The sequence below is a fragment of the Paenibacillus qinlingensis genome (assembly GCF_031455095.1).
GTDB classification, from domain to species: Bacteria; Bacillota; Bacilli; order Paenibacillales; family NBRC-103111; genus Paenibacillus_E; species Paenibacillus_E qinlingensis_A.
The window spans coordinates 57,515-115,185 of sequence record NZ_JAVDSB010000014.1 but is presented as its reverse complement, the minus strand read 5'-3'; the positions used below and the strand labels follow the sequence as shown (position 1 = coordinate 115,185).

The 57,671-nt window shown below is 44.5% G+C and carries 55 protein-coding genes, 1 pseudogene and 1 riboswitch (2 of these 57 running past the window's edge); of the genes and pseudogenes, 37 read left to right on the top strand and 19 right to left on the bottom strand.

All coding sequences use genetic code 11. The annotated features are described in order from the left end of the window. The 3 genes in view from J2736_RS26520 to J2736_RS26510 are tightly spaced (at most 2 nt apart) and all read right to left on the bottom strand, a layout consistent with a single transcriptional unit that may run on beyond the window. Positions 1-778 carry the 5' portion of an MFS transporter gene (locus J2736_RS26520; protein WP_310501602.1) on the bottom strand. Its footprint begins 389 nt before the window's first position, so only the first 778 of its 1,167 coding nucleotides appear in the window; the start codon lies at positions 776-778; its stop codon lies off the left edge, out of view. Positions 779-780: 2 nt separating this feature from the next. Next, positions 781-1,611, bottom strand: a complete 831-nt coding sequence (locus J2736_RS26515; protein ID WP_310501601.1) for a carbohydrate ABC transporter permease — start codon at positions 1,609-1,611, stop codon at positions 781-783. After that, positions 1,608-2,561, bottom strand: a complete 954-nt coding sequence (locus tag J2736_RS26510) for a carbohydrate ABC transporter permease (protein WP_310501600.1) — start codon at positions 2,559-2,561, stop codon at positions 1,608-1,610. Before J2736_RS26510 ends, J2736_RS26515 begins: the two co-directional genes overlap by 4 nt. Before the next feature lie 279 nt (positions 2,562-2,840). Here J2736_RS26510 and J2736_RS26505 point away from each other — a divergent pair, with 279 nt between their 5' ends. From J2736_RS26505 to J2736_RS26450, 12 genes are all read left to right on the top strand, one after another. Beyond that, the gene (locus J2736_RS26505; protein WP_310501599.1) at positions 2,841-3,881 is read left to right on the top strand and encodes a LacI family DNA-binding transcriptional regulator; all 1,041 of its coding nucleotides are present in this window, start codon (positions 2,841-2,843) and stop codon (positions 3,879-3,881) included. A 163-nt stretch (positions 3,882-4,044) separates the two neighbouring features. Next, positions 4,045-4,920 (top strand): sugar phosphate isomerase/epimerase family protein, encoded by an 876-nt coding sequence (locus J2736_RS26500; protein ID WP_310501598.1) that lies wholly within the window; start codon positions 4,045-4,047, stop codon positions 4,918-4,920. A gap of 33 nt (positions 4,921-4,953) precedes the next feature. Then, entirely contained in the window at positions 4,954-6,366 is a 1,413-nt protein-coding gene (locus tag J2736_RS26495; RefSeq protein WP_310501597.1) for an ABC transporter substrate-binding protein, read from the top strand. A 12-nt stretch (positions 6,367-6,378) separates the two neighbouring features. Then, positions 6,379-7,782, top strand: a complete 1,404-nt coding sequence (locus J2736_RS26490) for an MBL fold metallo-hydrolase (protein WP_310501596.1) — start codon at positions 6,379-6,381, stop codon at positions 7,780-7,782. 14 nt (positions 7,783-7,796) lie between these two features. Beyond that, positions 7,797-8,378, top strand: coding sequence for a histidine phosphatase family protein (locus tag J2736_RS26485; protein ID WP_310501595.1), 582 nt, complete (start codon positions 7,797-7,799; stop codon positions 8,376-8,378). 24 nt (positions 8,379-8,402) lie between these two features. Then, positions 8,403-9,641: a ComEC/Rec2 family competence protein gene (locus J2736_RS26480; RefSeq protein ID WP_310501594.1), complete on the top strand. Its 1,239-nt coding sequence runs from the start codon at positions 8,403-8,405 to the stop codon at positions 9,639-9,641. 219 nt (positions 9,642-9,860) lie between these two features. After that, positions 9,861-10,940 carry an iron-siderophore ABC transporter substrate-binding protein gene (locus J2736_RS26475; protein WP_310501593.1) on the top strand — a complete coding sequence of 360 codons (1,080 nt, stop codon included), beginning with the start codon at positions 9,861-9,863 and terminating at the stop codon, positions 10,938-10,940. 4 nt (positions 10,941-10,944) lie between these two features. Continuing rightward, on the top strand, positions 10,945-11,985 hold the full coding sequence (locus tag J2736_RS26470; protein ID WP_310501592.1) for a FecCD family ABC transporter permease: 1,041 nt from the start codon (positions 10,945-10,947) through the stop codon (positions 11,983-11,985). Next, positions 11,982-13,013, top strand: coding sequence for a FecCD family ABC transporter permease (locus J2736_RS26465; RefSeq protein WP_310501591.1), 1,032 nt, complete (start codon positions 11,982-11,984; stop codon positions 13,011-13,013). The genes J2736_RS26470 and J2736_RS26465 overlap by 4 nt, the downstream gene beginning before the upstream one ends. Beyond that, complete coding sequence (locus J2736_RS26460) at positions 13,013-13,819, top strand: ABC transporter ATP-binding protein (protein ID WP_310501590.1); 807 nt, start codon at positions 13,013-13,015, stop codon at positions 13,817-13,819. Before J2736_RS26465 ends, J2736_RS26460 begins: the two co-directional genes overlap by 1 nt. Positions 13,820-14,020: 201 nt before the next feature. Next, positions 14,021-15,103 carry a Gfo/Idh/MocA family protein gene (locus J2736_RS26455; RefSeq protein ID WP_310501589.1) on the top strand — a complete coding sequence of 361 codons (1,083 nt, stop codon included), beginning with the start codon at positions 14,021-14,023 and terminating at the stop codon, positions 15,101-15,103. A 205-nt stretch (positions 15,104-15,308) separates the two neighbouring features. Further along, the gene (locus J2736_RS26450; protein WP_310501588.1) at positions 15,309-16,223 is read left to right on the top strand and encodes an RNA polymerase sigma-70 factor; all 915 of its coding nucleotides are present in this window, start codon (positions 15,309-15,311) and stop codon (positions 16,221-16,223) included. Here J2736_RS26450 and J2736_RS26445 read toward each other — a convergent pair. The 4 genes from J2736_RS26445 to J2736_RS26430 form a co-directional block, all read right to left on the bottom strand. Beyond that, positions 16,210-17,310, bottom strand: coding sequence for a GerAB/ArcD/ProY family transporter (locus J2736_RS26445; RefSeq protein WP_310501587.1), 1,101 nt, complete (start codon positions 17,308-17,310; stop codon positions 16,210-16,212). The two genes, J2736_RS26450 and J2736_RS26445, sit on opposite strands and share 14 nt — an antisense overlap. 21 nt (positions 17,311-17,331) lie before the next feature. After that, positions 17,332-18,492 (bottom strand): Ger(x)C family spore germination protein, encoded by a 1,161-nt coding sequence (locus J2736_RS26440; RefSeq protein WP_310501586.1) that lies wholly within the window; start codon positions 18,490-18,492, stop codon positions 17,332-17,334. Further along, entirely contained in the window at positions 18,489-19,937 is a 1,449-nt protein-coding gene (locus J2736_RS26435; protein WP_310501585.1) for a spore germination protein, read from the bottom strand. The genes J2736_RS26440 and J2736_RS26435 overlap by 4 nt, the downstream gene beginning before the upstream one ends. 138 nt (positions 19,938-20,075) lie before the next feature. Then, positions 20,076-20,555 (bottom strand): carboxymuconolactone decarboxylase family protein, encoded by a 480-nt coding sequence (locus J2736_RS26430; RefSeq protein ID WP_310501584.1) that lies wholly within the window; start codon positions 20,553-20,555, stop codon positions 20,076-20,078. Positions 20,556-20,732: 177 nt separating this feature from the next. On the opposite strand from J2736_RS26430, the gene J2736_RS26425 reads away from it, so the two are divergent. From J2736_RS26425 to J2736_RS26340, 18 genes are all read left to right on the top strand, one after another. Beyond that, a complete protein-coding gene (locus J2736_RS26425) occupies positions 20,733-21,578 on the top strand; it encodes an ATP-dependent DNA ligase (protein ID WP_310501583.1) in 846 nt (281 codons plus the stop codon). A gap of 162 nt (positions 21,579-21,740) precedes the next feature. Further along, positions 21,741-23,270, top strand: a complete 1,530-nt coding sequence (locus tag J2736_RS26420; RefSeq protein WP_310501582.1) for a spore germination protein — start codon at positions 21,741-21,743, stop codon at positions 23,268-23,270. Continuing rightward, entirely contained in the window at positions 23,263-24,381 is a 1,119-nt protein-coding gene (locus J2736_RS26415) for a GerAB/ArcD/ProY family transporter (protein ID WP_310501581.1), read from the top strand. Before J2736_RS26420 ends, J2736_RS26415 begins: the two co-directional genes overlap by 8 nt. Beyond that, complete coding sequence (locus tag J2736_RS26410) at positions 24,378-25,502, top strand: Ger(x)C family spore germination protein (protein WP_310501580.1); 1,125 nt, start codon at positions 24,378-24,380, stop codon at positions 25,500-25,502. The genes J2736_RS26415 and J2736_RS26410 overlap by 4 nt, the downstream gene beginning before the upstream one ends. Positions 25,503-25,557: 55 nt before the next feature. After that, positions 25,558-25,705: riboswitch (FMN riboswitch) on the top strand. Positions 25,706-25,887: 182 nt separating this feature from the next. Further along, positions 25,888-26,796, top strand: coding sequence for a DMT family transporter (locus J2736_RS26405; protein WP_310501646.1), 909 nt, complete (start codon positions 25,888-25,890; stop codon positions 26,794-26,796). Between the two features lie 60 nt (positions 26,797-26,856). After that, a complete protein-coding gene (locus J2736_RS26400) occupies positions 26,857-27,657 on the top strand; it encodes a sugar phosphate isomerase/epimerase family protein (protein WP_310501579.1) in 801 nt (266 codons plus the stop codon). 29 nt (positions 27,658-27,686) lie between these two features. Beyond that, entirely contained in the window at positions 27,687-29,036 is a 1,350-nt protein-coding gene (locus J2736_RS26395) for a TrkH family potassium uptake protein (RefSeq protein WP_310501578.1), read from the top strand. Between the two features lie 242 nt (positions 29,037-29,278). Beyond that, positions 29,279-29,878, top strand: a complete 600-nt coding sequence (locus J2736_RS26390) for a TerD family protein (protein WP_310501577.1) — start codon at positions 29,279-29,281, stop codon at positions 29,876-29,878. Positions 29,879-29,916: 38 nt separating this feature from the next. Continuing rightward, positions 29,917-30,498, top strand: a complete 582-nt coding sequence (locus tag J2736_RS26385) for a TerD family protein (RefSeq protein WP_310501576.1) — start codon at positions 29,917-29,919, stop codon at positions 30,496-30,498. Positions 30,499-30,718: 220 nt separating this feature from the next. Then, a complete protein-coding gene (locus J2736_RS26380) occupies positions 30,719-31,465 on the top strand; it encodes a TerC family protein (RefSeq protein WP_310501575.1) in 747 nt (248 codons plus the stop codon). 81 nt (positions 31,466-31,546) lie between these two features. Then, complete coding sequence (locus tag J2736_RS26375) at positions 31,547-32,650, top strand: HpcH/HpaI aldolase/citrate lyase family protein (protein WP_310501574.1); 1,104 nt, start codon at positions 31,547-31,549, stop codon at positions 32,648-32,650. Further along, positions 32,595-34,010 (top strand): phosphoribosyltransferase family protein, encoded by a 1,416-nt coding sequence (locus J2736_RS26370; protein WP_310501573.1) that lies wholly within the window; start codon positions 32,595-32,597, stop codon positions 34,008-34,010. The genes J2736_RS26375 and J2736_RS26370 overlap by 56 nt, the downstream gene beginning before the upstream one ends. After that, positions 33,983-35,116, top strand: coding sequence for a cysteine protease StiP family protein (locus tag J2736_RS26365; RefSeq protein WP_310501572.1), 1,134 nt, complete (start codon positions 33,983-33,985; stop codon positions 35,114-35,116). Before J2736_RS26370 ends, J2736_RS26365 begins: the two co-directional genes overlap by 28 nt. Next, positions 35,113-35,946: an HAD family hydrolase gene (locus J2736_RS26360; protein ID WP_310501571.1), complete on the top strand. Its 834-nt coding sequence runs from the start codon at positions 35,113-35,115 to the stop codon at positions 35,944-35,946. The genes J2736_RS26365 and J2736_RS26360 overlap by 4 nt, the downstream gene beginning before the upstream one ends. Continuing rightward, the gene (locus tag J2736_RS26355) at positions 35,943-36,965 is read left to right on the top strand and encodes an ATP-grasp domain-containing protein (protein WP_310501570.1); all 1,023 of its coding nucleotides are present in this window, start codon (positions 35,943-35,945) and stop codon (positions 36,963-36,965) included. Before J2736_RS26360 ends, J2736_RS26355 begins: the two co-directional genes overlap by 4 nt. Positions 36,966-37,225: 260 nt before the next feature. Further along, a complete protein-coding gene (locus tag J2736_RS26350) occupies positions 37,226-37,834 on the top strand; it encodes a sigma-70 family RNA polymerase sigma factor (RefSeq protein WP_310501569.1) in 609 nt (202 codons plus the stop codon). 58 nt (positions 37,835-37,892) lie between these two features. Beyond that, the gene (locus J2736_RS26345) at positions 37,893-38,537 is read left to right on the top strand and encodes a pentapeptide repeat-containing protein (RefSeq protein WP_310501568.1); all 645 of its coding nucleotides are present in this window, start codon (positions 37,893-37,895) and stop codon (positions 38,535-38,537) included. 31 nt (positions 38,538-38,568) lie between these two features. Then, the gene (locus J2736_RS26340; protein WP_310501567.1) at positions 38,569-39,132 is read left to right on the top strand and encodes a 5' nucleotidase, NT5C type; all 564 of its coding nucleotides are present in this window, start codon (positions 38,569-38,571) and stop codon (positions 39,130-39,132) included. A 15-nt stretch (positions 39,133-39,147) separates the two neighbouring features. Here J2736_RS26340 and J2736_RS26335 read toward each other — a convergent pair whose 3' ends face one another. The 4 genes from J2736_RS26335 to J2736_RS26320 are packed head-to-tail and all read right to left on the bottom strand — an operon-like array spanning position 39,148 to position 44,232. Next, on the bottom strand, positions 39,148-40,446 hold the full coding sequence (locus tag J2736_RS26335) for an MBL fold metallo-hydrolase (RefSeq protein ID WP_310501566.1): 1,299 nt from the start codon (positions 40,444-40,446) through the stop codon (positions 39,148-39,150). Beyond that, positions 40,446-42,101, bottom strand: coding sequence for an ABC transporter permease (locus J2736_RS26330; RefSeq protein WP_310501565.1), 1,656 nt, complete (start codon positions 42,099-42,101; stop codon positions 40,446-40,448). The genes J2736_RS26335 and J2736_RS26330 overlap by 1 nt, the downstream gene beginning before the upstream one ends. 24 nt (positions 42,102-42,125) lie before the next feature. Then, entirely contained in the window at positions 42,126-43,232 is a 1,107-nt protein-coding gene (locus J2736_RS26325; protein ID WP_310501564.1) for an ABC transporter substrate-binding protein, read from the bottom strand. A gap of 34 nt (positions 43,233-43,266) precedes the next feature. Next, on the bottom strand, positions 43,267-44,232 hold the full coding sequence (locus tag J2736_RS26320; protein WP_310501563.1) for an ABC transporter ATP-binding protein: 966 nt from the start codon (positions 44,230-44,232) through the stop codon (positions 43,267-43,269). A 186-nt stretch (positions 44,233-44,418) separates the two neighbouring features. Here J2736_RS26320 and J2736_RS26315 point away from each other — a divergent pair, with 186 nt between their 5' ends. The 3 genes from J2736_RS26315 to J2736_RS26305 all read left to right on the top strand — a co-directional run bounded on the left by J2736_RS26315 (position 44,419) and on the right by J2736_RS26305 (position 47,955). Continuing rightward, positions 44,419-45,306 (top strand): LysR family transcriptional regulator, encoded by an 888-nt coding sequence (locus J2736_RS26315; protein ID WP_310501562.1) that lies wholly within the window; start codon positions 44,419-44,421, stop codon positions 45,304-45,306. Positions 45,307-45,413: 107 nt separating this feature from the next. Next, complete coding sequence (locus J2736_RS26310) at positions 45,414-46,277, top strand: hypothetical protein (RefSeq protein WP_310501561.1); 864 nt, start codon at positions 45,414-45,416, stop codon at positions 46,275-46,277. 43 nt (positions 46,278-46,320) lie between these two features. After that, complete coding sequence (locus tag J2736_RS26305; protein ID WP_310501560.1) at positions 46,321-47,955, top strand: fibronectin type III domain-containing protein; 1,635 nt, start codon at positions 46,321-46,323, stop codon at positions 47,953-47,955. A gap of 745 nt (positions 47,956-48,700) precedes the next feature. Here J2736_RS26305 and J2736_RS26300 read toward each other — a convergent pair. Together J2736_RS26300 and J2736_RS34345 are read right to left on the bottom strand one after the other, a co-directional pair. Then, positions 48,701-49,237 carry a hypothetical protein gene (locus J2736_RS26300; RefSeq protein ID WP_310501559.1) on the bottom strand — a complete coding sequence of 179 codons (537 nt, stop codon included), beginning with the start codon at positions 49,235-49,237 and terminating at the stop codon, positions 48,701-48,703. Between the two features lie 69 nt (positions 49,238-49,306). Further along, positions 49,307-49,483: pseudogene (locus J2736_RS34345) on the bottom strand (transposase); the annotation flags it as partial. Positions 49,484-49,929: 446 nt separating this feature from the next. Between J2736_RS34345 and yunB the strand changes: the two are divergent. Next, the gene (yunB, locus tag J2736_RS26295; RefSeq protein ID WP_310501558.1) at positions 49,930-50,694 is read left to right on the top strand and encodes a sporulation protein YunB; all 765 of its coding nucleotides are present in this window, start codon (positions 49,930-49,932) and stop codon (positions 50,692-50,694) included. A 34-nt stretch (positions 50,695-50,728) separates the two neighbouring features. Here yunB and J2736_RS26290 read toward each other — a convergent pair whose 3' ends face one another. Beyond that, positions 50,729-51,775: a M23 family metallopeptidase gene (locus J2736_RS26290; RefSeq protein WP_397341634.1), complete on the bottom strand. Its 1,047-nt coding sequence runs from the start codon at positions 51,773-51,775 to the stop codon at positions 50,729-50,731. Positions 51,776-51,891: 116 nt separating this feature from the next. Here J2736_RS26290 and larC2 point away from each other — a divergent pair, with 116 nt between their 5' ends. Further along, positions 51,892-52,386, top strand: a complete 495-nt coding sequence (gene larC2 / locus J2736_RS26285; protein WP_310501556.1) for a nickel pincer cofactor biosynthesis protein LarC2 — start codon at positions 51,892-51,894, stop codon at positions 52,384-52,386. Positions 52,387-52,406: 20 nt separating this feature from the next. Here the strand turns inward: larC2 and larC are convergent, their stop codons facing one another. The 3 genes from larC to larE are packed head-to-tail and all read right to left on the bottom strand — an operon-like array spanning position 52,407 to position 54,982. Next, positions 52,407-53,354 (bottom strand): nickel pincer cofactor biosynthesis protein LarC, encoded by a 948-nt coding sequence (gene larC, locus J2736_RS26280; RefSeq protein ID WP_310501555.1) that lies wholly within the window; start codon positions 53,352-53,354, stop codon positions 52,407-52,409. Positions 53,355-53,363: 9 nt separating this feature from the next. Then, positions 53,364-54,137 (bottom strand): nickel pincer cofactor biosynthesis protein LarB, encoded by a 774-nt coding sequence (gene larB, locus J2736_RS26275; protein WP_310501554.1) that lies wholly within the window; start codon positions 54,135-54,137, stop codon positions 53,364-53,366. Further along, positions 54,134-54,982 carry an ATP-dependent sacrificial sulfur transferase LarE gene (gene larE / locus J2736_RS26270; protein WP_068668198.1) on the bottom strand — a complete coding sequence of 283 codons (849 nt, stop codon included), beginning with the start codon at positions 54,980-54,982 and terminating at the stop codon, positions 54,134-54,136. The genes larB and larE overlap by 4 nt, the downstream gene beginning before the upstream one ends. Positions 54,983-55,055: 73 nt before the next feature. Here larE and lipA point away from each other — a divergent pair, with 73 nt between their 5' ends. Beyond that, positions 55,056-56,015 carry a lipoyl synthase gene (lipA, locus tag J2736_RS26265; protein ID WP_310501553.1) on the top strand — a complete coding sequence of 320 codons (960 nt, stop codon included), beginning with the start codon at positions 55,056-55,058 and terminating at the stop codon, positions 56,013-56,015. 42 nt (positions 56,016-56,057) lie between these two features. Continuing rightward, positions 56,058-56,378, top strand: a complete 321-nt coding sequence (locus tag J2736_RS26260; protein ID WP_310501552.1) for a YutD family protein — start codon at positions 56,058-56,060, stop codon at positions 56,376-56,378. Positions 56,379-56,454: 76 nt separating this feature from the next. Here J2736_RS26260 and J2736_RS26255 read toward each other — a convergent pair whose 3' ends face one another. Next, a complete protein-coding gene (locus J2736_RS26255; protein WP_310501551.1) occupies positions 56,455-57,267 on the bottom strand; it encodes an NAD kinase in 813 nt (270 codons plus the stop codon). Positions 57,268-57,345: 78 nt separating this feature from the next. Beyond that, positions 57,346-57,671, bottom strand: the end of a protein-coding gene (locus tag J2736_RS26250) for a PilZ domain-containing protein (protein WP_310501550.1). 346 nt of this gene lie beyond the right edge of the window; only the last 326 of its 672 coding nucleotides appear in the window; its start codon lies beyond the right edge, outside the window; its stop codon occupies positions 57,346-57,348.

Here is a 57,671-nt window from a genome sequence, read left to right as displayed (position 1 = left end):
ACATGAACATCGCCCCCATGGCGAAGCAAGCATTCAGTACATTCAGTATCGCAATAACCAATTTATCCTGGGAGACGGTGAATGTAAACACTAGCGAAAACAAAACTTGAAACTGCAAAAATATACCCGTTGCCATAAAGGACGGAACCATCCAACGCAGGGAGCTGCTGGAGAACACCAGCCGAAATTGAATGCCGCGGAACAGTCGCTCCGATTCTCCGGCGAGGGTAATGGAAGGGATATGGAATGAAACCAGTAGTAAGATACCGACAAACACCATCAATAGTAGAAAGGAGCCAGAGTAACCAATCCATTTGATAATAAGAGCAAAGGCTATCGGATTAACGATGGAGACAAGCTGGTTAATAATATTGGCTATCGAAAAAAATTGCTCGAAATCCTTCCCTTTCCCATACATGCTCAATGTAATGTTCTGTGTTACGGCATATAATCCCCACATGATACCGATCGGCATGGAGATAATCGTGATCCAGAGAAGTCGGTTATCCAATTCCAGTACCGATAAAAGCAGGAAAACGATGGCTCCGCAGAACGCATTGATTCGAATCAATACACGGGTCGAGTAGTTGGTTAATAATCTGTATCCACCCGCAAACCCCAATGTCCAAGTGATAAACATGATGAGATTGAACCAAACCACCTCGGAGATGCTGTTATTCTTTTCCCATATAAATAAATTGACGAAAATACCAATGTAGTTAAAAATAACTATCGAAACTGCATTCATGAGCAGTAATCGTTTCATGTGACTGTTCATTTTTACCCTTTCACAGCCCCGTTAAAAATGCCACCCGCCATATTTCGTTGAAACAAAATGAAAAACAAAATGGATGGAATCATGATAACCGCAATCCCGGCAAAAACAAGGGTATCGTTCGACCCTTCATGGGCTGTCAGCAGCGTGATACCTACTTGTACAGTTCGCATTTCTGTCTTGGTCGTAACGAGCAACGGCCACAAGTAAGCGTTCCACACACCGACGAACGATGACAAGCCAAGGGAAATAATTATTGGTAAGGAAACAGGGATACAGATTCTGGCATAGAACCGCAAGTCGCTGCAGCCATCCAAAAACGCGGCTTCCCGCAAAGTGCCCGATACCGTTTTGAAGTATTGGCGAAACATGAATACCTGCGTAGCGGATACGAAGAACACAATCATAATGCCCAGGTAGCTGTTTAATAGGTGCAGCTTGCTGACAGTAATAAAGTTAGAGATCAGCAAGGCTTCCGAAGGGGTCATCATCGTGCCAAGAATAAAGAAAAATAAGAAATTGCTTCCGGGAAATTTTAAAAAGGCAAAGGCGTAGGCAGCCAAGCTGGATAGAATGAGCCGTACTACGGTAACGACAAGCGCTATGAAGAATGAATTCCACATGAAGCGCAAAATTCGGGTTTCGAACAAAACGGTGCGGAAATTGTCCAAATAGGCAAAGCTATGCGGCAGGATCGAAGGTGGAAATGCCCCGAACTCGCTTTCCGTTTTGAATCCAGCCATGATCGCATAAAAAATTGGAAATGCTACGATCAAACCCAACAGCAGTTTGAGGGCAGCGCCTATGTAAAGTTTCAAATTTCGATTGTAGGTCATTCGTACACCACCCCTTTTTTCTCATACAGAAAGTTGATCAACAAGAAGATAAACGTGAGGATAAAGGCACAAATGCTTGCAGTGCTTGCAAGTGAGTAGTTAACACTGCGGAACCCGGATGTGTAAATATAATAAATGAGAGTCGACGTAGCGCCGAGCGGACCGCCTTTCGTTAAGATCATAACAGGGGCAACCATGGTTAACCCGACAATGATCTGTGTACATACAACAAAGAATAAGGTAGGCGATATCAGAGGTAATGTAATGCGGAACGTTTTTGTCCAATAACTAGCACCATCCATTTCAGACGATTCCAACAAATCCTGTGGAACATTGCGCACCGCAGCCAGCATAAGCAGGAAGTCGAACCCGATATGAGTCCAGACCATCGGGATCACCAGAGAAGGGAGCGCCCACGTCTGGTCGTGCAGCCATTTGATATCTGTTGTATTTTGCATGAGGCCAAGTAAGTTTAGCAGGTAATTTAAGAGTCCAGAATGCGCATAAAATTGTTCGAAAATTAAACAAGTTACTGCCATGGAAACACCCATTGGAATGCTATACAGCAGTTGATTAGTTTTGGCAAACAGACTCTTCGGAGCCGCAATTAGGGCGAGCAGCAATGGACAGATAATGGCAAGCGGTACATACATAGCTGTAAATTTTAACGTAACAAGCAGCGCGTTGATAAAATCTTGTCTGCCGAACAGGTTTATATAATTATCCAAACCGACGAACCTAATGATTTTGCCTTGTGCATTAACACTAGATAAACTGTAGATGAAGGTACGTAAGAATGGAAAGTAATCGAAGACGAGGATAAACGGGATGATGGGCAGGATGAACAAATAAGCCTTCCATATATCTTTTCTGCGCTTGCGCTTGCGAGTTACCGTGTGGGGCAACGATGGAATACTACTGGTAATTGGCGAAGACACTAATTTGGCCATGAGACGATAACCCTCCGAACATTTGTAATAGGTGGTCGAAGGCTCAATTAATTTGGAACGTTCCAAAAATAATAGGCACTTCTCCGATTTTCAACCAATTATGGCCCCTCAAACAAGCAGCCTGGCAACACAAGATCATATTACATCACACTAAAAAAAGTTGTCAATTGGCTGGGGGAGATTTAACATAGAGTTAATCTACGGTTAACAATTCGCATGAGTTGGTCATATATATTGGAAAATAGTTAGGAATAGCAGGATATTCGACGGGAGGATTTTATGGGTGTCACAATAATGGATATTGCGATGGAAGCTGGTGTGTCCAAAAGCACAGTTTCTTTGGTCATAAACGGGAGTAATTTAGTCAAGCTGGAAACGAGATACAAGGTACTGCAAGCCATTCACAAACTGGGCTATGTACCTAATATGGTTGCAAGGGCACTAACGACAAGTAAAAAAGGGACATTCGGGTTGATCTTTGTAACCTCCGGAGAGGAAAATCTGTCTTACGGGTTCGATTCAATTCCCGAAACACTGCTGTTCGATGTCAGCTTCGGCATCAATGAAGGATTGAAAAATACAGATTATACGTTGCTAACCGAACGTTTTTCCATGCGTGATAAGCTGCCGAACATTGTCAAAAACAAACGTGTAGACGGGGTATTTATCATTGGTGGCTTGTTCGACAGTCAATTTATTGAGAGTCTCCGAAAGGAAAATATATTCGTCGTCATTATTGGCCGTACGTATGAGGGCGTCGATTCCGTATCCGTCAATGCTTATCAGATCGGTTATCTTGTCGCTAAGCATTTGCTGGAAAAAGGACACAACAACATCGCTTTTGTGAATGGGCCTATAGATAATGTGAATTCCATAGAAAAACTGGCGGGTTTTACAGCAGCCTTTAACGAGGAAAGCCACCTTGGAGAGAAACAAATGCATGTTATTCATGCTGCGTATACAGGCAGGGGCGGATACGATGCGATGAATGAGTTGTGGGAAAAAGGAATTAGGCCTGATGCGGTTTTTGGCGGGAGCGATGGGATCACCATGGGAATTATTCGATATTTGTACAAGCAAGGCGTGCGGATACCGGAAGATATCTCCGTCATGGGTTACGAAGAATCCATCATTACTGCGCATTCACCATTGGCGTTGACCATCATCGATGGACATAAAAGGCAGCTGGGTGAAGCGGCATGCCTTGCGATGCTGAATCGCATGCATAATAAGAATGCCCAAGAGGTTTCTTTAAAGCTGGAACCTACATTAATTGAGCGCAATTCGGTAAGGGATTTACATATTCACCGCCAAATGTAAGTTGTTGGCGGTGAAATTCACAATTTATTTACTTCCAGTTAACGAAAATCGGTTTATTCAAAGGGAGTAATAGTGATAAGTTGGATAAGAGTGAACGGAATAAAGTAGCTATCGGAAAAATTTCAACCGTTCCAAAAATGAAAAATGACTAGGAGGTCTGACCATGCGCTTGGCAACAATGACAAGTTTGTTTAGAGAACGAAGAGAAGAAGACGCGCACATTGGATACGAGGAATCGATCCAAAGGTGCAAAAATGCCGGTTTCTCCGTCCTAGACCTCAACATGTGCGCGATGATTCACAATAAAACCGAACTGAACGGTCCCGATTGGGAAGTCGCGCTTTACCGAATGAAAGAAGCAGCTGAGAAGGCCGGTGTTGAATTTTGCCAGTCCCATCCGCCTTACTTGCCTGGGAGCAAACTTTACCCTGCCGGATCGGAAGAGGAAGCATTCTTCAACGAGATTACCCGTCGTTCTTTAATCGCAAGCAGCGTTCTGGGTGTGAAAGCGGCGGTCTTTCATCCCTTAACGGCAATGAATTTGGATGAGCATAACCTAGAAGCTAATCTCAGGCTGAACCATCAAGTGTATGACCCCATCATGGAACAAGCGGCGAAATTGAATGTCCATGTGGCATTTGAAAACATGTTCGATGCCAATGGTCATCGACGTTTCGGAGTAACAGCCGAAGAGTTGATTGCTTTGGTTGACTCCTACAATGATCCTCGCGTCGGCGTATGTTGGGATATCGGACACGCTAACCGCGTATATGGAAGTCAGCTTCGCCCGATTCGACTGTTAGGCAAGCGGATTATCGCGTTGCATGTGGATGACAACCAAGGATTGGCAGATGATCACTTACTTCCTTTCCACGGGAATATCGACTGGGAATCCATAATGCCATTATGGAAGGAAATTGGGTATCAAGGCGATTTCGTATACGAAATTAAAATAAATAACAGTATGCCAGAGAAATTAAAGGATTTGACGGCGGGCTATACCTATCAAGTCGGTCAATATTTACTGTCGCTGGCATAAACAGAATATACCAATAGGAGTGGAGATTGAACCATGTATAACAAGTTGAAAACTTTATTAATGTTGAGCGTATGCATCTCCGTTATGACAGCATGTGCTGCCAAGGAAGAACAAGAAACTACGCCAGTGTCGAGTGCTCTGACACAAGAAAGCTTATTGCCGAGCGCTCCTGTAAAGGTTGATTTTTGGCACTCTATGACGGGTGCAGCCGCGGCGAATATTGAAAGTACGGCCAAAGAATATAATGAAACGGTCGGCAAGGCTAAAGGCATCACGATAACGCCAGTTTTTCAGGGAACTTATGACGAAGCAGCAACCAAGCTGGCGGCTGTTCTTCGATCGGGTTCGCAGCAAGAATTACCAGATATTATGCAGCTCAGCTCTAAAGGGATTTTCGATGTGAAGGATTCTAAATTTATTGTCCCTGTCCAAAACTTTATGGATAAGGATAAGTCCGGATTGAACGCAAGCGACTTAAACCCGAATGCGTTGCAATACGCGAAATACAATGACAAAATGCTCGGATTGCCATTCTCGAATTCCTCCATCATGTTGTACTATAACAAGAATCATTTCCGCAGCGCAGGGCTGGATCCGGAAAATCCACCGAAAACACTGGAAGAGCTGGCAAAAGCGGTGGATGCACTTAAAGTGAAAAACGGGGACAAAATCGAACGCTACGGTATTAGCGCACAGCTGCGCTTTTTCTTACTCGGGACGTGGATTCCGATGCAAGGAGAGAATAAATATATTTTTGATAAGGAAGAAGGACGGACAGGTACGCCTAGCGCAATGACGATGACAAGTGACGGCACGTTGAAAACATTGTTGACCGAATGGCAGAAAGTACTTGCTACCGGAGGTGCTGAATTTACGGATGCGGCGCCAACGAAAGGATTTCAGTCTGGGTTGTATTCAATGATTCCAGCATCTACAGCGTCGATGGGTGGATTTAAGAAGGATATTATTGACGCAGGCTTGTTTGACGTAGGGGTTGCAGAATTACCACGCGTTAACGCGGCGAGCACGAGCGGTACGGGTATCGGCGGCTCTGCTGTCTATCTGTTTGACCGGGCCAATAAAGATAGCTTACTGGGAGCATGGGATTACTTGAAATATCTAGCAACCCCAGAGGTGTCAGCGAAATGGTTTATGAATACAGGCTATTATCCGATGAATACGAAAGCTATGGAGTTGACAGAAACGAAGGAATTTTTGGTGAAAAATCCGCAGTTCAATATCATCAAAAAAATCAGCGATAATTCAAAAAATTACAAGAAATACTTGGAGCCTTGGATCCCTTCCTTTACGGACGTAGATCGCATTGTACAGGATGAAATAGTTCGCTTTAGCAAAGGCACTCAAGATGTAGACAAGACGATTGCCAATATAGACTCCAAATCCAAACAGATGCTGAATGACTGGCGGCAAGCGAATCCGCAGTAGGGGGCGAGCGTCATGCACACAGGGCAATTAACTTTTTTTGGCGGAGTAGGTGAATACGGAGGCGTACAGGTTCTCTACGGAAAAGGTGAACAGGCTGTCCTCTTCGATTTTGGTGTCGAGCACAGCAGCCTGCTGTTCCCCAAACAGTTGACGCTGTACGAGCCTGTAGGAGCATCACCCGGCCGTGAGCTGCGGCAGTTCTTGCTTGGCGGAATGACCGCTCCGCTAGTTCAGCTTTACGACCCGCAGCATATGAAGGATCTGGATATGGCGAAGGTACGCCGTTCGTGGGGTAACATTGATTTTCCGCATTACGAGGGAATTCGTTTATTTATTGGCCATATGCATACGGATCATATGGCCATTCTACCTTACGCCAACCCGAATATTCCCGTATATATGAATCACGATGCTCATTCCCTGTACCAGGGTATGGTTGCAGGGGGCCATTCTTTCGATACGGCTGCGCGGATTATGGTGTGCGACGATTTGAGTGTCGTCGATTTCGGCGAATTTACGATGCAGATCGTCGAGATGGACCATAATTCTACAGGAACGGCGGGTATTATTATTGACGGCGGCGACCACACCATCGCTTATACAGGAGATTGGCGGAAACAAGGCAAGCACTCGGAACGGATAGACCGATTCATCGAGCTTTGCCGTGAGAAGCAGATTGACCTCTTAATTACGGAAGGCACGCGTCTTGCAGCGGATCCGTCTGCTGTGTTGTCCAACCAGATGACGGAAGTCGAGCTATTGTCTCGGTATGCCGATATTGTTGATGAAGCGGAGGGACTCATTTATCTGCAAATGTCACCCCGGGATCTGGAGCGAATGGCGGACATGATGGCCATTGCAGTGGAAAAAGGGCGGAAGGTTGTCATGGACGCTTCTCATGCGGTCATCTGGCATAGGGCCAATCAAGAAGGCCTGCGTATTCTAGAAGGGCATCCCGCACTTGGCGTAGATATTCTAATCGTCGACGCGACAGTGACAGACAAGTTGCAGGTGCCTAACAAGACGATTTCCTTGGAGGAAATGGCCGAACGGAAAAACGACTATGTCTACTTTTACAAATTTCCCGATCTTGCCCATATGATTGAATTGGAAACGCTCGGTGATTCGCAGGGGGGTTCACATTTCATTCAGTCCGATTATAGCGTTAAAGTCGATCATGCTGATGTGGCGAAATATTTGAAAACATTCGGAATTACTGGCCATTCGTTGTGCAACGGTGGGCACGCGCATCCCGAAGCTATCGCCGATATGATCGAGCGAATAGCTCCTAAAGCAGTTATTACGCTGCACAGCCGCCACCCAAGGTCGCAAGATACGAGAGGAATCAACGCCTATTTTCCGCAAAAGGGAGAGACGGTGACAGTGGCTTCGATCCTTGCTTCCACAACTATCTGAAAGAGAGAAAAACGATGACTACAATTACATTCGTCAGACACGGGATAACCGATCACAATATCGAGAAGAGAGCACAGGGCCATACGCAAAATCCGTTGAATGAAACGGGTATAGCGCAAGCTGCTTTAGTTGCCAAACGGCTCTCTGAAGAGCAGTGGGACGTTTTTATCTCCAGTGATTTAAGAAGAGCCCGAGAAACAGCGGAAATTATTTCGATCGCAATCGGCAAGCCGGTTGACTTATTCGATGTGCGACTGCGTGAAATGGATAGAGGATTAATTGCCGACACAATTGAAGCTGAACGAGTTGCACGATGGGGAGAGAACTGGAACGAGCTCGATATGGGGCAGGAAACCCATGAGTCCATGCGTGCGCGCGGAATCGACTTTGTTCAGGACATAGCTTCTCGGTATGTTGGCCAAAAGGTACTTGTCGTCACGCATGGTTATTTTCTTGGAGAAACCCTTAAGGAATTAATGAAGGACGAGTCAACGGGTAACGAATTGCGCAATACGTCCGTCACGACGATTACTCATAACGGCGAGAAGCCGGAGTATGTGCTATATGATTGTGTCAGACACTTGTCAGAGGATTAATCACATATTGAGGAGCGTGTTATTGTGAAAACAAGGTTGAGAATGAAGCTTGCATGGGTTGTCTTATTTTGTATGAGTTTACTTATGTTCAATGCGCAATCATTTGCTGCTGCTCCTGCTGAAGCTGGCGTTTATTTTATCAACCTTGGTCAAAAAGGAAATGCTACCCTAATTAAAACAATTAGCGGTACTACGGCAAGCTATGGGTTGGTTGACACGGGAACGAGTGGAGATTACACAACTTATGTAGCGCCCTATTTAACATCTGTACTTGGATCGACCAAATTGTCTTTTATCGCTTTCTCTCATATGCATGGGGATCATGCAGGGGGTGCCGAAGCGGCCATCGCAAGTTTTGAAGATGCCAACACGACACTCTATTTAAAGGACGCAGCAGATCCGGCCTCATCGTATTCCGGTGAAGCCAGTATTGCTAACAGAGCGAATGCGATCATTGCTGCCGCTAAAGTTAAAAACATGGCGATCGGTAAAATAAAGCCGTATGAAGCCTTCGATAATGATGTTGGATCCTTATCGGAGCTTAGAGGTTTATCCGCTAATAAGTTCAAGGCGAAGATTGAGAAGTTTACCAAAAATGCACAAGGCAGTTACGTATCTGTTGGCATGTATGACACGATCACTTTTGGTAAATTTACGATGACCTGGTTTAATGGAAACGACTGGAATCACGAGTCTATCATAGAACAATTGTCATCCGACAAATGGGATGAAAACTTGAACGCAACAACCTTGTTGTTAAAGTGCACAACAAGTACGGGAACCAATTTCAGAACATACTTGGGCGCTGATGTAGGTGAGAATAGTAATCAAAATTATTCTTACGAAGTTGGTAAAAAAATAGAAGAAATCGTAGGGAATATTAGCGTTTATCAGGTTGCGCATCATGGCTTCTATTTTAGTCTCATGCCGGGTTCGATTGCTAGCACCATCAATCCGAAGTACGCGATTGTTACGAATAGCTATAATGACATCGTGAATGCTTATTACGATAACCATAATATCACGAACCCGACTTCTGCAGATTTAACAGACGCAACCAGCACGCTGAAGGAAACTTTGAATAGTACAGTTCTGCAGAAAATGTACTTTTTAAGTGGAAAAGGCGGAGGGACGGATAATAGAATTATTGATGCTTTGAAGGCCAATAATTATGCACTGCTTAACTGGACTGGATCGACTATCAAATCAGGAAATGTTAATGTTGAATTTGGTGGTACGGATCTTACAATAACCCAACCGTAGAATCTCAAATTTAATTCATTTGTCGTAAAATTGTCACATAATTTCAATCCCGATGCGGCTCGAAGCCAGGATGCATCGGGATTTTTTGCGCAGCTTCGTGTTCGTAAATTTTCATTGACAACCAAGTAGGTGGGATATATAGTAATGACATTGATAATCATTATCACAGAAATGGTCGCGAAAAAGCGCAAAACAAAAAAGAAAAGGGCGGGAATATCCATGCTTACAAAACAAAAAATCGCATTCAAAACTTTACTTATTTCAGCTGCAATTATGATACCACTTGTTGGTTGTGCATCGGAGAAATCAGGCTCAACGCCTGATAGCGCAACGCCAGCAGCAACGCCAGTTGCGAGTGCTGCTGCTACTGCTGCGGCAACTACGGCAGATGCAACCAAATATCCACTCGTTATCAAGCATGCTTTTGGCGAAACGACAATTCCAAGCAAACCCAAACGCGTTGCTACGATTCAATGGGCTAACCATGATGTTGTACTTGCGCTAGGCGTTGTACCTGTAGGTTTCTCAGCGGCAAATTACGGCGTACAAGATAAAAGTGGACTTCTGCCTTGGACAGCTAAAAAGCTTAAGGAACTTAACGTAGATAAGCCTAACGTTTTCCAAGATACAGATGGCCTTAATTTTGAGGCTATTTCAGCTTCAAAACCGGATGTTATCCTTGCTGCCTACTCCGGTATCACACAAAAAGATTATGAAACACTTAGTAAAATCGCTCCCGTAGTCGCTTATGCAAAAAGCCCTTGGGTAACAACCTGGCGTGAGCAAGTCCTGTTTAATGCTACAGGCATGGGGATGAAAGCGGAAGGCGAAAAACTGATTAAGGATACCGAAGATCTAATCAAGAAAAAAGCTAGCGAGTACCCGCAGTTGAAAGGTAAAAAAGTTGCATTTACCAACTTCTCCGCGAAGGATCTGTCCAAAATTAATATCTATACAGCTGCTGACCCTCGTGGTGCTTTCTTGATTGAGCTAGGCATGGTTTACTCGGATGGCGTTACGAAAAAAATTACAGACCCTACCGCTTACAACTTAAAATTAAGTTCTGAAAATGCGGATGCACTTAACGATGCGGATATCTTAATCGGATATGGAGATGACGCTTTATTACAAGCCGTTAAAGCAGATCCTATTCTTGGTAAAATTCCAGCGGTTCAAAAAGGTGCTGTTGTGATGATTGGTAACGGTACACCTCTGGCAGCTTCCGGAAATCCAAATCCACTTTCAATCTCTTATACGATTGATGAATACTTGAAATTAATCGCAGCAGCAGTTAAATAAACCCATGAATCGTTCATCGGTTTCAGACAGCACACAACTAAACTCGCATATTCCAAAGCATTTTGTGTCAGTCCTACTAATCTGTCTAATCTTGCTTGTCGTTTGTGTAATTACATCGCTAGCTTTCGGCTCTCGAGTGGTGAAATTACAAGATGTATTTGATGGTTTATTTCACCCCAATGTCGACTCCTACGGGGCAAGCATAGTTCAAAAACGGTTCTCACGAACCGTTTTTGGTTTGTTTTGCGGTGCAGCACTTGGTGTTTCTGGCGCGCTTATGCAAGCGGTCACGCGTAACCCCATTGCTGATCCGAGCATACTTGGGGTGAACACAGGCGCATCGTTATTCGTCGTTTGCGGCATTGCCTTCTTCAACATTTCGACGGCTAATCAATATATTTGGTTGGCTTTAGCCGGAGCGGCACTTACTGCGATTTTCGTATTTGGAATCGGCTCAATGGGGCGTGGCGGTGCCACACCCATCAAGCTTCTTTTGGCAGGGGCTGCCACAAGTGCCGCCCTATCTTCGTTGGTCAGTGCGATTATGGTGCCACGCTCTTATGTCATGGATCAATTCAGGTTCTGGTCAGTTGGCAGCGTAGGCTCAGCTACTTGGGATACTGTCGCTACGTTTACCCCGTTTCTGATCATAGGCCTATTGGTCGGCATTATTTCTGGCCCTGCACTCAATGCGTTAGCACTGGGAGATGAACTTGCGACCGGCTTGGGTATTCGAACAGGCACATTACGGTTTATTGCAGCCTTTGCAGGGGTTATTCTGTGCGGCGCAACGACTGCTCTCGCTGGGCCCATTGGATTTATCGGGCTTATCTCGACACATGTCATTCGCCTCATACTTGGTCCTGACTTGCGTTTCGTTATTCCCATGTCAGCCCTCTCAGGAGCCATCATTCTGACCATATCCGATGTCATCGGCCGGCTTGTCGGCAGCCCTGGAGAGCTCGAAGTTGGTGTCGTCACTGCGTTTATTGGAGCTCCAATACTAATCATTCTAGCGATGAAATCGAAAGTGCGTTCATTATGACAAATACTTCTATTGCATTTATTATGTCGGGAAGACGTCAAAGACGTCGGCGATGGGTCCTTGTTACTAGCATACTTGCCTTACTCTCCTTCGCCCTTTGCTGTGCCATGCTTTTACTGGGGACTACTTTTTACCCGGTGAAAGATGTCATTCGCGTGCTCATGGGGGAAGAGCTTCAAGGTGTGTCATTTGCGATCAATACCGTACGTTTACCGAGAATGTTAGCAGGTCTTTTTGCCGGATTTGCTTTTGGAATTGCAGGAAATACCTTCCAGACGATGTTGCGTAACCCGCTTGCCAACCCAAATGTCATCGGCATCACCGCTGGTTCGAGCGCGGCAGCCGTTTTTTGCATCCTCGTCCTTCACGCGAATAACACGGTTGTTTCCGTCGCTTCCGTGATTGCCGGGCTGGCTACTGTTTTGTTCATTTATGTGTTGTCCAGAGGAAAAATATTTTCGATCGGGCGATTAATTCTGATCGGCATAGGGATACAAGCTATGCTGGACTCTGTCATCTCTTATCTGTTACTGGTTGGTGCACAGCAAGATTTACCTGCAGCGTTCAGATGGCTTAGCGGCAGCCTCAATGGCGTTCAATTGTATGAACTTCCGCCTCTGATCATAACGGTACTGATCTTCTCACCTCTCCTTATCGTGCTCGGCAAACATCTGAGCCTGCTGGAGCTTGGCGAGCAATCGGCAACAACATTAGGTGTAAACACAGACATGACAAGAATTGCCTTAATTCTAAGTGCCGTCTTCCTGGTTGCTCTTGCTACAGCTACAACGGGGCCAATCGCCTTTGTCGCTTTCCTTTCAGGACCGATTGCTAAAAGATTAGTCGGGGTTGGTTTCTCAAACGCAATTCCGGCAGGTCTAGTTGGCGTTAGTTTAGTTTTGGCATCAGACCTCATCGGGCAATTCGCTTTCGAAACCAGATTCCCTGTGGGTATCATAACCGGAATTCTCGGAGCACCGTATCTGATCTTTTTGCTAATCCGAATGAATCGAAAGGGAGATTTATAATGAAGCCGACACACCTTTTTCAAGCCGATCAAACCGTCTCAGGCTATGATCATAAAACAATCATCCAAGGCGTCAGTCTAGTTATTCCCAGTAACAAAGTCAGCGTTATTATTGGAGCCAACGCTTGTGGCAAGTCTACGCTTCTCAAAACACTGGCAAGACTCATTAAGCCGGAATCAGGAAATATTACCCTGGATGGAAAACAAATTGATAAAATTCCGCCGAAGCAATTGGCTCGTGTTTTGGGTCTGCTGCCGCAATCTCCCATTGTACCAGAAGGTATTTCCGTTGCGGATTTAGTGGGACGCGGTAGATTTCCGCATCAAGCGTTATTTAGCGGATGGAGCAAGAAAGACTATGAAGCCGTAGCCGAAGCCATGGAAATCATGAATATTACCGAACTTGCCAATGCCAATATTGATGAGCTTTCAGGTGGTCAAAGGCAGCGCGTCTGGATTGCAATGGCTCTTGCCCAACAAACGGATATTTTATTTCTGGATGAACCAACAACCTTTCTAGATATCACGTATCAAGTCGAGATTCTGGACCTGCTTACCGATCTTAACCGGAAATACGGGACGACGATTGTCATGGTTCTTCATGATATTAATTTGTCCGCGCGTTATGCCGACCATATTTTTGCTCTGTACAAAGGAACGCTTGTGGCAGAAGGAGAGCCCTCCCAAGTGATCACAAGCACCTTGGTGAAAGACATCTTCGGGCTTGATTGTGCGGTTATCGAAGACCCGGTTTCCGGTTCTCCTTTGGTCATACCCAAGGGGAGATATCACGTGAATCAGAATTAATACAAAGGCAACCAGCTCCTGCTGGTTGTTTTTTTATTGTTTCGCCTATTCATCTACTGATCTATTGTCGTGATATTGCACGTTCTGTGACACCAATATGAACTAAAAAGTTGTGCGTCTATATGCTATTGTCAATCTGTATACACCATATAGGATGAGTTGATTTTCATATACTTGTAGCAGAAAGAAGGATGGATGATAATGAGCAAAAAACTTCGTATTGGCATTATTGGAACTGGTGGCATTGCTAGGGCCCATGTATCTGCGTATAAAAAGCTAGACTATGTTGAAATTGTTGGCGTGGCAGACGTGATTCCGGGTAAAGCACTCGCATTTACGCAGGCAGAAGGCTTGACGGAAGCGGCTTACTTTGAAAATCATAATGATTTATTGCGCCTAGATTTGGACGGGGTTAGTATCTGTACGCCGAATGTCTCCCACCATGTGACGACTGTTGATTCACTACGTGCTGGTAAGAACGTACTGCTGGAGAAGCCAATGTCAGTAACCCTGCAAGAAGGTATTGATATGACCCAGGCGGCGAAAGAAAGCGGAAAAATGCTAACACTTGGCTTTCAGCCCCGCTATGATCCGAATATGAAGCTATTACAAACGATTGTGCAGTCTGGGCGTCTTGGTAATGTCTATTATGTAGAAACAGGTGGCGGGCGTCGTCGTGGTATGCCAGGAGGGACATTCATCAGTCAAGCGCTGGCGGGAGCAGGGGCGATGGCGGATATTGGCTGTTATTCATTGGACATGGCACTTAACACGTTAGGATACCCTCGTCCACTTACCGTGTCTGCTTTTACGTCCAACCATTTCGGTACAAATGCACGTTACCATCCTGAAGCGAGTAAGTTTGAGGTCGAAGATTTCGGCATCGCCATGGTGCGTTTCGAGAACGACCTTGTGCTGCAGTTCAAAATATCGTGGGCGATGCACATGGATACCCTCGGCCCAACGATGTTCCTCGGTACGGATGCTGGCCTGAAGGTCATGCCGGCAGGTTCTGGACCTTGGTCAGGTGTTTGGGACGGATCCGTTGGTTCCATCACGTTATTTCATGATGAGTTTGGTGGCCATACCTCCACGCCAATTCCGATTGTCGAACATAAATTGAACTTATTTGATCAAAAAGTGCATGATTTCGCTGAAGCTGTGCGAGATGGTCGACCTGCACCCATTCCTGGGGATCAAATTCTCATCCAGCAAGCGATTATTGATGGCGTACTGCGTTCTGCGTCTGCCCGTCGTGAGGTATCAGTCGAGTTGCCATGCTAAATACTTGAAGTTAGAACAGCCAATTCATTGGCTGTTTTTTTTATTGAGAATAAATGTCACACTTAGGCTTCGTCAGTTGTCTTATCTAAGGACGCTTTGTTTGTCTCATGCCATGTTTATTCTTTTACCGAGCATGGTTCACTTGAAGATGAAGAATAATAAGTAGATATGACCGAGATTACTCGTAGTAAGCAGGAGGAGTATTATGGAAAGTTACACCGTGGATCAACCTATTAGCAGTATGGAAGAATTGTATGTCACGTACAAACCTCATTTATTTTCCATTGCTTATCGGATGTTGGGCTCTAGATCTGATGCAGAGGATATGGTGCAAGATTTGTTCATAAGCATGCATGGTTCTCACAATGAAAATATTCATAATATGAAATCGTATTTAAGCAAAATGATGATTAATCGGTGTCTGAATGAATTAAAGTCCGCGCGCAAAAAGAGAATCAGCTACGTTGGTAATTGGCTTCCAGAACCAACTGTGCAACTGAATGAGGATCGTCCATTAGAAAGCGTAGAACGTCATGATACGATTTCATATGCTTTTCTTATTTTGATGGATAAACTTACACCCACAGAGAGGGCTGTGTTTATTCTGAGAGAGGTCTTCGCCTATGAGCATAGTGAAATTAGTGAGATGATTAACAAATCGGAAGTAAACTGCCGTAAGATTTTCAGTCGTGTTAAGAAAAAAGTAGAAGACTCCTCAGAAAACAATGAAATGACAACCCACCATCCGGTTGAAGAAAAGGAACTGGTGACACGATTCATTTCAGCTATATCCAATGGTAATATTCAATCCTTGGTGGACATGTTAACCGAAGATGTCATCTTGTTTGCAGACGGTGGAGGTAAAGTATCAGCAGCAGTTCATCCTATCTTTACAAGAGAACGAGTACTCAAGATATTAAATGCGCTGTCTAGTAATTACTTTCCTGAAACGAAAGCAACGCTTGTTGAGGTTAATGATCAGCCGGGGGTTCTTCTAACGAAAGATGGCAAAACAACCGCAGTTATTTGCTTTGAATGGGATGCCCCTACGAAGACCATTCAACGAATCTACGCGATGTTTAATCCAGACAAACTTCAACATGTCATTAATGGATCATAGATGTTTTACGTCTATTTCGAATACTGCCAATTCCCCATAGAATCAAGGGGATAACTAGATAGACGGCAGGGTAAAAGTAGCTGAGAAGAAACATATTCTTAGTCGTGTACGAAAGCCGGATATGGTGAGTGATATAAATCACAAAGACGAACATGATCACAGTCATCACCCAAGAAATCAACTTCCAATTCTTAAATCCAGTCCACTCCGATAAACCATAACTAAGGATGAACAAGCATACCGCAATTTTAACGAAGGCACCAATCAGCCATAGTGGTATGAAGAAAGCATCGATATTTTGAACGAAATTGAGAATGGATATAAATTTGGTAAGTGAATAGACAGGAGTAACTAATTTAGCAAGCATATTGGGGCCAGTAATGAAGAGAAGTACCAGCGTAGCTAGTAGACCCCATAACATGGATAGAGCAGTCCCCCACAGGATCGCTCTCTTGGCGGTGCGCTTATTCTCAGCGAAAAAGAAAAGCATGAGAATGATGGAGGGGTCTACCATTTGGCTGTACGCCATAAAGGTCCCATTAAGAATATGTTGCCAACCTGAATCTACATAGATGGGCAGCATCCGATTCAACTTCATGTCCTGAGGATTCAAGAATAGCTGTACGAAGAACATGAAGACAAATACAGGACCAATAATCTCAGCACAACGACTAATCGTCGTAAGGCCTCCTTTATGAACCGCATAGGCAACGAGAAATAACATGCATAAGATAATGACAATCATCGGCGTGTTATGGACCAGAACTAAATTTACAAATTCGGCCATACATCTAACAATATTGGTCATTTGCATAAACCATAGCAGGAAATACAGGATGACAACGATTTTACCAATCACAGTGCCCAAGAGATCTTTCATGAAACTGACTAACGTTTTATCTTTATTCTGCATGCATACACGGAGCATGATCCAAGTGATTGCCAGCATGATCATGCTTCCAAGTAGAATGGATATCCAACAATCTTGATACGACTGCTCCGCGGCCAATTGGATGGGGAGGTAGGAAACCAAGATGATGGAAGAAATGGTAACCATCCAAAAGATTTGATAACCACTTATTTTCAAATTCCCCACTCCTTACCCTAATTATTTTAATTGCCCGCCTAGCGTTCCCAAAGAGCGTATTAGTATTTTTGCTTGGACCGTGACGTCGACTTTTTTAAAATTGTCATCCCAATCCTCTTTTTGTGACTTCCACCAGGATGGATATTGACGATGAAGATAAGCGCCAATCCCGAAAACATCGGTTCCCCAATTTTGAACTTTTCCCAGTGTTAGCTGTAATTTTTTTTGGACTTGTTCGTCCACGTATTGCTGGACTTCCAAGATATTGTCTGCTGCGGACATGTCTAATGAAGTAGTATTTTCCAGAAGATAGGCTTGTGCCCTCACCGTTACTGCAACCCGATGAGAATCATTATCACTTACGGATTGAAAGTGGCTCCTAAGATGCGTTAAGCGAAATGATAAGATACCGGTGCCGTCCTTCCAAGTAATCGTAAGACCTTGTGATTTTTCTTTACCAGATATCCAAGCAACGTCGGAGCCTTCCGCATCGTCCAATAAGCCACTGACTTTCAGATTTTTGTTCAAGATGGCATATCCGGAAAATATGGCAAGAGGCTCCTCTTTTTTTGTGTTTACCTTCCTATTCTTGATCTGAAAAGTGGGCACAAGAGAACGGTGTTCTTCAGAGACATTGTCGATAATAAATTGTCTGGTTGAGAAATTCCTCATTCCGTTGATTTGAATCTCTTTTCCAGCAGCGATGCTGGATAGATTCTCTAATGGATGCTTAAGGAGAAGGAAATCCTTGGCACTGCTGCCTTTAATCATGAGCGTAATGTCTCGTTGATTATTTGCTGGGTCTCTGCCCAACTTATCAAATAATTTGCTTATATCATTCTTATTGAAAAATTCTTCGCTGATCGCGATCAATATACGATGGCTCGTCATCAATCTACGGGACATATCTCTTTGAATTTTCTCAGTTGCTTCAAATACATCCTTACCTTGTGCCGTCATGACGAAGAAACTATCCGCATTACCGGTTCCCCCACTTTTGGGGGCATTCATCTGAGAGGGAATTGCGATCTGATGGCTAACTTCAATGTTCCCGTTCTCCACATGATCAATGGCTGTCCCTACGACAAAAGCCAATTGATTGGGCTCGACGAAATCGGTGCAGCCGGTGAAAAACACGATGAGAAAGAGAGAAAAGCACGTCTGACTGAGAACTCGAATCATGTTGAACGTCCTTTCTTGTTGCGACCGTTCTTCATCCAGAAGGGATAACGGATGAGCATGTCTTTAATCCGTTTGCCATCGAATGGAGCTACTGGGCTTAAGTAAGGCGTTCCAAAGGATTCGAGTGATACTAAATGGATCAACAAGAAGATAATACCAAAAGCAAAACCTACGAAGCCGAGCATGCCTGAGATGCCTAGCATAAGATACCGGATCAATCGGAAAGGAAGCGTGGCGCTATACCTCGGAATCGTATAAGCAGCGACGCCTGTTAAAGAAATAACGATAATGATTGGCGTCGAGATGATGCCGGCTTCAACAGCGGCTTGTCCAATGACCAAAGCGCCGATAATACTGACGACGGGCCCGAGTTGATTGGGGAGATGAACACCAGCCTCTTGTAAACCATCGAAAACAAACATCATAAGGAACACTTCAATAACGGTGGGGAATGGCGTATTTTCCCTTGCCGTTGCGATGCCAATCATGAGGTAATTCGGGACCATTTCGGGATGGAACGTTGTTAGTGCGACGTAAATAGCTGGTAAGGCAAATGAAATGAACGTCATAATGTATCGGATCATCCGAGTGATGATAACAAAGATAAACCGCTCGAAATAGTCGTCTGCTGATTGCAGACCGGACCAGAGAGTAATAGGGAGAATTAGCGCGAAGGGAGTTCCATTCGTCATGATGGCGAGCTTACCCTCTACTAAACTTGCGGCAACAATATCAGGTCTCTCCGTATTCTGGATCTGTGGGAAGATAGAGAAAGAACTATCCTCGAGCCATTCTTCGATATAAGCAGAATCAATGACACCATCTAGCTCAATTTTGCCTAATTTCTCTCTGACTTCAGATAATACTTTTTCATTTGCGAGCCCTTTTATATAGGTAAGAACGACTTCGGTTTGTGTGTATGTACCAACCGTAAAGGATTCCATTTTCAGAAGCGGGTGAATAATTCGTCGTCTAATCAATGTCGTATTCGTGCGAATATTCTCGACAAAGCCTTCCTTGGAGCCCCGTAAGGTTGCTTCCTTCATTGGCTCTTGAATACCTCTAGTCTCGTAACCTTGAACCTGTGCTATGAGGGCAGAAGCTTCACCATTCACCAAGATGCCTATGCTGCCCTGTAGGACATGTTTGACCAAATCAGCAAAGGATGTGTCGGTCTTTACATCGGTTAAAGGCAACCATTCACGTTTGAACATTTCAGTCAGTGATTGTAAGCGATCAATACCTTGTGGCAGACCGTTATAGAGTAGTGGCTTTAGCAGGTTATCCTCAACGCCCTGTAATCGCGTCATTCCGTCCAAATATACGAGTAAGAGCTGGGTTTCATCCATTAATATAAATGAGCGCATAACAAAGTCTGAGCAATCACTAAATTGTTCAGTGAGATAGGCTTTGTTTACTTCCAAATGCGCGCTTATTGTACTCATAGATAATCCCCCTCGTGCCAGTATCTCTGAGATATTATGAGCAGAGGGACGGGCAATTATGCAGATTTTGGTATGAATAAAGAGAACAGGAGCATAAAAAAGAACCCTTTGCAGGGTTCTTTGTAAAAAGCGTATCGCTTAGCTCAAGCCAGCTTTTGTAAGTCCAAATGCTACGTCTGCAGAACCAGGTACATTCTTGAATGCAATGTTAATGCGATTCCAAGCATTGATGGACATGACAGAGAAAGTCAGATCAGAAAGTTCTTTTTCCGAATACTGTTCACGAACACGGTTATACAATTCATCAGGAACACCATGCTCAGGCAGGTTAGTCAGGACTTCCGTCCAAGCCAACGCAGCTCGCTCACGTGGAGAGAACAGCGTGGATTCGCGCCAGATCGAAATGTGGTAGAGACGAAGCTCGCCTTCCCCGTGAATCTTAGCTTGCTTGATGTGCATATCCAAGCAGAATCCACAGCCATTCATCTGAGAAGCTCTAATGTGAACAAGATGAAGAATCTTCTCTTCTACAGCACTTTGCTGTTCTGCGGTGCTGAATTCTAACATTTTTTTGAAAAACTCCGGTGATTGTTGCATATAATTTATACGTTGTGCCATTTGTATTACCTCCTATTTGTTTTGACACTTATAAGACAATTGGCACCTCTCAAGTGTGACATCATCGATATAATTATATTTTACATCTATTAATAGCAACGGTTTTTAACGGGGGAAACAGTTTCCATTAGGCAGGAGGTTCATAGTGAAGTATCATTTAGAACAGGGTGATATCATATGTTCATTTCTCCTATGATGCTGTACAATGCCAAGAATAATAAGCCATTTTACAGTAAGAATCATATAGCAGAATTAAAATTAGATGGTTTACGTTGTATTCTCTCCAACATGGATAAGCTGTATGTGTATACGAAGCGCAATGATTTAATTACGCATAAATTCCCAGAATTACTTAGATGTCCTGTACCTGAAGGCACCGTACTTGATGGTGAATTACTTATACTAGATGATCAAGGGAAACCAGACTATGAAGCGATGTCCGCGAGGTTTTTATCTAAGAAGAATAAGAAACCTGTGGTTTTTTGTGCTTTTGACATTATGCGCTACAAAGGAATTGACGTCACGGGATTAAATTTACTTGAGCGTAAAGAGTTGTTAGACAAAGCGTTTACTGAAAATGAGACATATAAAAAGATTGAAATGTACGAGGGAAATGCGATCGATTATTTTGAACAGGTTCGGTTGCGAGGAATGGAAGGCATTATTATTAAATCAAAAAAAGAGAATTCAACATACGAAATCAACAAACGTTCGATCCAATGGCAAAAGGTTATCAATTGGACGTATGCTGATGTGTATATTTCTGGTTATAGAAAAAATAATTTTGCTTTATTAGCCTCGATTGATGCAGCTGACGGTACTAAGTTTCCAGTAGGCATTATTGAATCAGGTCTCTCCACCACGCACCAGAACGTGATTGAGCGCGTGAAGAAACGACTGGTCTTCAAGGAAGACAAGAATTTTGCCTATATGGAACCGCGGATAATGGCTAGAATTAAGACGAGAAGCTGGACCCAAAGCGGCAGACTACGTTCACCGGAATTTATGGAATTTGTTATCTAATCATACAGACAATAAAGTTTATAGAGACTAAGTCCACCTAGTAGCAAAGTGGATTCGGTCTTTTTTTTGTGGATTCGCATACCCTTTCATTTACATAATCTACATGGATCTAGTGCAAAATAGCCATACAATTGAAATGTCAGGACTATGGTGAGTTCGTTCATGTTTTCCTTTAAAAATTTACTATTAAGAAAAACCAAACCCACTGTCAAACAGCCAGCCCCAAAAGAAACTAAATCATTTCACTTCGCAGCTGATTTGAATCAAATGAACACACAGTTCCAAGACACATTTCGCATGTTTCCTGATTTCGTGAGCAGAGAATTAGTGAATGAGGTTACGTTTGGCGTTTTTTATCTCGGTAATTTGGTGGATGCGGAGCTTCTCATCGAAGAAATTCTGAATCGATTATTGCATCATGAAGACATGTCTTCACCTGAAAAGTTAGTAAATCTACTGCCCATCGGTCAGTTGCTGCTTGACGATAATTGGTATCGTATGCAGCAGTATATTTTGCAAGGCTGGACGTATATCCACATCAACGGATATCCATGCGGGATTTTGGTTAATACCACGAAACGAAGAGAACGAGCCTTAACTAGACCGGAAAATGAAAGTCAGATCCTAGGACCGCAAATTGCTTTTACGGAAAATATGGAGACCAATGTAGCGCTGATTCATCAATATTTGCCGAACCCTGATCTATGCGAAATCGCGATGAATGTGGGTGAGAATACTCAGACGAGTATCCGTATTATTTATTTGAGAAATCGAGCCGATTTAGAAATGGTTACTCATATATATAACTCGATTGATGCGTTACATCTTGAGGCGCTATTGGACGCAACGATTTTAGCGCAATGGCTGGAAGATAATCCAAGCTCGGCTTTTCCGCAAATGATTACCACAGAACGAGTGGATAGGGCAATATTTCCCCTCTTGGAGGGGAAGGTTGTGATTACAGTTAGTGGTAGTCCCCAGGTAATCATTTGTCCTAACACATTTTTTGATTTTTTCAAATCAATTGAAGATTACTATTTTAGATGGAGCACAGGGTTGTTTTTCCGAGGATTGCGAATTATGGGGATTGCTATTTCTCTATTTGCTACCGCAACGTATGTCGCGGCACTTACATACCATTACGAGATTATTCCACAGGCACTCCTTGTCCCCCTGGCTCAATCACGTGCAAGAGTACCTTTTCCTCCCCTCGTAGAAGCACTGATGTTGGAAATGATTATTCAGCTCCTAAGTGAAGCTGGTGCGAGATTGCCCTCCAAAGTAGGTCAAACGATGGGGATTGTTGGCGGTATTGTTATTGGACAGGCTGCGGTACAAGCCGGGTTCACTAGCAATATTTTAATCATCATCGTGGCATTAAGCGCTTTATCTTCGTTTATAACTCCAGTGTTTGCTATGGCGAATGCGATTCGAATTATTCGGTTTCCTATTATCCTATCCGCGGGTATAATGGGCGGCTTAGGTATCGTGGTAAGCGTCGCTTTATTAATTTTACATTTGCTTCGACAATCAAGTCTGGGACAACCGTATTTCTATCCTCCTTATACAATTGAAAATAAAAACAACCGAGACGGTCTCATTAGGGTCCCTTACAAACTAGCATCGAAACGATCCGTATTTGCTAATACGGGGGAGAATACCCCGAAGGGAACCAAGGATATCGATGAGTAAAACACAACAATCGTATATGTATAGCTCCTTTTTACTCATGTTTATTATCCATGATGCTCAGATTGGGGTAGGACTGCCCGGTTACCAAAGAATTGTGTTTGGTATGGCAGGCCATGATGCCTGGATTTCGGCCCTAATTGCTGGTTTCGTCACACAGCTTGTGGTCTGGTTGATGATCAAAACGTTGATGAAATTTGAAAATAAAGACCTCTATGACATTCATTTGCTAATCTATGGGAAAACAATAGGTCATGTGGCAAATATCATCTATCTGGTTTATTTCTTAGTTGCAACCATTATTGTGTTGCGCAATTACGTCGAAATGATTCAGGTCTGGTTATTTCCTAACGCTCCACAATGGTTGCTATCTTTATTGATTGCAAGCGTCGTCTTTTATGGGGTAAATGGGGGGTTACGAACGATTGTAGGCTCATGCGTCATGTTTGTGATTATAACGGTTTGGCTGCTATTTCTTCTTTATTTTCCTTTGAGATATGCGGAGTGGACAGGTGTGTTACCCATAATGGAAACGGATCTAAAGCATCTTAGTAGGGGGGTGCTTTCGATGTCTTTCACAATGGCCGGATTTGAAATCGTTTATTTTATTTACGCTTATGCCAAAGATAAGTCCAAAGTCCAACGATATACGCAACTTGGAATTATGAGTGTCACGTTTGTGTATACAGCCGTCATGTTTGTTTCGATCGTGTTTTTCAGCGGGGGAGAGCTCCTGAAGACAGATTGGGCTACGTTTACGATGCTGAAGATTATCAAATTTCCGTTCTTAGAACGGTTTGAGTATATCGGTGTTAGTCTGTGGCTCTTAGTCATTCTGCCGAATCTGCTCATGTATAGTTGGGCGGCGACGAAAGGACTCAAACGTACATTTTCTTGGAAGCAAAAGTACTGGTTGTATATTTTCATCGCCGTAGTATGGATGGCTTCTTCTTTTATTGACTCCCGCACGCAGGTAGATCAAATGAATAATATTTTCGCAAAATGGGCGGTCTATATCGTTTATGTGTATCCTGTTATCCTGTTTGGCATGGTTCATTTTTACTTGTGGAGACAGAAGAAGGGGAGACAACCTGACCCTGAGGTGATCACGTGAAAAGATTCAATGTCATTGTCTTTGTGTTAATCGTTTTCCTTACAGCTACAGGCTTGCGTTTAGAGAAAAATGTGTTGGAGAAGTTAGGGATGGCGATTGCAGTTGGGTATGATCATAGGGAAGGAGATAAAATTAATTCTACCTATGTGATCCATCAGATTGATCCGAACTCCAAATCCTCTGTCATGACAATCACCGCTGAGGGGCTGACAAGCAAAGGTGCTCGTGTGGCTGTGAACCGCAAGTCAAATAAGAAGATCGTTTCTGGTCAATTGCGAGTTGCCATTTATGATTATAAACTTGCGCAGTCAGGACTTCTACCATTGGTTGATACCTTGTTTCGGGATGCCTCCATTGCCAGTACGGTTTATATGGCTGTTAGTAGAGACAGTACAGAAGATCTATTGAAGCATAAATATCCACAGTTCCCGGATGTTGGAACTTTTATCGTAGACAGCATTCACCAGAATATTATAGATGAACAGATGGTGTCAGGCACACTGCATGAATTCCTCTCCGCCTTATATTCTACCGCAGACCCCATGGTACCGGTTCTACAAAGAAATGGGGATACCGTAGAATTGAAAGACGTGGCTGTATTCAATGGTGATAAAATGGTGGGTACTATCGATCCCAAAGAAGCATTCTTCCTCAAGACGATACGGGATCGTTATAAGGCGGGGAGTATCGAATTGTCCTTGGACACGAATCAATTGGGGGATATTGCGAAGAATGTTAAAGATAAAACCGTGCGAGTTGTTGTGGAGAATATAGCTAGTGATAGTACGAAAAAGCTAATTAGCCTATACCCTCTTAAATTTCAAGTTGCCATTAAAATGAAGGGCGTGCTGACGGAAACGTCGGAGCAGTTTGATCTTGGTCAAGCTAAAGTTATTGAAGCTCTGCAAAAGCAAATGAATAAACAAGCTGAGGAACATATTCAAACGCTATTAAAGAAATTAACAGCCCTGGGCTCGGACCCAATCGGATTTGGAGAAATTTATCGGAGTCAGGTGTACCGCTCCAATCTAACGAGCGATGTATGGCATGAGATGTATCCCACGGCCTCTTATGATGTGAATGTCGATATGCGAATTGTGAGATTGGGTCAAATACAATGAGTAATAAAAAGATTGCCAACCAAACTGTAACCTGATAGTATACACTTAATCGAATATGAACCTTCGGGGCAGGGTGCAATTCCCTACCGGCGGTGAGGATACCTGTGTGTATCTCCAGCCCGCGACTCCTAACCAGCATTGGTTGGGACTGACTTGGTGTAATTCCAAGGCCGACGGTATAGTCCGGATGGGAGAAGGTGAAGAACAGCTTGTTAAATTTTCACGAATTTAACAGGTCTGTTTGTCAATGCCCCCGTTGAAATGAACGGGGGCATTGTTTCTTCGAGAAGGTTCAATTCAGACCGTTCACTAGGAGGTTGTTGAATTGGAAAATGTATTTAAGTTTGGAAGTAAGGGTGCGACGTCCCAGTCAATTCGTACAGGTATGAGCGGGATTTGGTATGTAGCGCTCGGCGCCACCCTGTGGGGATTGGATCCGCTCTTTCGGATCCTCTTGTTAAAAAGCTTGACCTCAGCGCAAATCGTATTCATTGAACATGTTTTATTAGCCATTTATGCTGTACCTATCCTGATCAAGTATCGCAGGACGTTAACTGGCAAGCTATCTCTGGCCGTCATAGGAGCTCTGCTCTTCATCTCCTGGGGAGGATCGGCTATCGCTACCATTCTCTTCACTGCGGCTTTCTCTCACGGAAGTGCCAATGCCATCTTACTCCTGCAAAAATTACAGCCCTTATTCGCAATTATATTAGCACGTGTTTTATTAAAAGAAACATTGCCTTCGAAGTTTTTCGGATACATTGTTGTGGCACTGTTAGGTACTTATCTGTTGACGTTTGGTCTCGGTTTGCCTGACATGGGCTTGAAGGATTTAGGTACCATCTCCTGCTTATTTTCCATTCTGGCAGCCGTATTATGGGGCGGTTCAACCGTGATGGGGAAATACTTGCTTCAGCAAAAATTAAATTTCCCAATTGTCACTTCACTTCGCTTCTTGCTGGCCCTCCCGTTATTAACGGTTGTGCTTGTAGTAAGCGGCGATCATTGGCAGTTGAACGGTTCAAGCAGCGGACTAACGATCATCGCAGTAAACCTGCTGTTCCAAGCCTTTTTCCCTGGATTGCTCAGCATGCTGCTTTACTATAAAGGTTTATCATCGACGAAAGCGTTCTTTGCTACGCTAGCTGAACTTGCATTCCCTGCTGTTGGTGTATGCATGAATTGGCTTGTATTTGGCCAAAAGCTGACGATAGGGCAATTGCTCGGTTTCATCCTGATTTGGTTGACCTTATGGTTTATGAGTCAGCAAAACCGGGTTAAAAATTTACACTAGTCAAATAATGGCAGATGTTTTAAGCTTGACTCATTGATGTAATGAGGAGGGCTATTCTGGATGGAAATTAAATTATTCAAAGCATTATGGGGCATGGAGGGTTCTCTGGAGTCCCAGTTCGAGCGTATTGCAACTGCGGGTTATGACGGCATTGAGGCACCTATGCCGACTCTAACCGACGAGGATCAGTTCAGAAAACTATTAGAAGCGTATCATATGGACTATATCGCCATGGTCTTTACTGAAGGCCCTCATCATATTGCTTCGTTTGAGGAACAAGTGGCACGTGCGGTTTCTTTTCGTCCCGTCAGCATAACTTCACATAGCGCGAAGGATGCTATGCCATTCGAAGAGCAAGTCGAATACTTCCGTGAAGCAGCTGCCATTGAGCAGAAATGCGGGATTGCTATTGGCCATGAGACTCACCGCGGCAGAGCGTTGTACAATCCTTGGGAAACTGGCAGACTGCTGGATGCCGTGCCTGGGCTCAAGCTGACAGCGGATTACAGCCATTGGTGTTGTGTAACTGAGACTACCTTGGAGAATCAAGAGGAGAATCTACGCAAGTCTTTCCCCCGTGTCCAGCATATACATGGTCGTGTAGGTTATGCTCAAGGACCGCAAGTGCCAGACCCAAGAGCGCCAGAATACGCACACGAATTGCAGCGGCACATGAGCTGGTGGGATAGCATCGTTCAAGCGAAGAAGGAGTCCGGCCAAACTATGATAACCTATACGCCAGAGTTTGGACCTCCAGGTTATTTGCATACCTTGCCATTTACGAACCAACCGGTAGCGGATTTATGGGAAGTATGCCTCTGGATGGGAAAACAGTTCAAAGGACAATATAAGAGTATCTAATCCTATTACTCTCTGTTGAAGGTACAATCATGCTAAGCAAATTACAGAAAATGCCTGCCTCGCGACTGATTGTGATCGCCTATGTCATTGGCATATTTTTAATTGCTATCCTTTTAAAATTACCTATTAGCTTGCAACCGGGCGCCACAATCTCTTTTGTGGACGCCCTCTTTACTTCCGCCAGTGCTGTCAGCGTGACAGGGCTCACGACGGTAGGGATCAAAGATACGTTAAGCGGTTTCGGTATTGGCGTATTAATCGTTGCTTTTCAATTCGGTGGTATCGGCGTCATGACGCTGGGGAGCTTTTATTGGTTATTGCTCGGGCAGGAGATCGGATTGCTGCAGCGCAAGATGATTATGATTGACCAGAATCGCAACAATTTATCTGGGCTCGTTCAGTTAATGAAGCTAGTGCTGGTCTTTACGCTGATGCTTGAGGCGATTAGTACACTCGCTTTTGGCTTGTATTTTTATTTCGCTGGGGAACACGGATCCATATGGAGCGCCTTGTACTATGGCATGTTTCATACCATTTCAGCGTTTACGAATGCAGGATTTGATTTGTTCGGCAATTCTTTACTCGACTATTCGGGAGATTATTTCGTGCAGGCACTCACCATGCTCTTGATTGTATTAGGCGGAATTGGGTTTCCAGTGCTTGCTGAGCTGCGAGAGTATTTGTGGGGTGGCCATAAAAATTTCCGGTTCTCCTTGTTTACGAAGCTTACTATCCTAACAACTTCAGTGTTGTTAGTGTTCGGAGCGATCGGATTTTGGTTAACGGAGCGAACGCATGCGCTGGCAGGTATGAGTTGGCATGGGAAGATATTAAGCTCATTATTCATGTCTGTTACTTCTCGCAGTGCAGGGCTGACAACGATTGATATTTCTACGATAACGGAGGCAAGCTTATTGCTTGTATCTATATTAATGTTTATAGGCGCAAGCCCCTCCAGTATGGGGGGCGGTGTTCGGACAACGACAGTAGCCGTTATCGTATTAACACTTGTTGCTTATGCTCGTGGGGAGAAGGAGCCGAAAGTGTTTGGCCGGATGATTAGTCAAGAGGACTCCCTCAAGAGCTTTGTGTTTTTTTTAACGGGGATTGCACTGCTCCTCGGAGGAATGTTTGTGCTTCTCATGGCAGAGCCGGATCGTTGGGGGGTATCTGCTATCTTATTTGAGGTAGCCTCGGCATTTGGTACGTGCGGTTTGTCCACGGGAATTACAGGAGATTTGGGCAGTGTTAGTAAAATCACATTGATCGTGCTCATGTTTATCGGAAGGATTGGTTTATTTCTGTTCTACACCTTATTTACCAACGGAAAGAAGAAACCTCTCATCCGTTATCCCGAAGAAAAGCTGATCATTGGATAAATAGCAGCCAGATACGTAGGAATGGAAATTTTTTGAATATCCTATGTTGTAAGATGTTATAATAAGATAAAACGCAGCCTAGGATTATCCTGTGGCTGTTTTTGTATTTGAATTCTGGGGGATTTTGACTACTAAAGTCGAATTCACAAATAATTTACCCAGGAAAGTGAAACGTGATTGAATTTCATGCGTATCAGATAAGGGAGTTCACTAAAACAGGTAAGCGAAGGGAGGTGGCCTCGTTGACAATCAGTTTAGTCAAAGGTCAAAAGATTGATTTAACCAAAGGTAACGCAGGTCTTTCTAAAGTTGTGGTTGGATTGGGTTGGGATCCTGCAGTTGTTGAGAAGAAGGGGTTCTTCGGCTCAAAGAAATCGGCAGTCGAGATCGATTGTGACGCTTCCGTGATTTTATTGGATGAAAAGGGTAAAATAACGAACCAGAAACATGTGATTTATTTTGCTAATCTACAAAGCCCTGATGGTTCCGTTGTTCACTCTGGTGACAACCGTACCGGCGATGGCGCTGGAGACGATGAGACGATTTCTATTAATTTAGGACAAGTTCCCGCTGATGTGAGCAAAATCGCATTCGTCGTGAATATTTATGACTGTGTGAATAGAAAGCAAGATTTCGGTCTCATTCAATCTGCCTATATCCGTGTATTGAATGGTGCAAATCAACAGGAGTTGGTTAAGTTTAACTTAACTGACGATTATTCAGGCAAATCATCCCTCATTGTTGGTGAAATTTACCGACACGGCGGCGAATGGAAATTCAGTGCAATTGGTGAAGGCAGTACAGATACAACGATCGGACAATTGGTCAAAAGATATCAATAATGGCACAGCCAAATCCTATATAAAGAGAGGTATTTCACATGTCTATTTCATTATCTAAAGGTCAAAAAGTCGATTTAACGAAAACAAACCCAGGTCTAACGAAAGTTCTCGTTGGCTTAGGTTGGGACACGAACAAATATGATGGCGGTAAGGATTTCGATTTGGATGCTTCCATTTTTGCAGCGAATGCAGCTGGTAAAGTTAGCAACGATTCCGACTTCATTTTCTACAACAACACCAAAAATGCGAATGGTTCCATCGAGCACAAAGGTGACAATCGTACAGGTGCAGGAGATGGCGATGATGAAGTTATCTACGTTGATCTTAGCGCAGTACCTGCTGAAACAGAGAAAATCGCATTCTGTATTACGATTCATGATGCGGAAGCAAGAGCGCAAAACTTTGGACAAGTTTCCAATGCTTATGTGCGTGTACTAAACGAAGGTTCTGGCTCAGAATTAATTCGTTTCGATCTTGGCGAAGATTTTTCCGTTGAAACAGGCGTAGTTATCGGTGAACTTTACCGTCATAGCGGTGAGTGGAAATTTAGCGCTATCGGCAGTGGATACAAAGATGGGCTAGCAGGTTTGGCACGTGATTACGGTTTGCAAACTTCCTAAGTTGGAAGTTGTAATAAAGGGGTGGTACTTTCAGGGTATCACCCTCCCTACTCTTCTTAATCAATTCGACTCGAGAAATGGTGTTCACTTGACCAGCTTTGTTGCGTTATGGATTGGAAATCAATGCTCCGAAGAGACGAATCGTGTTATTGGAGAATGATATAGATGAGGCTTGAAGCGCTTGAGGTTGAATAGCAAATAAAACAGGGGGTCCACCTTAATGTCAGACTTTTTTCAAAGTTTTGTAGATAACTTCATGAATTTTTTCAGTTGGGACGTGCTCTCGGCAACACTTACGGATCCCGTAAACTGGGGGATTATTGGTACCCTTATTATTCTAGAGGGACTTCTTTCAGCAGATAATGCACTCGTTCTTGCGGTTATGGTTAAGCATTTACCGAAGGAACAACAGAAGCGAGCGTTATTCTATGGTCTACTCGGTGCCTACATATTCAGGTTTGTTGCAATTGGTGTAGGAACGTTCTTAGTCCAGATTATGTGGATTAAAGTAGCCGGTGGTGCTTATCTCCTATGGATTGCCTACAGTAATCTCTTCAAGAAGAAACATGATAACCCTGAAGGCGGGGAAGTTAAAAATAAAGGTCTTTCCTTCTGGCGTACAGTATTAGCAGTAGAAGTCATGGATATTGCATTCAGCGTGGATAGTGTACTTGCTGCATTCGGTGTTAGTGACAAGGTGTGGGTATTGTTCCTTGGTGGTATTTTAGGTGTACTTATGATGAGAGGCGTGGCGCAAGTCTTCTTAAAGCTCATTGACAAGATACCGGAATTGGAAAAAACGGCGTTTATTCTTATTATTCTCATCGGTGCCAAAATGATTGCGGGTGCGTTTGGTTTCCATCTATCACACTTCGTGTTCTTCTCCTTAATTATTGCTTTGTTCGGAGGAACGATTATTCTAAGTTCACTTCGCAAGAAGAAGGCTGGATCTGTAAAAGGATCTTAAAAACTACATCATATGTTTAAACAAGGACAATCCCTCCGCTAAGGAGGGATTGTCCTTTCAACAAATAAGGGAGGAATCGGCATGCGATATTTCAATTATTTAACTGCGGATGAAGAGCAAGCTTTATTTTTCTTACCGCCGAATTCCTTCCATAATCATTCGCACAAAGAAATTCTAGCACATTCCATTGGTGCGGCTCTGTATATGCCAGCGACACGACTTACGTTTGCAGAAGACATCGCTTTTGGTAAAATCGAAGGCCTTGTTTCCGTTGTTCTTGATCTGGAGGATGCGGTAGGGGATAACGAGGTGCATGCAGCAGAGGAATCCCTGATTGGACAAATGAATCGAATTGCTCATTGGATTGATGTCGGCATTCTAAACGCAGATAATCTACCTTTGATTTTCTTGCGAGTAAGAAGTGTCAATCAATTGAATTATTTACTGGAACGGTTGGAGGATCATGTAGCCCTTCTGACAGGTATTGTATTTCCGAAATTCACAGCTGACAATGGAGAGGCTTATTTTCAAATTTTAGAGGATTATAATGATGAGAAAGCAGAAGCTGCGCCCACTTTGTATGGTCTGCCCATTTTAGAAACAGGAGCAATTATTTATAAGGAAAGTCGAACTTCTACCTTACTTTCGATTAACGAAATCATTGAGAAATATAAGCATTTGGTCTTAAATATTCGCATTGGTGCCACGGATTTCTCAAGCTTGTTTGGGCTTAGACGCAGCCCTGAGCGGACGATCTATGATATTGTACCTATTCGGGATTGCGTTGCAGACATACTTAATATCTTTGGGCGTATGGAGGCTTCTAACGTGATCTCTGGACCTGTGTGGGAATATTTCCCCACGAAAGGACTCATCAACGAAGTGATGCTGGATAAGGAAAATGGCATGATCGGCAAAACCATTATTCATCCTACGCACATTAAGCCCGTTCAATCCCTCTATACGGTCACGCATGAGGAGTACACGGATGCCACAAGTATTCTATCCAACAATCATGGGGATCTTGGCGTCATGAAGAGCGCGTATGGAAACAAAATGAACGAATTTAAACCCCATTCTAATTGGGCGAAGCGTATTCTTTTACGATCACAAATTTACGGGGTGCTGCATGAACAACAATCCTTTGATGGACTATACATTAGGCCTAACCGAGCGTACGTATAAAATAGCAGGTGATTTGGAGCTCCACATCACGGTGACCTCCAATCCGTATAACATCCCTTTGGATGCGTTATTCGCGATGGCGGCGAGAATTAATAAGAAACGGTCTTTTTTGTTTGTGAGTAAAGTATTAGGCAAGCATATCCCTTTGAATCCGTACACTTCGCTGCTAAGTGGGACGACATTAGCGCTATTACTGCAGCAAGCTTTAGAGGGCAAGGCGTCTGAAGAGAAGGTACGACTGGCAGTTGAAGGGCTTGTCTTTCCAGAGAATGCGGAAGCAGCCTATAAGACAGTCATGTCTGAGCGCATACAACTGCAGCAGCCCATCACGTTTATTGGATTTGCAGAAACAGCAACGGCAATTGGTCATGCGGTGTATGAGACGTTTGGACAAGGAAGTCATTATTTGCACACGACACGTGAAGTGATCGAAGAATCACCCTCCATCCTTCAGTTCGAAGAAGAGCATTCCCATGCTACGGCTCACTATGGTTACTCCGATGACCCTGCGATTCTTGGACAACCCGAAATTCTTGTTCTAGTGGATGATGAAATTACGACAGGTAAAACATCGCTCAATATCATTCGCGATCTGCAAGGGAAATATCCTAAGAAAATATATTATGTACTAGCACTCTTGGATTGGCGTACAGAGGAAGACATCTTACAATTTGCTCAATTAGAGAAGGAATTGCAAGTTACGATTCACGTTATTTCCTTGATAAGCGGATATACGAAGGTCCACGGTTCAAGCGAGAGCTTAGCTCTACAGCCGCCAAGCCCTCTAGCTGAGGAGCCTACAGGAGCTCTACAAATGTTTTATGTAAATGACCTATTCGCGCATGCACCTTTTGCAGGTGACCGTCCCTATTTGCAGCATAGTGGTAGATTCGGCCTAACACCCGTGAATACCGAACAACTAGACCGCTCCATCACGCAAACGGCAGAGCGGCTCAAGCGCAAGCGCACAGGTAGCAAGACGCTCTGTGTGGGTACTGGGGAGTTTATGTATATCCCGATGCGAATTGCTGCTGAAATGGGCGCAGGGGTCTCGTATCAATCGACGACTCGCAGTCCCATTCATGTCATCGAACAAGGTGACTATGCGGTGAAATATGGTCATGCATTTCCTTCCCCAGAGGATGAGAACGTTGTGAATTTCTTCTACAATATCGCATATGGCATGTACCAAGAGATATTTCTTTTTATGGAAAGAGAAACGACGCCATCCGCTTTGGAGCCGATCTTGCGCATTCTGCAAGCAAAGGGGCTGCACACCTTGCATATTGTCTTTTTCTCCCCTCAAACGGTGGACTGGAAGGAGGCTAGGGGATGGAAGATTGGCGATTCAGAGCTATAGAGGAGCCCCAACCGTTAGGCAGCTATCCTCCTTCTGATGTGACATTTTTACTGAAGGATATCAGCCATATACAGCTTGAGGTTGCCCTGGATGCAAGAGAACGGGCGATTCAATCCGGGACGCACTATTCCGAAATGCTTCCTAAGGAGCATCTGCCTTCCTCCGAGTATATGAACTTGTATCATGAAACTCTAAAGCTATCTGCAAGGAAAGTAGCTGTTTCCGTGGGGGCTGTTGCCGAGATTATACGGGCCAAGAAGGGGACGAATACGGTCCTTGTGTCCTTGGCTCGCGCAGGGACACCTGTCGGCATTTTGATCAAACGGTATTTGCAAGACATCCATCAGCTGAACCTGCCGCATTATAGTCTCTCAATAATTCGTGGCAAGGGGATAGATGAGAACGCTCTCTTATACATGTTGCAGAAGCATCCTGAAGCTAATCTGCAATTCATAGATGGGTGGACAGGCAAGGGGGCTATTCGTAAGGTGCTTACCCAAGCTTGTGACAAAATGGCAAAGGATTACGGGATCATCTTGGACGATGATCTTGCGGTTCTCGCCGACCCCGGTCATTGCACGGATATGTTCGGAACCCGCGAAGACTTCCTGATTCCGAGCGCATGCTTGAACTCGACGGTCTCTGGTTTAATGAGTCGAACGGTGTTGCGTGACGATCTGATTGGGCCTACTGATTTTCATGGCTCCAAATATTACAAGGAATGGTTGGAACACGATCAGTCAACGCATTTTATTGAAACGATCGTGCCTTATTTTAGTCAGGTATCAGAGGAAGCACAGGCGATTGCCAAGGATATGTTGTTGCATCCACCTTCCATATCTTGGCATGGCCTACGAGATATTCAAGCTATTCAAGCCACTTATCAAATGGCAGATATGAATCTGATCAAGCCAGGAGTGGGGGAGACAACGCGTGTCTTGCTCAGGAGAGTGCCGTGGCGGATCTTAGTAGATCGCATGGATAATCCGCATATTCGGCATATTCTGCTCTTAGCTGAGGCACGTGGTGTCCCTGTTGAAGTGTATCCAGGACTCACCTATTCCTGTTGCGGCCTCATACAATCTGTGAAAGGAGATGCCGAATGATTTATGCCAGTGATTTGGATCAGACCCTAATTTATTCTCAGCCCGAAGAACGTGCAGCGCATTGGGGGGATCGTATCATGGTCGCCGAGCTGATAGATGGCAAAGTACGGTCTTATATGTCCGCAGCCACGTATCAACGTTTGCAAGTGCTGATGAATGAGCTCATATTCATCCCTGTGACAACACGAACCATCGCGCAATATGTACGGATTCATCTCATCAGCCAAACCCTGAGACCCCAATATGCTGTGACAAGCAATGGGGGAAATATGTTGATCGACGGCAAGGTCGATACGGATTGGAGAGATCTCGTCAGGACACGTGTTAGCGAGACGAGTGCGCCAGTGGAAGATATTCGCCTAGCCATGCATGGCGTGTTAAGCCAAGATTGGGTAATCAGCTCAAGCTGGTGTGACGATCTCTTTTACTCCCATATCGTAGATCGCGACCGTATGCCTAAGCAGGAGATCGCTGATCTTAGCGCTGAATTGATGGGGATGGGCTGGCGGACTTCTGTTCAAGGTAGGAAGGTGTACATCGTCCCTGAGGCTGTAAGCAAGGGAGCAGCGGTTGCACACCTGAGCGAGATTCTTGGTGGACGAAAAGTCATCGCTTCCGGCGATTCTCTTCTAGATCAGAGTTTGTTAGACATCGCTGATTTCGCGATTGCTCCAGGTCACGGTGAGCTATTCCGCCAAGAGCAGATGGGACAGTCCGGGAAATATCGATTTACCGAGGAATCTGGTATTTTTGCGGCTGATGATATTACATCATTCGTACATTCCACACATGACGAGCACAAAAAGTTGCTCATAAAGGAGCCCTCATGAAAAAAGTATGGTTTAACCGCTGGTTCTCAGTCGCTTATCATTATATGAACAGCATTCGCAACAATGAGGACGGAGCTCCTTTCAAGATGTACGCAACCCATCCGGATCGAACGCACATGGCACTGCAAGCGGCTGATTATGCGGATACAGAGCCTGTTCTTGGCGACGATGATTACGTCGAATTTGCGCTCAACTTTTGTAAACAGCATGGGATTGATGTATTCATTCCTAGATTGCATATGTACGCGATTGCCAAACATATTAATGAGTTTGAGAAAATCGGTACACGTGTAACCGTTTGTCGTGATCTTGAGCTCCTTGAAAATCTGATGGAGAAGCAAAAGTTCTACGAATCCATCCGTCCGAAGGGGATTGTTGCCATTCCCGATTATCATGTGGTGAATACGGCCGAGCAGTTTCTTGAGGCGCACAGCGCCTTGACAGCAGCGGGTCATGGTGTCTGTATGAAGCCAACGAATGGTGAAGGCGGCAATGGATTTCGGCTTATCAGCAATAAGCGGAATGCGCTGAATGATATGTTTGGACCCGTCATGCCTTATCTCACGAAAGAGCAAGCCTACCAGAACTTCTCGACGGTAGAACGTTTTGATGACGTCATGGTTATGGAAGTACTGAATGGGCATGAATACAGTATAGACTGCCTAGCTTCCGCAACAGGCGAGCTTCTGGCTGCGGTTCCGCGTCGTAAAGCAGATGGACGATTGAGGCTGTTGGAGGAAGTACCAGAGCTGATTGAACTTGCTAATCGGGTAGCTGCTACCTATCGCATTCCTTTTAATTATAATATTCAAGTTAAATACAATCACGGTGTACCGAAGCTGCTAGAGATTAATCCACGGATGTCCGGCGGTTTACATGTCACCTGTTTAGCGGGCATTAACTTCCCATATCTGGCGGTGAAATCGCTTCTTGGTGGACAGGTTGAGGTCCAAAAACCGACTTTCGGCTTACTGGTAAGCCATATTGAGCAATATGTTATTATGAATCTCGGCGAATAATAAGGAGCGCGCATCATATCTTTGATAATAGATGATCATTCGTATCAATCAGCAAAGAGGGTGCGCGATATGACCGTAGGCGGGATTATCTTATTCGGAATTATTGTAACGCTAATTGTGATTGCAAGTGCAGAGAAAGCGGAATATGTGTCCAATTTTATCGATAAATAGTCATCTTTGAAGCCTGAAAAGGTTTCTTTTTTTTGCTTCGATTTGGTAGAATAGTAGATAGGTAGTTTCATTAGTGAAGGAGATTTAACATGCTGCAATTAAGCGATAGTCAACTTGCAACAATGTGGAGTCAAGGAGATGCGAAAGCGTTTAATCGACTTCTGGAGCTGTATAAGGACAGAATTTATCGACTGGCTTTTCGTATGCTACGTAATAAATCAGATTCCGAAGATGTTGTTCAGGAGACTTTTTTGCGAGCACATTTGAATTCACATCGATTTGATGCTACCAAGAACTTTTCCAACTGGATTTTTAGCATTGGCAAGAATGTAACCATTGATCTGATGCGGAAGAAGAAGAAAGAACTCTCCATGGACACGAGTGCGTTTCCTTCGCAAGACGAGCGCCCATTGATCGAGAAATTGGTGAGTCTTGAGAAGACGCCGGAGCTTCAACTGATTGAGCAGGAAACGTTTAGTCAGGTCGAGCAAATGATTCAAGATCTACCGGACAAATACAAAGATCTTATTGTGTACAAATATTATTTGGATATGTCCTTAGAAGACATCAGCCGTGAAGTGAATTTGCCTGTTTCTACGATCAAGACGAGGCTCTTCCGAGGTCGGAATTATATTAAAAGAAAATGGGGATCCTTATTCTTCATGTTGCATAGCTTATCCACAATGATCATTTTATAAAGGTAAGCCGATAAGGCTTATTTTTTTGCCCCCATTACCTTATGATAAGGAGCTTCTCATGAGTATTCCTAAATTGGATGCACCAAAACTTCCGAAAGAATTACCGATCATTACCTTGCAAGAAGGAAAATTTGAACCTGAGGATTGCTTTCATACAGGCATCATTAGTGATTGTGTAATTGATAATCAGTCTGCTTATAAAGTTGCATTTGATAAAATTATTTTCCGCAACGTGACCTTTACCCGGATTTCGATGAAAGAAATTGAGTTCACGGATGTTATTTTTGATCGGTGTGATTTGTCGAATGTGAACTTCACTGAAGCGACGATTCATCGTACAGAATTTCGTAATTGCAAAATTATGGGCATGGATCTCACGGGAGCCACGCTGCGAAACATCCTTTTTCAAGATTGTTTAGGGGACTTTGCAACATTCCGTATGGCTAATCTGAAGCAGATCACCTTTCAATCTTGTTCTTTAATGAGTTCTGATTTTTATGAGGCTACTTTGCAAAAGCTACAATTTGAGGTTTGCAAGTTGGAGCAAGCTCAATTTACAGGGGCTAAACTCGAAGGCATTGACCTAAGTACCTGTGAGTTTACCAGTTTAGGTGTAAGCATTGAGGATCTGCGGGGATGTATCATATCTAGAGGGCAGGCCTCGGTATTCGTAAGTCTTTTTGGGATCAAACTAAAGGAATAAAGTAAAGGACAGGTGAATGGAGGGGTAGACGGTGAAACTTGGATTTGATATTGATGATACCCTCATTAATCTAAGAGAGCATGCGTTTCATATTTACAACCACAAGTTGCAGCAGAATGTTGGGCTAGATGTGTTTCAAGCCCTGCCTTCCATGGAAATTCACAGTGCATTTGGATTATCCAAAGAGGAGGGTGGGAAGCTGTGGCACAGTCTACGCGATGAGATTTATTATTCCGACTGTGCGACATTTCCTCATGCGCGTGAGGTTCTGAATGAGCTGGTGGAACAAGGCCACGAGGTGTACTACATCACAGCTCGACCCAAAGATCATACGGAGCGCACGCGGCAATGGCTGATCGACCACGGATTCCCTGTCGCAGAGGGGCATTTCTTCTGTGGAATGAGTGATTCGGAGAAAGTACATATTATAGAGGCATTAGAGCTGGATTATTATTTCGATGACAAACCGGCGGTTCTGGAGACGTTAGCTCACTTGCCAGTCCGCAGTTATGTGAAGGACAGATCCTATAATCAACATCTGGCATTGCCGCGGATTACGTCGTGGGAAGAGTTGAATGACATGTTAAAAGGGTAAAAAGAGCTCGCATCGTTACAAAACGATGCGAGCACCTGGCCCAAGGGAGAGCAGATCTTGCTCTCCCTCTTTTTGTAGTTGTCGGAGCAACTCATCTGTATCCCGTTTCGGCGCATGGACGAGCAGCTTGAAGTTGCTCCGCATAGATTGGACCATCCGGCGGACATCGGGGAGTCCTTGGTGGATTTTGTAGCGGATGGCGCGTATTCGGCATCCGCGATCCTCATCTGGCAGCGCGAGTAATCGATGCGCTGTTGTTCCTTTGGCGGCATGCCCCGTGATCAGGATGCCATTATTGTTGTGATTACGCAGCATGTCGTAATACCACTGCGCTTTCACGGATTGCATCATGCCATCCGTGGTGATCCAAATGGCCGCGCGCGAACATGCGATGTCCTCCTGGAGTAGACGTTCGCGATCATCATCGGTAGAGATGATCGCAGAACGGGAGCTGCTTAAGGCTTCGGCTAATCGTGCAGCCATGCCGACCTTGAGCCAGCTTGAATGTTGAAGCATGAGCTTCATGGCTTCAATCAGCTCTTGCTCTACGCGGATCGGCGTATTCGGGTAGCGCTGCTCCATCAAGAGCAGCAGCTCCTGTCCCCGACCGCACACAGGAACTGGCAGCAGCAGCTGGCCGTTGGCGGCTAAGACGCGATCTGCTTCTATGAAAAGAGACTCGAGCTTTGACTCTTGTTCTTCGGTATCCGTGCTATAGGCAGCATCGAGGATGGCACCATCCAAGGCTGAACTTAGTTCAATCAGCCGCGGCGTGTCTGTGCCGAGCACAATAGAATCCTCGCTATAATCTCCCGAGTAGAAAAGTTGCTTTCCTTCAAGCTCAATCATAAACCAAATGGAACCAAGCATATGTCCGCTCCGTCCCCAACACACTCGCAGTTCAGGAGAAATAGTGAACCATTGCTGTGCGGGTACAGCATCTTCAATAAAAGCATATTTGACCGCTGCTAGATGGGTTTCATCGTAGGGCAACTCACCACCTTGTTGACGTACGTTGTTCCCCCAACTTGAATAATAACCAGGCAGTTGTTCGGCTGTAACTCTTGTCGTCCACACGACACCTGTGTATCCTAATTTGTATAATAGAGGGATCGCTATCGAATGGTCTTCATGGGCGTGAGATAGAAAAACCGCATCCAATGCGGCTACTTTAGCAGCATCTAGGAGTGGATATTCACCAATGCCTTCACGCTTTACCCCACAATCGAGCATGATACTGCTCCTCGTATTTCCAATCCAATAACAGGAGCGACCGTGTTCACCGGCTCCGCCCCATACTTCCACATGCATCATTACGCATTCCACTTTCTGTTTGAATTCATGTTGTTGACTATCAACAGCAGGATCGTCGTTATACCAACTGAAACGACAGCCATTGCCATGCCAAGCGAAATTTGACCTTGTTCAAATTGAGCGAAAATATATGTCGCCGACGTCTGCATCGACGGCGGGAGTACCATCATCGACGCGACGAGCTCGCGGAGCGAGATGGTGAAGGTCATCATCCAGCCGGCGATAATGCCCGGCAGCAGAAGGGGTAAGACGATACGTCGGAACACGTACCACGGCTTGCCGCCGAATACTTGCCCGGCTTGCCGCAAGGATTCGTCTAGTTGGCCGTTGCGTGCCTTGACGTATTGCACGGTGTACGGCAGGAAGAATACCACGTACGTGAGGACAACCATGCCGTAGGTGTTGTAGAGATGGAGCGGCATCCAAGCTGAATTCCATAGCATGATGAGTCCGACCACAAGGACCATATCGGGAACGGTGTTCGGCAGCAGGCTGAACATGTCTGTAATCCGTTCCGGCAAGCGCTTGCCGCGCCCGATCGTGAGGGCGAACCACGTACCGAGCGCTGCCGCTAAGCAGGCCGCGAGCAAGGCGAGACCCATGCTGTTCGTCAAGGCCTTCATGCTCGGTGAACCCCAAGTCAGAAGCTCACCGTAATGGCGAAGCGTGAGATTCGTCCAAGCGAGACCATTCCCCCTCAGCTTCATGAGTGAAGCTGAGATGATCGAGAAATAAGGGATGCCAATCGCGGTGGCGAGCACCATGATTACGTACAGCCAGGCGAGAGCACGCTGCCAGCCGCGGTAGCCCATGACTTTGCCCTGTGAGCTTTTACCGCTTACCAGGTTATAAGAGTGCTTCCGAACAACTAGAGACTGCACGTACCAAAGTACGAGACAAGCCATCAGAAGAAGTGAAGCAAGCGAAGTCGCTTTCCCAAAATCCACAGGCCAGCTAGAAATCGATGCTTGAATTTCCGTTGTGAGAACGAAATAGCCGATACGTTTACCGAACGTGATAGGTGTACCAAACTCGGCCAGTGTTTTAACAAAAATGAGCAAAGCGCCCATGATATAGCTGGAGAAAACAAGCGGCAGTAGCACCCGCCGTAATGTATAAGAATAGCTAGCCCCATGTACAGCAGCAGCTTCTTCTTTATTTCCACCAATTTGCACAATAGCATTGCGGAGAATGAGATACAGGAATGGAAACAAATGTAAACTCATAATGGTGATCATACCGAACAGGGTGAAGAAATGTGTGCTAACCCAGTGTGCACCTGGAAAAAATTGCTCTAAGTATCCTCGCGGCTGCATGAAGAGAATCCAACCCATTGAGCCGATGTATGGCGGTGTCATAAAAGGGATTAGTAACACAATATCTAACCAGCGATGCTTACGAAGTGGTGTTTTGGCCATGATCCAAGCGAGCGGCAAAGCAAGCAACGTACTGCCAACGACTACCCAAATGCCCAGCATGAAAGAATTTGTGAATACACCCGATAAATCTTTTTCGATTACGGTTCGTAATGGGGCTAGGAGATCTAATGTCCCCTTGGTCCAAATACTTTTCCAAGCCACGAATAGAAGAGGAAGGACGACTAGCATGGCTAGTAACAGCAATGCTAAGTACGTCCCTGTGCGTTTTACGATCATCTTGTCGTCATCCCCAACCTCAGCTTACTTTTTAAATAATTGCGTAAACTTTTGCGTAATCGCATCTTGATTCTCATTCATCCAGCTCCAGCTCACATCAAAAGTAGGGATATCCTTCGCATTAACGCGGCCTTGAATTTGAATGTCACTGCGACCCGAAAGCAAGTAAGAGTCCGTAACCAGTTTTTGAGCTTCATCGGAAAGCAAGTAATCAATAAAAGCTTTGGATGCATCGACATTTTTGGACGTTTTCATAATCATCGCAGGTCGTGGAGAGATCACCGTTCCGCTTGCTGGATAAATCAAATCAATCGGTTCACCTTTTGCTTTTGACGCGTAAGTCATATAGTCAACGCTTGCCATAACAATCTTTTTCGCGCCAGAGATAACTGGATCCATAGCTTCTTGGTTAGCACCAGCAATAATAGCACCATTTGCTTTCACTTTACCAAACAGATCCCAAGCAGCATCACCGTTTTTATTCGTATAGCCAGACATGAAATCAAGAGCGGAACCAGATTGAGCAGGATCTGGGATATTAATTTGATCTTTCCATTCTGGTTTCGTTAGATCGCTCCACTCTTTAGGCGGATTCGTTACAAGCTTCGTGTTAAAAGCAATACCTAATGCTGACAAGCTGTAGCTAAAATAGTTACCCTCTTTATCCGAATAAGCAGGAATTAATTTATCGATATTTTTTGCCTCTTTATAAGGGAGAGTTAACCCGCTTTTGGTCATTCCGATTGCAGAAGGAAGTGATGCCAGAATAACTACATCGACTACTGGATTTCCTTTTTCGGCTTCCATACGCGCCATGATTTTACCTGTAGTACCTTGGAACATTTCAACTTCTACGCCAGTTTTTGCTGTGAAGCCTTTTTGAATGCTAACGGCAAGTGGGTTAGGTCCCGCACTATAAACAACGATTTTACCGCTTAATTTTTTTGCTTCTGGCGTTGTCGTTGGAGCAGTAGACGAGGACGCAGTTGCTGCTGTTGTTGGTTTTTCGGATGCTGTTCCAGCAGTCGTCGTTTGGCTGCCCGTTCCACACCCCGTTAATCCTACGCCGATCAAAACCGTCATCAAAGCTAGAGTAGTCGTGTGCAAAGATTTTTTCATTTTTGTTTTCATTGTTTAAACTCCCTCTCCTAGGTATGGTAACTGCTTAAGAAAGCACGTGAATCTGCTGCTGTGCAACGTAAAGCTTTACGAAATCCCCTACCCTTAATCGCGTAGGATGATACGCCATCCAAACTTCTCCCGTATTTAAACGCATGGTGACCTCATAACGTTCTCCCATGTAACTTACCGTTTGTACAACGCCTTCATAGGTAAGGTCATTCTCAGAAAGAGATTCCCACCGCACATGCTCAGGTCGGACTAGCCGCTTGTCCACTTCTAACCAATTGGTTTTGCCGATAAAGCGAGCTGTAAAGGGATGCGTAGGCTTTTGATAAATGGCTTCTGGGGTATCTTTTTGTAAAATACGCCCATCTTTCATTACGATGATTTCATCTGACATCGACATCGCTTCGGTTTGATCGTGTGTGACATAAACGGTGGTGAAACCGATTCTTCGTACCAAATTCATCAATTCTAAACGCATTTCTTCTCGCAAAAGGGCGTCAAGCGCGCTCATTGGCTCATCGAATAAGACGAGCTGTGGCTGGACGACAATTGCACGAGCAAGCGCAACACGTTGCTGCTGGCCTCCTGAAAGTTCGTGCGGATAGCGCTTTTCCTTCCCTTGCAGCTGTACCAACTCGATCGCTTCGATCGTTCGCTGGCGCCAATTTGATTTGTCACCCGAAGCTTTAAGCCCGAAAGCAACATTCTCCAGCACTGTTAAATGCGGCCAGAGTGCAAAATCTTGAAAAACCATACCAAAATTACGTTTGTGCACAGGGCGATTGATCCTGCTCTTCTTCGAGAACAAACAGATATCTCCGAAATGCAGCTCACCTTCATCAGGTGTCTCCAGTCCAGCAATGATGCGAAGTAGGGTAGTTTTACCGCAACCCGATGGACCGAGTAATGTAGTGAATCGTCCTTTGGCGAGAGAAAGCTCAATACCTTCCAACGCTGTCATAGAACCAAAAGATTTGCTTATACCACTAAGTTGTAGAGACATCGCATGCTTCCTTCCGTGCTTTTGATCTCACCTTTAGTGTAAGAGCCTATCGTCAGCTAAGTGTCATAGCAAAGTAAATAGATTGTTAAGTTTTTGTTGTGTATCTATTCATTTCCATAGATTTTTTCTATAATGATCCCCAAAGCAGATGGGTAGGAAAGAGGGATGAGTGGGATGAATTGGAACATGTTAAAACTCCAAGTAATAGAACTACTTGATAAACACAAACGAATTACGTCAGTTGCAGAGCACCTAGGGCTTAAGCAGCCCACAGTCTCCTTTCATATGAAATCGATGGAGCAAGAGCTGGGTGTGCAACTATTTTATTCGCGAGGTGGCAAGGTCCATTTAACCGAAGCGGGGCAATCATTGAATCATTATGCGAAGAAAATTAACGCACTTGTTCAGGAAGCAGAACGAGTCGTGAAGGAGTTCGATGAGCGTGGCAGCGGTCATTTGAAAATAGGAGCAAGTTCCGTTCCAGGAACCTATGTGCTCCCAGAGATGCTGAGTTCATTTTCGAAGCTGTATCCGCAAATTTCAGTCTCTTTAACCGTAAGACCTACACCCGTCATTCAAGAAATGCTGTTAAATCATGAAATTGATATTGGCATCATGTCGGCAGAACCTTTCCAATGGTCCCCACTTGTTGGGGAAACGCTATGTGAAGATGAGCTCGTTTTCTTTTTTAATCCTAATCATCGCTTTGCGAGACAAGAATTGCTGCACCCTGAGTTCTTAAACGAAGTACCCTTTATCCTGCACGGACAGGAGTCTAGCACAAGAACCATGACACTAAATTGGGCCAAAACACTAGGAGTTAAACTAAAACCAGTGATGGAGATGGACTCCTTAGAAGCGATTAAACAGGCCGTCATGACAGGGGAAAGTGTCTCAGTTATTTCTAAAATAGCCATCGCAAAAGAGCTGTTGCGAGGTGAATTGAGCTGTCGAAGCATTCCTCAAAACCCTTTTAAACGCTACATTTATTTTACTTATAATGCGGATCGCATCCGCTCATCCCTCTTTGATAGCTTTCTTTCCTGCTTATATGATTCTGTACGATCCTTCTAATCCTATTTACAAAAAGCACAAACCCAGATGACAATCTACAAACAAATCACCTTTATGCTCAGTTCTGTAAGGGAAAAACTTTCCAGAATCGTAGAGGAGATGAAGTGATGTTTAGGAAAAAGGCAATGACTGTCATAATGGCAGCTGTAGTTGGGACTAGCTTAATTGCGAGTATCGGTGCGGCACCACAGTCAGCAAGTGCAGCAAGCAACATGGTTCCAGATTACGAAGTAAAGCTTCTTCTGAATCCAAGTGTCGTACTTGGAACTGATTTCAAGTTGACGAGTAGTGTGAGATCAGCATTTGGTATGCCGGATACCGTTACCAAAATGAACGTAGAATTCCTAGATACCAGCAATAAAGACATCTATAACAATGGATGGAGTCCACGTATTCGTAAGACAGAAGGAGAAAGTGATTTTGAACTTAGTTATAAAAAGAGATATGCCATAACGGGAAGTGACATTAACGGAGCGCTCACATTGGCTAATCAACAAGGATTTAACTCAGGGGATACAGGCTACGAGGCGCAAATTGAGTGGGGCTACCAGAAGAAAACACTTAGTATCACTCGTTCGAAACAAGGAAGTAAATCGGGCTATAGCGGAATGGATCTACCTAATCTTGCGGATTCACGCAGTTTACTCATAAATAATGCACCTGATAAATTCAACAACTGGGTTTCTAGCGGTTGGGGAACTAATAAGCTTTCGACTTCAAGAGTTTTTGGTCCAATCCTTGCTAAACGATCCATTGGTACATGGAGTGGATTGCAGTTGTATATTGAAGTTTGGCCAATAAAGAATGCGGCGGGGACAGGCACTGAATACGTCGTGGAAGCTTCCTTCAAAACCACTAGCCAGACGACAGCATCTACCAAACATGACGAGTTAATTACCTACCTACAAGGAAAAGGTTGGTTTCTAGCGCAAGATTCCTTGAAGACACAATTAATTATGGATCGTTACTAAATAACGAATGGAGATGAGTAATTCAATGTTCCAAGCTCATAAAATGTCCAAAGTAATCATGGCTTCAACCGCAGCGGCTTTGCTTTTAACAGGTGGCATTCTTAGTCCTCAACAGGCTTCTGCTGCCAACGGTACACCGAACTATGAGGTTAAATTTAACTTAAATCCTAGTATCGTCGTGGATTCCAGCCATAACTTGATCAGCAGCGTACGCAGCCAATTTTCGACCGGTTCTTCCTCCAAAGCTTATCGTGTTCAATACATGGACACAGCGACAGGAGCACTGGATGCACAAGGCTGGAGTGATCGTATTCGTAAAAAAAGCAGCGACAGCACACACCAATTCCAATACAAAAAGCGCTACCCGATCACCAATGGAGATATTAACGGTGCGTTAACAACAGCAGCGAACGATGGTTTAAATAGCTCGGCTTCCGGATTTGAGTTCCAGGTGGACTGGACCTATAGTAAACAAACCTTAAGCGTCCAGTATGAAAAAGACGTGACCGTATCGGGCTACAGTGGTAGCGGATTGAATGCGCCAAACTTGGCAACATCACGCTCCGTTTCTGTTTCCAATGCGCCAAGCCAATTTAAAAACTGGACCAGCTCAGGTTGGGGAACAACGCAATTGAATAACTCAGTTATTTATGGTCCTATTGATTTTAAACGTTACGAAGGTACCTATGAGGATTTGGATCTCGATATCGAAGTATGGACCATCCTCAATGCAGCAAAAACAGGAACTGAAGACATTGTGGAAGCTTCCTTTAAGACAGACAGTCTAAGCGAGGCAACGAGTGTACGTACAGCATTAATGAATGTACTATCTACAAAAGGCTGGTTAGTGCAGTCTGACGTCCTCAAAACAAGCTTAATTATGGAGCGTTATGCACCTGTAGCCCAAACGCCAGATACCTCAGCTCCTTCCGTACCAGCTGGATTGAGCGCTGCCGCAACGTCCAGCTCTCAAGTTCAGTTGAACTGGACTGCATCGACAGACAACGTCGCAGTAACTAGCTACGATATTTTTCGTAACGGTTCCAAAATCGGAACATCATCAACGGCAAGCTATAGTGATTCAGGATTAACAGCATCGACAGCGTACAGCTACACCGTCATTGCCAAAGACGCGGCAGGAAATGCTTCTGCAGCTAGCACGACTGCAGCAGTCACAACACTTGCAAGTGGCGGCACTGGTACAGGATCACTTTACTACAACGTAAATGGAAGTGTCGTTTCGTATCTAGAAGCCGAGACTTTCACAGCAAAAACAGGCACATTCACACAAGCGACTTGTACGGCATGCTCCGGAACAGCTAACATGCAAACACCTAATGGATCTGGAGATAGTGATTCCAATTACCTCAAATATGACCTTGAAGTCACAAATGGCGGTTCTTTCTACATTTACTTGCTTTCCCAAGGTCCAGATGGCAGCTCGGATAGCTTCAACGTAGCCGTTGATTCAGGCAGTAACTACCAAGTAACAACGGGAAGCGCTGGTAGCTGGGCTTGGAAAAAACCAAGCAGTTCCATCTCACTTTCAACTGGCACACATACGCTATACATCAAAGTGCGGGAAGACGGCGCCATGGTCGACAAAATCGCCCTCTCCAAAACTAGCAGCACCCCAAGCGGACTTGGAGGCACTGCGCTCATTCCATCAACTCGTTAAAGAAAAATGCCTTTAATCCTGAAGCTCTCATTCCATCCGCGTGATGGTACTGAGAGCTTTTTTGTACAAGCCCCACCGCGCCCTCTGAGGGAAGCCTCGCCATGTCTCCGTCTATTTGGTGCGCCTTCCACAGTAAGCCCTGCTGCAGCCCTCCACAGCAAGCACCACGGCACCTCCACGGGAAGTCCTGCCGCGAACATCAAAGCACGCCCCGCGAAAGGTTCTACCTCAAGCTCTAGCGCTTCGCTACTAACGGGACCAAGTAATTTTTCACTGTTTACCCTTGGCACTATCCCTATAGCTCAGAAAGAGATCACGGGTCGAGAATACTTCAATTTTGCTACTCGTGAACAACGGGATGTGGTTTAGCGAGTAATGGAAAAACGGATTGAACGAGGTTAAGCAAGTAATGGAGAAACGGATTGAATGAGGTTAAGCAAGTAATTTGGAGAAACGGATTGAATGAGGTTGCAAGTAATGGAGAAACGGACTGGATGGTGTTAAGCAAGTAATGGAGAAACGGAATAGATGAGATAGAAAGCAATGTTACATCGAAATGGACTTAAAGAGAGTGAGGTAGTGTAATTAGTGAAATGAACTGAAAGCAATTTAAAGAAGAAAGTGTAGAATTTTGATCTGTGTAGGAAGCATACGATGTGTTATTTCGTAGTAGAGGGGTTGCTGGTTCTAGAATTATTCATACAGGTTTTGACCAGATGTTCAAAAACAGGAGTATCAGACTTAATCAGATTGATACGATAGCAGAATTCGTCCAAATACGTTTGAAGATATTTAGGTCCGATACCGTGAAGGTAGTGCTAAGCCAAGTGCTAACCTGTTTTGCGAATTCGAGAAGGGGGCGTTGTTTTTTTGATGTATAAAAGCCTGTAACCAATTCGATTGTTTCTACCATAGGATCAATATGTTTTTGTTGAAAGCTGTAAGTATCGGACTTTGTTATATGTTTGGTATGAGGTTGATTAGGTATTACATGTTTAATTTTAATCATAGTTGAAATCGCAGCTTGATCTATCGAAGAGCCGATAAGAAGTAGCTGTTCTTGGGGATGTCTATGGACTGTTGGATTAAATGGGCGTCCATATATAGCAGAGTTAATCAGAATAGATCCAGTTAGCGGACAGTGGTTATCTGCCTGCTGAATGGAAGTGCGAATTTTTTGGAGGATTAGCCAGGCTGTTTTGTAAGTAACCTTAATAAGCTGGGACAGCTCTGTAGCTGTTGTGCCAATATGAGTGCGCGAAACCAAAAATATAGCCAGCAACCATTTGCAAAGTTGTGTTCTCGAGCCCTCCATAATCGTTCCCGCGAGCAGTGACACCTGATGTCGACAGTTAGAACATTCATATAAGGGTAATCGTCTGGTAGTAGTAATGTATGCATGTCGATGATCACAACGTGGACAGCAAAAACCTGTCGGCCACTTAGATTGATATAGGTATAGAATGCAGGCGTCTTCCGAGGAGAAATGTGAGTGAAATTGCTCAAGGGACCAGCTAGAAATGTTCATGACATCTATCCTCCCAACTGCATGAAATGGAAACGTTTGTTCCTATTTCATTATATCAAACATATGATCGTATTTCAATAATTTGGGATTTTTTTCTTGAAAGTTATTTCTGAGTCAAAGGGATAGTGGTGATAGCGAGATGTAAATTGAGATAAGCAAGTTGAGTGGGGGGCAAGGTAAAAAAGTTGACAGGAATTGGCGTAGGTATTGGAAAATCGAAGAGGAAGAGGAAGAGGAAGAGAATGAGAATGAGAATGAGAATGAGAATGAGAATGAGAGGAGGAGTTAGTCGAAGTTATTGGGGGAGAATTGTGACCTAATAGTGTCGTGATACACGCGGGATGTAGGAATGTGTTTTCTTCTTTTTTAGGTCATGTCCGCATAAGGTAGTACTAATGAATTTGGCGCTATAACAGGAACGGGGTAATAGAGAAAGGGGGAACAGAATGCTGCAGAGGCGACGGTGGAGAAGCAGACCAACTGTGAAAACAAGCCGGAAAAAGGTACTGTGGATCGGTCTGCTCATCTTTGTCTTGTTTTGTGTACAGTTTTTTATCTTTGTAGAACGGAATATTAGACCACCTTTAATGAATTTGGCCAAGGTGAGGGTTAAGCAGATTGCAACTCAGGCGATTAATAGTGCGATTGCCGAACATGTTGCAGGAGGAGCGAATGCTGAGCAGTTGATTGATTGGAAAATGGATAAAAACAATAAAATTACGGGTTTCATGTTGAATTATAATGAGCATATGCGGATTACTTCGGAAGCTATTAAAACGGTGCAAGGTGAGCTGAATGGTTTGGAAACAATTTCTGATCATATACCCATCGGGCAAGCGATGAATAGTGCGATTTTGGCTTCTTTTGGACCCGATATTCCGATTAGATTGCTTCCAGTGGGAAGTGTGAAGGTGGATTTGCATACACGTACGCAAAATGTTGGCATTAATATGGTGATGTTTGAAGTGTATGTGCGCATTATTGCTGAGGTTTCTGTTATTATCCCGTTTGATTCGGAAACGGAAATTGTAGAAACGGAGATACCAATTTCCTACTCGCTTGTAGTCGGGGATGTTCCTACTTATTATTATGATAATAAGGGAAATCCTGTGGGAAGTTCGAAGGAAGGCAGCCCGCCAAGTATAACTTTACCGACAATTCCTAATTCAGGGACTACGAGTGCTCTCCCTAAGGAGGGAGTTACCAAATAATAAATAAAAAGAAGTAACTCACCCAAAAGGGAGGTTACTTCTTTTTGCTTCGATCTTCGCGCTCCCATCTGCGTAAGGACGGATAAGGATCATAACTCCACTCTGTTGCCCCATTATCGCGATACAGTCCAAAATGAAGATGAGGCGGGAATTTGCCGGAAGTACCAGGTTTCCCATACCCAGAGCTGCCAACCCAACCAAGGGTTTGTCCGGGTTTGACGATGTCATTGATTTTAATGGTTTTTTGAAATCCAGATAGGTGGGCGTAATAGTGATAGATGTTATTTAGATCGCGAATACCAATTCGCCAGCCCCCGTAGGGATTCCATCCTTTTATTTCAACGATGCCGTAACAGGTGCTTCTTACAGGGACCCCGTAGCCGGCAAAAAGATCTGTACCTTCATGGGTCCGATGTCCACCCCAACCGCGACTATCCCCCCAGGTGCTGCGATACGAGTAGTTGGAGGTTACAGGTAGAGGGAAAGCGTGCGTATTTGCCTCTAGGCTGCCCAAAGACTCATAAATGGCAGTGAATTGTCGGATTCGCTCCACGCTTCGTGCATTTTGGTAGTAATTCCAGAGGTTAATTTGTAAGTTATCAACTCTAGTCCCATTGTTGCTTAAGATGGCAGCCATTGCCGCTAATACATCTAAATCGTTGGTACGTTCTGCAAGACCATCCCCCGATCCATCCCGGCCAACGCCATGGAAAAAGGAGATGTTTTTCAGATTAGTGTCTTGAGGATCTGGGTTGAGCATGCCTGCCCAAATTTGTTCGGAGAAATAAATATTTGTCATGCGTTGTTGTACGGTTCGTTTCTTTACGGTATTCATTGTTTTCTCATATTGATCAACAGCAGCTAAGTAGGTCCAAGGGATACCCGTGAGTAAACCTATTTTTTCAAAAAGTTCCTTTCGTTCTTCTTGTGTATACTTCGTGGGTTGGGAACTCGGCGTTGGAGCAATCTGGTCATTAGCCATTGCATGTGATGGGTCTAGGTGTGAAAAAGGTGTTGGTGTGATTGCTGATAGGAGGAGGCTAAGGACGAGAACCTTTGACCAAAATGCTCTACTTTGCATCTCTATCATCCTTCCTGAAATGTTAGTTCTTAGGATGTACGGATATTTGGTTGTTTATCCTTCGATCTTTCGTTGCACCGGGAAATTTGCTATGATGCCAATAAGAGGTGGGAATAGTGACTTTTAACCATAGAGAAGAACATGTTGACGATGACATGCTAGTTGTTCAAGCTAATTTGGATGATGTAAATCCAGAGTGGATGACTTATGTGATGGATAAGCTTTTTGACGCAGGTGCAAATGATGTTTACATGGTGCCTATTATTATGAAAAGAGGACGTCCAGGCATCATGTTGAATGTGCTTGTGGATGAGGAACGATTATCTTCCATTGAGGAGGTTATTTTTAGCGAAACTACGACACTGGGTATTCGCTATATGCGGGCATCGTGTCATCGATTGGCAAGAGAATTCGAACACGTGGAGACGCCTTGGGGGACTTTAACCGTAAAGGTGGGCTATCATGCTGGGAAATTAGTGCAATTTGCACCTGAATTTAAGGAATGTGAACAAGTGGCAAGGCTGCATGAAGTTCCTCTAAAGATGGTCTATGAGGAAGTTAGGTTGTTGTTTATGCAACAACTAAGACAAAAAAACGCTCTTCCACTGTGATGGAAGGGCGTTTTATCTTATTACTGTGGCGTACCGGGAGTAGCATCGCCTTGGTGCGTGTGAGAATGAGAGTGACCATGATGATGGTCGTGATGGTGTTCGTGTTTGTGATCATGACTATGATCGTGACTGTGAGAATGGTCATGATGGTGGTGATGGTCATCGTGTGTATGCGCATTTTCATGGCTATGATCATGTGCCAGATGCTCATGACTTACTTGCCATTTTCCAATTAAGGGGTCGATTTTACCAACTACTACACGCAGTACATTAGGTTGCTTAGGCAAGTCTCTTGTGCCTGCGCCATAGCCAATATGATCAACTACCATGGGTGGGAAGCTTTTGGAGAATTCATCTACAATTCCCGAAATAATACCGGCTCCTGTAGGCGTTGTCATTTCTAAACTATAAGGAGTTGAAGCGATAGGTACGCCTTTCATCATCTCCAACGTGGCCGGAGCGGGTACTGGATAAATACCATGATCAATATGTATGGTACCAGATCCAAGTGGCACTGGAGAGGAGAAAATACGTTCGATTTGCAAGGAGTCGATGGCTAATGCAACACCTACGATATCGACGATAGAATCAATGGCACCGACTTCATGAAAATGCACTTTTTCAATAGGAGTCCCGTGAATTTTAGCTTCGGCAATTGCAATTTTTTCGAAAATAGCCAAGCTTAGTGCGGTAACACGCTCATTAAATTCTGCTTTTTGAATGGCATTGACGATTTCTGAAAAATGTCTGTGTTTCTTCGGGGGATGCTCAGGATCAAGAATGACATCCAGTTTGAGTGCGGAAATCCCGCGTTTCATAACACGTTTCCATTCCAAGGTGTAGGGCTCTAGTTTGATTTTGGAAAGCTCATCCTCAATATAAGCACGATCTGCTCCCGCATCAACCAAAGCGCCAAGGGTCATATCGCCGCTAATGCCAGAGAAGCAGTCCAAATATAAAATGCGCATGGTCGTTATTCACGCTCGTTTCGACATATTTTTGTTAATGAGTCCAGCATAATAACCAGCGCCAAAACCATTGTCGATGTTAACGACAGAGATACCTGGAGAGCAGCTATTGAGCATGGACAGCAGCGGTGCGATCCCAGCAAGGTTCGCGCCGTAACCAATACTCGTCGGTACAGCGACGATTGGTTTAGACACAAGCCCGCCCATGACGCTGGCGAGTGCACCCTCCATGCCGGCTACAACGACAATCGCGTTCGCACCGCGAATGAGTTCGAGCCGGCGGAAAAGCCGGTGAATGCCAGCGACACCCACGTCGTATACACGTTCAACGTGGCTGCCCAGGCATTCTGCCGTAAGTGCCGCCTCCTCCGCCACGGGGAGGTCGGAGGTGCCAGCGCACACGACGGCGATATAGCCGTCGTGGACTTTGAGCAAGGGGCGCTTAAACCAAGTGAGCGCCCGTGCAGTTTCGTGGTAGGTGACACCTGCCACGTTGGCTACAACATGAGCGGCTTTGGCCGCGTCGACGCGTGTGGCTAGCACGCGGTCGGTATGCTCCATCAGCCGCCGGAAAATGGCCTCGATCTGCTCGGGCGTCTTGCCTTCCCCGAAAATAACCTCGGGGAAGCCTGTACGCTTCTCGCGATCGACGTCGAGCTGTGCAAATCCAAGATCAAGGTTGGCGGGACCTGATCCGCCTTCCTTGATGATTTGCTTTTTGGCTTCTTCTATATCCAGATCGCCGGTCTGGACGAGTTTTAAAATCTTCTCTAAGTCCATCATAAGGAAGCTTCTTTCACCTTATCTTTCGTTTCCTGGGATAGTACTTCATTCATACTTCCCGTGCGGTAGCCTTGCAGGTCTAGCGTGACATAGGTAAAGCCAAGCTTGCTGAATTTTTCATAGATCGCATCGCGATGTTCAACGACCTTGTGAATCTCATCAGGCATAACTTCAATACGAGCAATCTTCTCATGATGACGTACGCGTACCTGATAAAGACCAAGCTGGGAAAGGAAGTACTCGCCTTCATCCAATTGGTCAATCTTCCACTTCTCGATTTGTGTCCCGTAAGGGATGCGAGACGATAAGCATGCAAAAGAAGGTTTATTCCATGTGCTTAACCCAAGCTCTTTGGAAAGCGCTCGGATCTCGTCTTTGGTTAAGCCGGCTTCTTGCAGCGTGCTGCGGACGCCTTGCTCATTTTTCGCTTGTAGTCCTGGTCTATAGTCGCCTAGATCGTCGACATTGGAACCATCCAGGATATACGGATACCCCAGCTCTTTCGCAATATCTTGCAAATGGGAATAAAGCCCCGTCTTGCAGTGATAACAACGATCAGGATTATTGGCTACGAAATTCGCGTTCTCCAATTCCTTGACCTCTGTTTTGTGCAAGCGAACGCCAAATTGTTCGGCTAGTTGAGCGGCGGCATCGAACTCCCTCGTGGGAAATGTTTCGGATGCTGCGGTTACGGCAAGCACTTGATCACCAAGCTCTTGCTGTGCACGTTTAAGGACGAATGTACTGTCAACCCCTCCGGAGAAGGCGACGATGACACGGCCCATGTTTCTTAAAATTTCGCCAAGCTTGCGATCTTTCTCGCGCGTCACTTCAGTTATGCTCATGTTTCTATCCTCCCATACAGCCTTTATGTAGTAAGCTGAGCTGTTTTGGTCTATCTAAACAAGTGTATCACAAGTGACCCCCAAAGTGGATTGTTTTGTCAGTCATTCATGTTATAATAACATCATTGAGAAACCAAATAAAAAGGCGGGAATTACAGTGCCTAGAAAAGTATTAGAGAGAAAACCAGACTGGTTAAAGATCAATCTTAAAACCGATGAGAATTTTAAAGAAATTAAATCGATGATGCGTTCCAAGACGTTGCATACAGTGTGTGAAGAAGCCAAATGTCCGAACATTCATGAATGCTGGGCGAATCGGACAGCGACCTTTATGATATTAGGCGATATTTGTACGCGTGCATGTCGCTTTTGTGCAGTCAAAACAGGTCTCCCAACTGAGCTTGATCTGGAAGAACCGGAACGTGTTGCAGACGCAGCCTTGCAAATGGGTCTTCGTCATTGTGTTGTTACTTCTGTAGCACGTGATGATTTAACAGATGGCGGTGCCATGATATTTGCTGAGACGATCAAGGCGATTCGCCGTAAGCTGCCACTATGTACAGTAGAAGTATTAATTCCTGACTTTCTAGGTCGCGAAGAGTCACTTGCAACCGTACTAGAGGCAAAGCCTGACATACTTAATCACAATATGGAAACCGTTGAGCGGATGTCAGATCGCGTGCGTTCCAAAGCGAAGTATCGTCGTTCGCTGGAGCTGTTGCAGCGTTCCAAGCAGATTGCACCTAACATTCCAACCAAATCCAGTGTGATGATTGGTGTAGGGGAAGAGTGGGACGAGCTGCTTCAAACGATGGAAGACCTACGTGAGGTGGATTGTGATATTATGACGATCGGTCAATATCTGCAGCCGTCTACAACACATTTAGCGGTATCACAATATTATACACCGGAACAATTTGCCATACTGAAGGAAGAAGGCATGAAACGCGGCTTTAAGCACGTGGAGTCCGGTCCGTTAGTGCGCAGCTCCTATCACGCGCATGAACAAGTGAAAGCAGCATCAAGTGTTTAGAATTTATTGAACGGATCATAGAAAGGAGAGCTTCCTACCACCATGATTCATATTGCAAATAAAACATACGAGCTTGTTACCGATCACAAAAATGGTTGGAACTTTGAAGTGTTCAAGGAACGCTTCAGCGAAGTATTGGAGCGGTACGATTATATTGTAGGCGATTGGGGATATAGTCAATTACGCTTGAGAGGGTTTTTCAAAGAAATCCACCCGAAGGCCACTAAAGAAACCTCCATCGCAGCTCTTCAAGATTACTTGAATGAGTACTGCAATTTCGGCTGTGCGTATTTTATTATTGAAAAAGTAAACGCGCCTAAACAGCAAACGCCAGCAGAAGTAATTAGTTCAACGACAGTTTAGCCATAAAAAACGCCATCTGAACTCCAATAATAAGGAGTTCAGATGGCGTTTTGTTGTTCAGGGTTTGTTTAAGGTCCTATTTAACTTCAAGCCCTACGAATGCTTCACGGACACGATTCCAGAAGGGGAAAGGCCTGAAGCGAGCAAATTTCACTTTTACATTGGAAGCAACACGGCACCGAATAGATACGACATCTGCACGCTGCATATATTTATGGTCCAAAGACAGAAGCATATTTTGTTGTGCTTTCGGGTAAATGTCACAATGGTGATGCTTCGGTAAAATCATCGATGAACCTAGCGTACGGTACACCCGATTGTTGATCGACGCAATCTCAGCAATTTGAATAGCTTCTAGCGATGGATGAACCATGGCGCCGCCTAAGCTCTTGTTGTAAGCTGTACTGCCTGCAGGTGAAGAGATGCAGATGCCGTCTCCACGGAACATCTCGAACATTTCATCGTTCACGTCAAGTCGTGCGACTAACGAAACTTCGATTCCGCGAATCGTAAACTCGTTAAGTGCCAGATGTGTTTCAACGCCTTCGTCGGTCGTAATTTCGATCTCAACAACGGGGTATCGCACCACATGCAGCTCCTCAGGTGTTGTAACGCTAAACATAAGTGAAGCCAGATGATCCAATTCATTAGGCTTCCAATCCGCAAAAAAGCCAAGATGTCCCGTATGGATCCCAACGAATGCGATATGATCTAACTTGTCCGCATACTTATGAAAAGCTTGGAGCATTGTACCATCCCCGCCAATAGACAGGACGATATCGGGATTTTCCTCATCTCTTGGCATACCTTGTTTCGCGGCGAGTGTGTGGAACCGTTCAGTCAGCCCCTTGGAGATGTCATCGCCTCGTTCAATGACGTTATATTTCAATCTTGTTCCTCCTAAGAGTTTTGCTGGAGCAAAACTTTCTTCGTAAGCGTGTGCTGAGTTTTCATAGAATGATCTGCTTTAATAATTCGAGCAATAGGCATTGATTTCTTGGAGAATGGAGTCAGGTGTATGCCGAAATTCTGCGGCAACGCGATAACTGTCGTTGCTGAAGTGCGCAACTCTGACAATTTCGCCGTAGACTGTAATGGGTTGGGTAAGACTCGGGAGGATAAAGCTGAACTCCAGAATCAAAGGAAAGAAAAGTCGGTTGGATGTAACGAAAGATAATCCGCCAACACTAATATCGAGGAGTTGCCCTGTAAAAGCGACACCCTTCTGTGCAGACAAGTTTCGTATGCCGGCAACACGCAGTGTAATTGGTGTGCGAATGGTAAGTTTTGCAC

What these genes read in the sequence shown, in the direction of transcription:
- J2736_RS26415 (WP_310501581.1), top strand. Translation starts at nt 23,263, where the DNA reads ATGAGTAAAACACAACAATCGTATATGTATAGCTCCTTTTTACTCATG.
- J2736_RS26475 (WP_310501593.1), top strand. Translation starts at nt 9,861, where the DNA reads ATGCTTACAAAACAAAAAATCGCATTCAAAACTTTACTTATTTCAGCT.
- J2736_RS26315 (WP_310501562.1), top strand. Translation starts at nt 44,419, where the DNA reads ATGTTAAAACTCCAAGTAATAGAACTACTTGATAAACACAAACGAATT.
- J2736_RS26365 (WP_310501572.1), top strand. Translation starts at nt 33,983, where the DNA reads ATGGAAGATTGGCGATTCAGAGCTATAGAGGAGCCCCAACCGTTAGGC.
- J2736_RS26345 (WP_310501568.1), top strand. Translation starts at nt 37,893, where the DNA reads ATGAGTATTCCTAAATTGGATGCACCAAAACTTCCGAAAGAATTACCG.
- J2736_RS26385 (WP_310501576.1), top strand. Translation starts at nt 29,917, where the DNA reads ATGTCTATTTCATTATCTAAAGGTCAAAAAGTCGATTTAACGAAAACA.
- larB (WP_310501554.1), bottom strand. Translation starts at nt 54,137, where the DNA reads ATGATGGACTTAGAGAAGATTTTAAAACTCGTCCAGACCGGCGATCTG.
- J2736_RS26420 (WP_310501582.1), top strand. Translation starts at nt 21,741, where the DNA reads ATGTTTTCCTTTAAAAATTTACTATTAAGAAAAACCAAACCCACTGTC.
- larC (WP_310501555.1), bottom strand. Translation starts at nt 53,354, where the DNA reads ATGCGCATTTTATATTTGGACTGCTTCTCTGGCATTAGCGGCGATATG.
- J2736_RS26395 (WP_310501578.1), top strand. Translation starts at nt 27,687, where the DNA reads ATGCTAAGCAAATTACAGAAAATGCCTGCCTCGCGACTGATTGTGATC.
- J2736_RS26455 (WP_310501589.1), top strand. Translation starts at nt 14,021, where the DNA reads ATGAGCAAAAAACTTCGTATTGGCATTATTGGAACTGGTGGCATTGCT.
- J2736_RS26290 (WP_397341634.1), bottom strand. Translation starts at nt 51,775, where the DNA reads ATGCAAAGTAGAGCATTTTGGTCAAAGGTTCTCGTCCTTAGCCTCCTC.
- J2736_RS26375 (WP_310501574.1), top strand. Translation starts at nt 31,547, where the DNA reads ATGCGATATTTCAATTATTTAACTGCGGATGAAGAGCAAGCTTTATTT.
- J2736_RS26435 (WP_310501585.1), bottom strand. Translation starts at nt 19,937, where the DNA reads ATGAGTACAATAAGCGCGCATTTGGAAGTAAACAAAGCCTATCTCACT.
- J2736_RS26425 (WP_310501583.1), top strand. Translation starts at nt 20,733, where the DNA reads ATGTTCATTTCTCCTATGATGCTGTACAATGCCAAGAATAATAAGCCA.
- J2736_RS26305 (WP_310501560.1), top strand. Translation starts at nt 46,321, where the DNA reads ATGTCCAAAGTAATCATGGCTTCAACCGCAGCGGCTTTGCTTTTAACA.
- J2736_RS26450 (WP_310501588.1), top strand. Translation starts at nt 15,309, where the DNA reads ATGGAAAGTTACACCGTGGATCAACCTATTAGCAGTATGGAAGAATTG.
- larE (WP_068668198.1), bottom strand. Translation starts at nt 54,982, where the DNA reads ATGAGCATAACTGAAGTGACGCGCGAGAAAGATCGCAAGCTTGGCGAA.
- J2736_RS26470 (WP_310501592.1), top strand. Translation starts at nt 10,945, where the DNA reads ATGAATCGTTCATCGGTTTCAGACAGCACACAACTAAACTCGCATATT.
- J2736_RS26510 (WP_310501600.1), bottom strand. Translation starts at nt 2,561, where the DNA reads ATGGCCAAATTAGTGTCTTCGCCAATTACCAGTAGTATTCCATCGTTG.
- J2736_RS26355 (WP_310501570.1), top strand. Translation starts at nt 35,943, where the DNA reads ATGAAAAAAGTATGGTTTAACCGCTGGTTCTCAGTCGCTTATCATTAT.
- J2736_RS26465 (WP_310501591.1), top strand. Translation starts at nt 11,982, where the DNA reads ATGACAAATACTTCTATTGCATTTATTATGTCGGGAAGACGTCAAAGA.
- J2736_RS26490 (WP_310501596.1), top strand. Translation starts at nt 6,379, where the DNA reads ATGCACACAGGGCAATTAACTTTTTTTGGCGGAGTAGGTGAATACGGA.
- J2736_RS26430 (WP_310501584.1), bottom strand. Translation starts at nt 20,555, where the DNA reads ATGGCACAACGTATAAATTATATGCAACAATCACCGGAGTTTTTCAAA.
- yunB (WP_310501558.1), top strand. Translation starts at nt 49,930, where the DNA reads ATGCTGCAGAGGCGACGGTGGAGAAGCAGACCAACTGTGAAAACAAGC.
- J2736_RS26335 (WP_310501566.1), bottom strand. Translation starts at nt 40,446, where the DNA reads ATGATGCATGTGGAAGTATGGGGCGGAGCCGGTGAACACGGTCGCTCC.
- J2736_RS26310 (WP_310501561.1), top strand. Translation starts at nt 45,414, where the DNA reads ATGTTTAGGAAAAAGGCAATGACTGTCATAATGGCAGCTGTAGTTGGG.
- J2736_RS26440 (WP_310501586.1), bottom strand. Translation starts at nt 18,492, where the DNA reads ATGATTCGAGTTCTCAGTCAGACGTGCTTTTCTCTCTTTCTCATCGTG.
- J2736_RS26460 (WP_310501590.1), top strand. Translation starts at nt 13,013, where the DNA reads ATGAAGCCGACACACCTTTTTCAAGCCGATCAAACCGTCTCAGGCTAT.
- J2736_RS26260 (WP_310501552.1), top strand. Translation starts at nt 56,058, where the DNA reads ATGATTCATATTGCAAATAAAACATACGAGCTTGTTACCGATCACAAA.
- J2736_RS26325 (WP_310501564.1), bottom strand. Translation starts at nt 43,232, where the DNA reads ATGAAAACAAAAATGAAAAAATCTTTGCACACGACTACTCTAGCTTTG.
- J2736_RS26350 (WP_310501569.1), top strand. Translation starts at nt 37,226, where the DNA reads ATGCTGCAATTAAGCGATAGTCAACTTGCAACAATGTGGAGTCAAGGA.
- J2736_RS26400 (WP_310501579.1), top strand. Translation starts at nt 26,857, where the DNA reads ATGGAAATTAAATTATTCAAAGCATTATGGGGCATGGAGGGTTCTCTG.
- J2736_RS26515 (WP_310501601.1), bottom strand. Translation starts at nt 1,611, where the DNA reads ATGACCTACAATCGAAATTTGAAACTTTACATAGGCGCTGCCCTCAAA.
- J2736_RS26380 (WP_310501575.1), top strand. Translation starts at nt 30,719, where the DNA reads ATGTCAGACTTTTTTCAAAGTTTTGTAGATAACTTCATGAATTTTTTC.
- J2736_RS26370 (WP_310501573.1), top strand. Translation starts at nt 32,595, where the DNA reads ATGAACAACAATCCTTTGATGGACTATACATTAGGCCTAACCGAGCGT.
- J2736_RS26500 (WP_310501598.1), top strand. Translation starts at nt 4,045, where the DNA reads ATGCGCTTGGCAACAATGACAAGTTTGTTTAGAGAACGAAGAGAAGAA.
- J2736_RS26405 (WP_310501646.1), top strand. Translation starts at nt 25,888, where the DNA reads ATGAGCGGGATTTGGTATGTAGCGCTCGGCGCCACCCTGTGGGGATTG.
- J2736_RS26360 (WP_310501571.1), top strand. Translation starts at nt 35,113, where the DNA reads ATGATTTATGCCAGTGATTTGGATCAGACCCTAATTTATTCTCAGCCC.
- J2736_RS26320 (WP_310501563.1), bottom strand. Translation starts at nt 44,232, where the DNA reads ATGTCTCTACAACTTAGTGGTATAAGCAAATCTTTTGGTTCTATGACA.
- J2736_RS26330 (WP_310501565.1), bottom strand. Translation starts at nt 42,101, where the DNA reads ATGATCGTAAAACGCACAGGGACGTACTTAGCATTGCTGTTACTAGCC.
- J2736_RS26485 (WP_310501595.1), top strand. Translation starts at nt 7,797, where the DNA reads ATGACTACAATTACATTCGTCAGACACGGGATAACCGATCACAATATC.
- J2736_RS26505 (WP_310501599.1), top strand. Translation starts at nt 2,841, where the DNA reads ATGGGTGTCACAATAATGGATATTGCGATGGAAGCTGGTGTGTCCAAA.
- J2736_RS26495 (WP_310501597.1), top strand. Translation starts at nt 4,954, where the DNA reads ATGTATAACAAGTTGAAAACTTTATTAATGTTGAGCGTATGCATCTCC.